Raw genomic sequence first — 57,671 nt, 5'->3', positions numbered from 1 at the left:
GTCCAGCCGCCGCGCGTCACCCCAGCCCCGGCAGGTGCGGGCCTCCAGCACCGACTCCGACGCAAGAACGTTGTCGCCCAGCGGCCGCGGCGAATGGTAGAGCAGCGCGACCCAGTAGCGCGAGACGGCTTCCGCGCTGTACCCGCTCCCCAGGCAGAGGGTGGAGTAGGTCCGCCCGGGGGAGCGGACCTCGCCGCGTTCGCCCGACCTCCCGGCCTGCCGCACCCGGTGCCAGGAGCCTCCGGTGTCGATCAGCTCCGGGACCGCGGCGAGGTCGCGCAGCAGCTCCGAGCGCCTCTCGCGCCATGCGTCGTCGGTGCTCCAGGCGGCGCGCAGCGCGGCCCGGCCCAGGCGGCCCAGGCTCTCCCTCAGGTCCTGGATGTGGCCGCTGTCGAACACGGCCACCGGATCGTTGAGGCGGTGCGGGTGCGCCGCCGCGGCCTTCGCGGTGGCGGCGACGCTCGCATAGAGCGCGGCCCGTTCGGAACGCAGCCCCTCCGCGGCCGGGACGGCCCCGGAGGGCGCGGGCGGCAGTGGAGCCGGCTGCACGCTCCCGGAGCTCTCGGCCGGTGTGCTCTCGGCGTGCGGCGCCGCCTCCGGCGCCCGGTCGAGGTGGGCGGGCGGGTCCAGGCGCAGCCGCTCGGCGAGTGCGAAGACCCGCTCCCTGCACTCCACCGCCGTCCACACCATCGCGGTGACGCCGAACCACAGCCGCCTGTCGGTGATCTCGGGCAGCAGCGGGCGCAGGCGCCCGATGAGCTCGGCGAAGCAGGCGTCGAGTTCGGGCAGGCGGTAGCGGGGCGGGCGGGCGTCGGTCAGCTCCACGATCCTGGCGCCCAGTCCGGCGTCGACGGCGGCCAGCAGCCGCCGCGCGTCGGCGTCGCCGATGCGGCGCAGCGCGCGGGATCCGGCCTCGTCGCGCGCCCGCATGCGCCCCCACCAGCCTGGCGGCGCCACGAGTTCGGTGCCGGCGGCATAGCGGTGGTTCAGCAGCGCGGCGGTGATGGCTCCGCTCCGGCCGGGCAGCCAGCTCGCCCCCATCACGTAGCGGCCCACCGCGCGGCCGTCGGCGCCGCGCAGCTCCACGGTCCGCCCGGGCAGGCGGTGCACCGTCGCGTCGCCGTCGGCGCCGGGCAGGCGCACCGCCTCCTCCTCGGCGCCGGCGCGGGGCGTGAGCGCCTCGGGGTGCCGGGTGAACCCGGCGGGCAGGTCCTCGACGTGCGGGCAGTGCGGTCCCCCGTGGGCGGTGGCGAGGACGTCGTCGCCGATGACCACGTAGCAGTCCTGGTTCTGCCGCGGCCCGCCGAAGGGATCGGGCAGTTCGCGCCGCGGCCCCGTGCGGTCGGGGCGGACGGCCGCGGCCCAGGCCCTGCGGGAACGGTGGGAAGAGGAGGCGGGGTGGGCGATGATCAGATCGCCCCCGCTCTCCAGCAGGTTGCACCGGTTCAGCGGGCCGGTGAAGTCGGCGAACGCGGGCAGTTCCAGCTCGTCCAGGACGCCTGAGCGCAGCACGGCCGCCAGCGCCGCAGCGGGGTCGGCGCCGACGACGATCGCGCGCACGGCTTCGGCGCCGGCCTTGGGCGGGCCCGCCAGGGTGAACCGCTCGGTGTCGCGCAGCGCCGGGTACAGGTCGGGCAGCGCGGCGCCGGGGACGAGGCGGGCGTGCTCGGCCAGGGCGTCGGCCACGGCCCCGGCCGTTCCCGGCGCGGTGGTCAGCCGCTTGGCCGCCTTGGCCGTCGCGGGGAAGCCGCCGGGGTTGTCGGCGTGGGCTTCGTCGCTGCTTCGATTGCCGCTGGGGCGGCCCAGGCCGAGCAGGTTCGAGCGCTCGCCCAGGACGTCGCGGCGCAGTGCCGGTCCCCACTGCGGGTGGGCGGCCACGGCCGCCAGGTCCGTCCCCTTGCCCTTGGCCGTCCAGTGGGTGAGGCCGAGGTCGGCGTCGCTCCCGGGAGAGTCGACGGGGACGCCGCAGGCCAGTGCGAGGTCGAACAGGGCGTGGTCGGGGGCCTCGCCCATGGAGCGGCGGTCGCGGAACAGGATGCGGTGCAGGTCGCAGGTCAATCCGTCGGCCCGCAGCCGTTCGCCCGCGTCGCCCAGCACCTCGGCCAGGCCCTCGACCGGCAGCGCCAGCCCCTGGTACAGCTCGAGCGCCCCCTCCAGCCAGCGCCGCACGTCCTCGCCGGTGAGCTCGGGCGTGCCGGTGAAGGGCGCGCGCCCTCCGGCGCCGGCCAGGTTGGCCACGAGGACGGCGGCGGCCGCGGACCTGGCCTTGGCGGAGTCGCGGGCGGGTTCGGGCAGCAGCCGGACGAGGGCGGCGCGCACGGCGCGGTCCTCGGCCGCCAGCCGGTGCAGCAGGGGGGACAGGGAGTCCCACGTGGTCCACGGGACTCCCGCGAGGGTGCCGTTGGCCAGCATCGCCCGCGCGGCGCGCTCGTCGGCGGCGCGCTCGTGCGGGTCGGCGGAGCCGCCCGGTTCGTGCCCGGCCGCCGCGGCCAGCTTCACCAGCCCCTGCGCCAGAACGGGAGCGGCGCGGCGACCGGCCTCGCACCACTCGGTGACGAGGCGGCGCTGCCAGTGGTGGGCCTGCGCCGCGGGCAGCCGGTCCGCCAACGCGGCCGCGTGCGTCTTCAGGCTGCCCGGCAGCGCGTTGCCGACGGCGATGTCGCGGTAGGCGGTCACGACCGCGGCCTCGTCGACGGGGAAGGCCGCAGCCTGCTCGGCCTGCGTCCTGCGCGCCAGCTCGAAGAACCCCACCGAGTAGGTGTTGCTGCCCACCTCGGCCATGATGCGCGAGCACTCGTCGTAGAACACCGGCAGCAGCTCGGCCGCAGGGCCGGTGAGGTCGGCGGCGATCCGGTTGAGCGCGTCGCGGGCGCGGCCCGGCTTGGTCTGGGCGAGCTTGGCGTTGGCGCGCAGGCCCGGCAGCAGCACCGTGACCCGGTCACTGAGGGCGGGGTGGCGGTTGAGGGCGAGGGCGAGGAAGCCGAGCGGCCGGGCCCGTACCGTGCCGAGGTCGGTCTCGGCGGCCGCGTGAGTGGGGGTGAGTCCCAGCAGCGCCAGCGCCGTCCGCTGCCCCGCCACGGCGGCGCGCGCGGTGGTCTCGACGACCGGGCCCTCCAGCGCCGGGCTCTCGTAGCAGCACGCCACCAAGGTGTCCTCGGTCTCGGCGGCGGGTGGGCCGGCCAGCACGGCGCCGGCGCGCAGCAGCGCCTCGCGCGAGCGCGGCGGGCGGGCTGCGGGTGCGGCCGGAGCCGCGGAGGGCTCGGCGGCGCGCAGGTGCCCGGCGCAGAAGCGTTCGTAGGCCGCGGCCGGGGCGGGCTCGCCGTCCTCGCCGGCCGTGCGGTTGGCGTAGAGCGTCGCCGCGATCCGCACGCCCTCCGACCACGCGATGTCGCCGATGGCGGTCCCCGGCCGCGACCAGGTGAGGGAGGTGAAGTAGGTCGAGGCCTCCGGGCCCTGCCAGCGCAGGCCGAGCTTGACCGGGACCGGCTCGTCGTCGTAGCAGCGGAAGTAGGCGGTCTCGCCGCGGATCCGGCCGCCCAGCGCGATGACCTGCTTCTCGAACTGCGAGCCCCGCTCGTACTCGGTGAAGGAGAACGCGTCGATCGCGTTGACCTGCGGGTCCATGCTCTCGGGGCGCCGCCACACCTCGCGCAGGAGCTGCGGGACGGGCTGGGCGAGGCCGAGGGAGACCGCGAGTTCGCGCCAGTCGGCGAGGTCGTCGCCGAGCAGCACCGGGTGCGGAACGGCGAACGCGTCGGCCTCCGGCCAGACGGTCTCGCCGTCGAGGTCGACCACGCCGACCCCGCGCTCGCCGTCCACCGCGCGCAGCAGGCCGCAGCGGGCGAGGTCGGGCGCGCCCCCGTCGCCGATGGACGCGACGACGAGGTCGGTGAGCGCGCGCCGCCACGCCGCGTCGGGCCACACCGCGCGCAGCAGGGCGAGCGGAACGGGCAGCGATCGCAGCATCCACGCCTCGACCTCGGCCCGGACGGAGGTCTCGTGCTCACCCAGCCAGGCGCGCAGCTCGTTCAGCCGTGCCACGTCCGGGTCCTTCTTCAGCTTGGTCGGCACCCGCGCCAGCCGTTTGCCCTTGGCGTTGCGGGCGGCGAGGGAGACCGTCCCGTCGCCGCCGTCGCACAGCGCCACCTCGTAGCCGTCCGCGACCGTGATCCAGCCCATCCGCGTCCCCGTTCCACCGAGTCGTCAACAACAGACGCGATCTTGGACTCCGGTGCGGACAATTCGGTTGCGGCGATTCGCGACGCGTTCGGCGGGGCGGTGGCGGGCGGGCCGGGGATTCGCCGCTGTGGTCCTGGCGGCATGGCCGGTGTCCGGCGACCGGGTCCGTACAGGGGGTCGGCTGTCGCGGTGCGCGCAAGCCGCCGGCGGCACAGCGGATCCGAGCCTTGAAAGTCCCACCCCGCCCCGCCCCGCGAATGCGGCGGTCAGAGCCCGATGAGCGCCCCACCTCCGCGGAACACGCATCGAACCGACGACCCGGCACACCAAGGGCGCACGCCCGGACGACCGCGAGGCCGTCCTCGTAGACGTGGTGCCGGATGATGAGCCCGTCCTCGACGGTGAGGTGCAGCGCGAAAACGCGGGGTCCGGGGCGGCGGGGCGGGTTCAGTCGGCGGCGCGGCTCAGGTGCTCCCACTTCGCCTGCTCCTCGGCGCGCGCCCGGTCCAGCTCGCGCACCTGGTCGTAGGCGACGCCGCCGAGGATCACCCGCCGGGGCGGCCCGGCCATGTCGACCACCTCCATCACCACCGGGGCGGCCCTGTGCGGGTCGGCGTCGTAGGAGGCGCTCCACATCTCGGCCAGCCGGGCGCGCAGCGGGGCGTAGGCCGCGTTCTCGTCGGTGACGGTGGTGCCCTGTGTGAACAGGCCGGTCTCGTAGCCGCCGGGCTGGACGACCGTGACCGCGATACCGAAGGGGTCGACCTCCATGGCCAGGGACTCGCTCATCGCGTCGAGCGCGGCCTTGCCCGCGCCGTAGAGGCCCACGGAGGCGACGCCCCCGCTCGAGCCCGTGGCCATCGACGTCACCTGCAGGATGTGTCCCGAGCCCTGCTCGCGCAGGTGCGGGACGACGGCCTGGACCCCCCACAGCGCACCGAGGAGGTTAACGACCCCGCGCTGGCGACCGCCTACCTGGAGAAGGTGGCCGGCCCGGTGGAGGAGGCCAAGAAGGAGCGGCTGCGCAGCGCCCAGCGCGCCGGGCAGATCGCCGCCGACGCCGACCTCGACCTCCTCCTCGACCTGCTCTACGCCCCCCTCTACCGGCGCTGGCTGCTGCGCTCGGGCCCCTCACCCCCGACTACGCCGACAGCCTGGTCGAGGCGGCGCTGCGGGTCTTCGCCCCCGCGGAGTGAGCCCGACCCGCGCAAGGACGCGCGGGGGGCCGGGGCGACACGTCCGCCCCGGCCCCCGCGGGCCAGGCGCCGCGCTACTCGGCGGCGGATCCCGAGTCGGCCCGGACGCGGGAGTCCGGGGCGTCGCCGACCCTCGCCTCCGCACCCGCGGACGCGGCGGCGGGCCCGGAGGCGCCCCTGCGCTCCAGCAGGCCCGAGGCGAGCGCGAGCCCGAGTCCGATGACGGCCAGGCCCGCGCCCAGCAGGTTCGGCGCCGTGTACCCGTAGCCAGCGGCGATCACCAGACCGCCCAACCAGGCGCCCGCTGCGTTGGCGATGTTGAGCGCCGAGTGGTTCAGCGCCGCCGCCAGGGACGGCGCGTCCCTGGCCGCGTCCATGAGCCGCATCTGCAGCGACGGAATCAGCGCGCTGCCGACGAACCCGAGCAGGAAGACCATCGCCACGGCCGCGACCTTGAACGGGGCCAGGAAGTGCAGCAGCACCAGGACCACCGCGATACCGGCCATGCCCGCGTACATCGTGGGCATCAGCGCGCGGTCGGCGGCGCGCCCACCCACGAGGTTGCCCACGGTCATGCCGATGCCGTAGACCGCGAGCACCAGCGTCACCGCGGTGGGGGTGAACCCGGCGATGTCGGTCATCATCGGTGAGATGTAACTGTAGGAGGCGAACATCCCGCCGAAGCCGACCGCGCCCACCAGCAGCGCCAGCCACACCTGGACGCGGGTCAGCGCCCCCAGTTCGGAGCGGACCGAGGTCCCCGCCCGCGGCTTCTGCCGCGGCACCCACAGGGCGAGCGCGATCAGCGTCAGCACGCCGACCGCCGTGACGATCCAGAACGTGCTGCGCCAGCCGAGCTGCTGGGAGGCCAGCGTCGACAGCGGCACCCCGACGACGTTGGCGACGGTCAGGCCGGCGATCATCATCGAGACCGCCTGCGCCCGCTTGGTCACCGGAACCAGCGACGCAGCCACGACCGAGCCGACGCCGAAGAATGTGCCGTGCGGCAGCGCCGTCAGGAAGCGGGAGACCAGCAGGAAGCCGAAGTTCGGCGCGAGCGCTGAAGCGAGGTTGCCCAGGGTGAACATCGCCATCAGCCCGATGAGCAGGTGCTTGCGGTCCACGCGCGCGCCGAGGGAGACCAGGATCGGGGCGCCGATGACCACGCCGAGCGCGTATCCGGAGATCATGTAGCCCGTTGTGGGGATCGAGATGCCGAACGCCTCGGAGACGTCGGGCAGGATCCCCATCGCCATGAATTCGGTCGTCCCGATGCCGAATCCACCGATGGCCAGGGCGAGCAGGGCAATGGGCACGAGGGCTCCTCGGACGGATCAACGGCAAGGACACGCGCGAGCGGGGTCCGCGCGGCGGGGACAGTGGACGCCAACACCACGATGTCGGTGTTTCCTTCCCGATGAGGTGCTCTCCCACTGTGAAAGTCCTCTCGTGCGCGCCGTCACCCCGCTCGCCCGCGGGACCGGGCGCGTCGGGGGCCGCTGTTAGGCTCTCCGGCCATGGCGCGCTCCGGTTCCCTGCTCGACCTCCTCAGGGGCGATCCGCACTTGGCCGATCCGGCCGCAGGAGATAGAACTCCCGGACCCGGTGGGTGTTCTCGCCGATCGCCGCACACGGGCGTCCCCGATCATCGCGCGCAACGGCTCAAGATCGTCCAACGGGGCCTGCGGGTCCAAGGCCGTCGAGTACGGGGATGGAGCCGTGAATGAGAATCCTGCGAGAGACACCGAGTACAGTCCTCGCCCCGGAGGACGCCGAGCGCTTTCGCGCGAACACCGTGATCGCGATCGGCGCCTTCGCGACCGTCCCCCTGGCCGGATTCCTCCTGGCGGCGCCGGGGGCGAAGCGGGATCCGCCCCGCTCCGCGCAGAGGCCGGAGCAGGGCGGGGAAGCGGTCAGAGCCAACCGGGGACGACGAGCACGCTCCAGGTGACCAGGGGCGCGACGACGATCATGCTCATGCCCCACCCCATCAGGTGGCGGAACGCCCGATTGCGGTCTTCCTCCGGTGCGTTGGCCACGACGAGCGCCCCGCTGGTGGAGAACGGCGAGGAGTCGACCACCGACGAGGAGATCGCCAGGGCGGTGATCATCCCGATGGCGCCGACCTCGCCGCCCAGCAGGAACGGCACGGCCAGGGGGATGAGCGCCCCGAGGATGCCCGTGGTGGAGGCGAACGCCGACACGGCGCCCCCGATCAGGCAGATCAGCACGGCGGCCAGGAGCGGGACGCCGATCGCGGCGACGCGGTCGCCGAGGTAGTCCACGGTGCCCATGCGTTCCATGAGGCTGACGTAGGTCACGATCCCGCAGATGAGCAGCACGGTCGGCCAGGCGATCTGGTTGACCGCGCCCTTGGAGCTCTTCGGTGAGAGCAGGGTCAGGGCCACGGCGACGGTGATGGCCATGAGGCCCACGTCGAGGCCGAACGCCAGCGCTCCGACCGCCAGGACGATGATGCCCAGCACGGTCAGTCCGCGCTCCGGTGTCAGGGTGATCGCCGATCCGCCCGTTTCGACCGGTTCCGCCGGATCGGGCGCGGTCGCGACCGCGGTCCCCGGTTCCGGGCGGGCGACGAAGGCCCCGCCGCTTTGGGCGTCCAGCCGGTCGGCCCGCGAGGAGGCGGGGGTCTTCGGCCGCCCCGCCGCCGCGGGCGGGTCGTCGGAGGCGGCGCCGCCGTTGCCGCGCCGCCCGATCAGGGAGCGCCCGCCGAAGAGGAAGAAGACGACGAGGCTCAGCAGCACGTTGAAGACGAAGGAGCCGGCGAAGAGCAGTCCGGGTGAGCCTTCGAGCCCGTTGCGGGCGACGACCCCGTTGGTGATGCCGCCGAAGATGCTCATCGGGGAGAAGCCGCCGGCGCTGGCCCCGTTGATGATCATGAGCCCCATGAGGACGGGGTTGATGCGGTAGCGCACCGCGAAGCCCATGCCCACGGGGGCGATGATGGCGACGGCCGCGGGCACGACGGCGCCCACAGCCGTGATGAGCGCGGTGACCAGGAACATCACCCAGGGGATCAGTGCGATGCGGCCGCGCACGGCGCTGACCGAGACGTGGACCAGCCAGTCGACCGTTCCGTTGTTCTTGGCCAGGGCGAACAGGTAGGTGACCCCGGCCAGGATGACGAAGAGGTCTCCGGGGAAGCCGCCGAAGATCTCGTCCGGGGTCTCACCCACCACGGCTGTGCCCACGACGAAGGCCGCGACGAGGGCGAGGGCTCCCATGTGGGCGGAGGTGAGCGTGGCGATGAGGAAGACGACGACGAGGACGAGGATGGAGATGATCTCTACGGACACGAGGCCCCCTGGACGCGCGCTGTGCGGCGGACATTCGGGTACGAGATCGAACCGGTCGTGGAGCGCAGGGCTGGGCGGGTCGTCGACACGATCACTATCGCGACATTATTCCGCAATACGGAATAATGGTTCTATTATCCAAAAGTATGTTCTTCGTCTCATCTCGCGTCAACCCCTATCGAGGCATTGACATCGGACCATTCGCCCTTTATGTCGCTCGGGGGTTGTGGGTGCGCGAGGGCAACTCCTAGAATCCGTTTACCGGTATCAGGATTTCGCCATACGGATTTTTGGGTCGACTCGTCGAAAGGGCCCGCCATGGCCACCTCCAGCGGCCGCCACTTCCTGCAGATCCCCGGTCCCACCAACGTCCCCGACGAGGTCCTGCGCGCGATGGCGGCACCGACCATCGACCACCGCGGCCCCGAGTTCTCCGCGCTGGTCCACGGACTCCTCGAGGACGTCAAGCCGGTGTTCGGCACGGAGCAGCCCGTCGTCGTCTATCCGTCCTCCGGCACCGGCGCGTGGGAGGCCGCGCTGGTCAACACGCTCAGCCCCGGCGACCGGGTGCTGTGCTTCGAGACCGGGCACTTCGCCACCCTCTGGCAGGAGATGGCCGCCCGGCTCGGCCTCGTCGTCGACTTCGTCCCCGGCGACTGGCGCCACGGGGTGGACCCCGACGAGGTCGAGGCCCGCCTGGCCGCCGACACCGGGCACGAGATCAAGGCCGTGTGCGTGGTCCACAACGAGACCTCGACCGGGGTCGCCAGCAGGATCGGCGAGATCCGCCGGGCGATCGACGCCGCCGGCCACCCCGCCCTCTACCTGGTCGACACCATCTCCTCACTGGGCTGCATCGACTACCGCCACGACGAATGGGGCGTCGACGTCACGGTCTCCTGCTCGCAGAAGGGGCTCATGCTGCCCCCGGGGCTGGGCTTCAACGCCGTGAGCCCCAAGGCCCTGCGCGCCTCCGAGACCGCCGGCCTGCCCAGGTCCTTCTTCGACTGGGCGCCGATCCTGCGGGCCAACGAGCAGGGCTCCTACCCCTACACGTCGGCGACCAACCTGCTCTACGGGCTGCGCGAGGCACTGCGGATCCTCTACGCCGAAGGGCTCCCGCACGTCTACGCCCGCCACGCCCGCCACGCCGCGGCCACCCGCGCCGCGGTCGGCGCCTGGGGACTGGAGGTCCTCTGCCTCGACGAGCGCGAGCACTCCGGCGCGCTGACCGCCGTGCTGCTTCCCGAAGAGCACGACGCCGACCACGTGCGCCGGGTCATCCTGGAGCGCTTCGACATGTCGCTGGGAGCCGGGCTGGGCAGGCTCGCCGGCCGGGTGTTCCGCATCGGCCACCTCGGCCACCTCGGCGACCTGACGCTGGCCGGGACCATCGCCGGAGTCCAGATGGGGCTCGGCCTGGCCGGCGTGAAGGTCGATCCCGGCGGCATCACCGCCGCCCTGGATCACCTGGGACAGGCGTGATCACGGTCCACCCCGTCGGGAGAGCGCGCGATGACCATCGGCCAAGAGTCCGCCCAATCCGCTGACGCAACCACTGACCTGCAACGCCGCCTCCGCCGCGACCTCGACGGCGACGTGCGCTTCGACGACTACACCCGGCACCTGTTCTCCCGCGACGCCAGCATGTACGCGATCACGCCCAGGGGCGTGGTGTTCCCCCGCCACGCCGACGACGTCGCCGCGGCCGTCGCCGCCGCGCGCGAGTTCGGCGTGCCGATCGTGCCCAGGGGCGCCGGAACGAGCCTGGCCGGTCAGACGGTCGGCCCGGGCCTGGTCCTGGACCTGTCCCGCCACATGCACCGGATCCTGGAGGTCGACCCCGAGGCGCGCACCGCGCGCGTCGAAGCGGGGGTGGTGCAGGACGACCTCAACCGGGCCGCCGCGCCGCACGGGCTGATGTTCGGCCCCAACACCTCCACGAGCAACCGCGCCACGATCGGCGGGATGGTCGGCAACAACTCCGCCGGCAGCGGGTCCGTGCGCTACGGAATGACCATCGACCACGTGCGCGCCCTCGACGTCGTGCTCGCCGACGCCCACCGCACCGGGTTCGCCCCGATCGGCGAGGCGGAGCGGGCCAGGCGGGCCGCCCTGCCCGGCCTGGAGGGCGACGTCCACCGCGCACTGCCCGGAATCGTCGCAGACAACGCCGAGGCGATCGCCACCCGGTTCCCCGACTTCTGGCGGCGCGCGTGCGGATACCGGTTGGACCGCCTCGCCGACGGCACCCCGTTCGACCTCGCGAAGTTCGTGGTCGGCGCCGAGGGGACCCTGGTGGTGGCCACCGAGGCACTGGTCGACCTCGTCCCCAGGCCGCGGCACACCGTCATCGCCGTCGGGCACTTCGCCTCCACGCCCGAGGCCATCGCGGCGACGGAGGACGCGCTGTCCTGCGACCCCGCCGGCGTCGAGCTCATGGACCGCACCATCCTCGACCTGTCGCGCCGGCGCATCGAATACGCCTTCCTCGGCTCGATCCTCCAGGGCGACCCCGGCGCCCTGCTGTTCGTCACCTTCAGCGGCGACGACGGCGGGGAGCTGCGCGCGGACCTGAAGCGGCTCACCGCCCTGTGGAAGTCCAACGGGCACGGCTACCACGCGCTGGAGGCTGCGACCCCCGAGCAGCAGAAAGCCCTGCTCAAGGTCCGCACCTCCAGTCTCGGCCTGCTCATGGCGGCCGGCAGCGGAACCCGGCGCCCGCTGGCCTTCGTCGAGGACACCGCCGTCGACCCCAAGCACCTCGTCGAGTACACCCGGCGGTTCAAGGACGTCCTGGACCGCCACGGGATGGAGGCGGGATTCTACGGCCACTGCTCCGTCGGATGCCTGCACATCCGCCCGTTCGTGGACCTGGCCGTCCCCGGCGAGGCCGAGCGGATGCGCGCCGTCGCAGCGGAGATCAAGGATCTGGTCACCGAGTACGGCGGCGTGAACTCCAGCGAACACGGCGACGGACTCGCCCGCAGCGAGTTCAACCGGGAGATCTTCGGCGAAGAGCTCTACGGGGCGATGCAGCAGGTCAAACGGCTCTTCGACCCCGACGGCACCATGAACCCCGGCAAGATCGTCGACGCGCCGCCCATGACCGGCAACCTGCGCGACGCCGCACCGGTCGAACCGCGGCCCTTCCAGACCCGGCTGTCGTTCGAGGTCGTCGGCGGAATGCGCGGCGCGGCCGACCGCTGCATGAACATCGGCCTGTGCCGCAAGAGCGCCAGCGGGGCGATGTGCCCCTCCTACATCGCCACGCGCGACGAGGAGCACGCCACGCGCGGCCGCGCCAACGCGCTGGTGAAGGCGCTCTCCGAGCCCGACCCCCGCGCGGCGCTGGGGGACGAGCGGCTGCACGAGATCCTCGACCTGTGCCTGATGTGCAAGGCGTGCAAGAGCGAGTGCCCCCTCGGCGTCGACATGGCCAAGCTGAAGAGCGAGGCCCAGTCGCACCACCACGACGCGCACGGGGTCCCCCTGCGGTCGCGGGTCTTCGGTTCCGTGCGCCTGCTCTACCGCCTGGGATCGGCGACCGCGCCGCTCAGCAATCTGCCCAACCGCCTGCCCCTGCTGCGGCGGCTGGTGGAGAAGGCGGTCGGGATCACCGCGAGGCGGCCGATGCCGACCTTCACCCGGACCCACCTGGTCCGCTGGTTCCGCCGCCGCCGGACCGCTGCGCGCCCCGCGCCGCTGGGCCCGCTCACCTTCCTCGCCGACTCCTTCACCACCTACACCGAGCCCGGCATCGGACGCGCAGCCATCGAACTGCTCGAACGCGCCGGATGGGACGTGCGGCTGGAGAGCCGGGGGTGCTGCGGGCGCTCCAGCCTGTCCAAGGGGCTGGTCGACGAGGCCAAGGCCAAGGCGGGCGCGCTGGTGGGCCTGCTGTCCGAGACCGCGCCGGGGTCGCCCGTCGTCGGCTGCGAACCCTCCTGCGTCCTCGCCCTCAAGGACGAGTGCTCGTCGATGCTGCCGGGGGACCACCGGGTCGACGAGGTCTCGGGCCGGGTCCGCCAGGTCGAGGAACTGCTCACCGAGGCCATCGACGCCGGGCGCCTGCGCCTGCGCGAGGACTCCTGGCCCGCCGGGCGCCGCATCCTCCTCCACGGCCACTGCCACCAGAAGGCCGAGGTGGGCACCGCCGCGACCGTGGCGCTGCTGAAGAGGATCCCCGGCGCGCAGGTGGTGGAACTGGACGCCGGATGCTGCGGCATGGCCGGGTCCTTCGGCTTCGAGGCCGAGCACTACGACATGTCGATGCGGGTCGGCTCGGACCGGCTGTTCCCCGCCGTCGAGGCCGAGGACGACGCGACCGTCATCGTGGCGACCGGCGTCTCCTGCAGGCAGCAGATCGCCCACGGCACCCGCCGCGAGGCGATGCACCCGGTGGAGCTGGTGCTCCAGGCGACTTGAAGTGCTCCCCGGATGAGTCCGGGGGATTCCCACCTACCTTGCGGTGGTGGGCGTAGAGCCGGATCACACCTCTGCCGTCTGCGGTGACAGGACAACGAAACACCGCCGTCACAGTCGGCTGACGGATGCGAAACACGGTGCGGGTTGTCTAGGGGCGTACGGAGGGAGGTCCGCTGACACGAGGACGTCGCGGCGCCCGAGCCGAACACCGCTAGGAGACGTGCGCGGCATGAGACAACTCGTCGTCATCGGAAACGGCATGGTGGGGCACCGCCTGGTGGAGGCGGTGCGCGACCGCGACGCCGACGGCACCCGCCGCATCGTGGTGCTGGGCGAGGAGCCGCGCCCCGCCTACGACCGCGTCGCCCTGTCGTCCTACTTCGACGGCGCCGGCGAAAAGGCCCTGCGGCTGGCCGACCTGACGGTCCACGACCAGGTCGAGCTGCGGCTGGGCGACCCCGCCGCGGCGATCGACCGCGGCGCCCGCACCGTCACCACCGCCGCCGGCGAGCGGATCGGCTACGACGAACTGGTCCTGGCCACCGGCTCCTCGGCGTTCGTGCCGCCCGTGCCAGGCCACGACCTGCCCGGCTGCCACGTCTACCGCACCATCGACGACCTCGACGCCATCACCGCAACCGCCCGGGACGCCCGCGCCGGCGTCGTCATCGGCGGCGGGCTGCTCGGCCTGGAGGCCGCCAACGCGCTGCGCCTGCTCGGCGTCGAGCCCCACGTCGTGGAGCTCGCCCCCTGGCTGATGCCGGCCCAGGTCGACGAGGGCGGCGGCGCGCTGCTGGGCCGCCTCGTCACCGAGACCGGTGTCACCGTGCACGCCGGGACCGGGGTGTCTGCGGTGGAGGCCGGCCCGGACGGCCGCGCCGCCCGGGTCCGGCTCGGCGAGCAGGAGCTGGAGGCCGGCATCGTCGTCTTCGCCGTCGGCATCCGCCCCCGCGACGAACTGGCCCGCGCCGCTGGCCTGGACCTGGGCCCGCGCGGCGGCGTCGCCGTCGACCCGGCCTGCCGCACCGGCGACCCGGCGATCTACGCCGTCGGCGAGTGCGCCAGCGTCGAGGGCACCGTCTACGGGCTGATCGCCCCGGGCAACGCCATGGCCGAGGTCGTCGCGGACCGGCTGATGGGCGGGCGGGCCGCCTTCACCGGCGCCGACACCTCCACCAAGCTCAAGCTGCTCGGCGTCGACGTCGCCGGCTTCGGCGACGCCCACGCCCGCACCGAAGGCGCACTGGAGGTCGTCCTCAACGACGCGCCCGGCCGCCGCTACGCCAAGCTGGTCGTCTCCGACGACGCCGCGACGCTGCTGGGCGGGGTCCTGGTGGGCGACGCCTCGGCCTACGCCGGCCTGCGCCCGCTGGTCGGGCACGCGCTGCCCGGCGACCCGCTCGACCTGATCGCGCCCGGGCGCGGCGACGGCGGCGTGGGCGTCGGGGCGCTGCCCGACGACGCCCAGATCTGCTCCTGCAACGCCGTCACCAAGGGCGCACTGGTCGAGGCGGTCCACGAGGGCGCCTGCGACGTCGCCGCCCTCAAGGACTGCACCAACGCCGGCACCAGTTGCGGAAGCTGCGTGCCGATGCTCAAGACGCTGCTGGCCGACGCCGGGGTCGAGCAGTCCAGCGCACTGTGCGAGCACTTCCCGCACTCCCGCGCCGAACTCGTCGAGATCGTGCTGTCCACCGGCATCGCGACGTTCTCCGAACTCATCGCCGGACACGGCACCGGGCGCGGCTGCGACATCTGCCGGCCCGCCGTCGCCTCGATCCTGGCCTCCCTGGGCGGCGGCCACATCCTCGACGGCGAGCAGGCCGCGCTGCAGGACACCAACGACCACTTCCTCGCCAACATCCAGCGCAACGGCACCTACTCGGTGGTGCCGCGGATCCCCGGCGGCGAGATCACCCCGGACCGGCTCATCGCCATCGGCGAGGTCGCCAGGGACTTCGGGCTCTACACCAAGATCACCGGCGGCCAGCGCATCGACCTGCTCGGCGCCCGCGTGGAGCAGCTGCCGAAGGTCTGGCGGCGGCTGGTCGACGCCGGGTTCGAGTCGGGCCACGCCTACGGCAAGGCGCTGCGCACGGTGAAGTCCTGCGTCGGCTCCACCTGGTGCCGCTACGGCGTGCAGGACTCCGTCGGCCTGGCCGTGGAACTGGAACTGCGCTACCGGGGACTGCGCGCCCCGCACAAGATCAAGGCCGGCGTCTCCGGCTGCGCCCGCGAATGCGCCGAGGCCCGCGGCAAGGACATCGGCGTCATCGCCACCGACAACGGCTGGAACCTCTACGTCGGCGGCAACGGCGGCTTCCGGCCGCGCCACGCCGAGCTGCTGGTCTCCGACGTCGACCACGCCACGCTCATCCGCTACATCGACCGGTTCCTGATGTTCTACGTCCGCACGGCCGACCGGCTGCAGCGCACCGCCGCCTGGATCGAGGGCGTGGACGGCGGCCTGGAGCACGTGCGCTCCGTCGTGGTCGAGGACTCCCTGGGCATCGCCGCCGACCTGGAGACCGCCATGGCCCGCCACATCGGCGGATACGCCGACGAATGGCGCGGCGTCCTGGAGGACCCCGACAAGCTCGCGCGGTTCGTGTCCTTCGCCAACGCCCCCGACGCCCCCGACCCCACGATCACCTTCGACACCGAGCGGGACCAGCCCGTCCCCGCCGGTCCCGTCGCTCTGGGCATGCCCGCTCGACCCCAGCACGTGGAGGCGTGATTGACATGACCGTCCTGACACCGGTCCCCGCCCAATGGATCACGGCCTGCCCCGCGCACCGGCTCACGCCCGAACGCGGTGTCGCGGTGCTGCTGCCCGACGGCGGCCAGGCCGCGGTGTTTCGCACCTACGACGGCGCCCTGTACGCCATCGACAACATCGACCCGTTCAGCCACGCCGCGGTGATGTCGCGCGGCATCGTGGGCGACCGCACCGGCGAACCGACCGTGGCCTCCCCGATGCTCAAGCAGGTCTTCTCCCTGCGCACCGGCGTGTGCCTGGACGACCCCGCGGTGCGCCAGCCCCTGTTCGCCGTGCGCGAGCGCGACGGCGTGATCGAGGTCGCCGCCCGACCGGACCGCGGGCCGGCATGAGCGGGACCGCGACCGTCCTCGGCGCGGGGGCCGCGCAGGCGCCCGGCGCGGGCGTGCAGCCGCTGGCCGGGTTCACCGTCGCGGTCACCGCGGCGCGCCGCGCCGAGGAGCTGTCCGCCCTGCTGCGCCGCCGGGGGGGCCGAGGTCGTCTGCGCGCCCGCGCTGCGCATCGTCCCCCTCAGCGACGACCGGCGGCTCATGGCGGTCTCCAGGGAGCTGGCCGAGCGCCCCGCCGACGTGGTCGTGGCCACCACCGGCATCGGCCTGCGCGGCTGGGTGGAGGCGTGCGAGACGTGGGGCCTGGCCGAACCGCTGCTGAACGCGATGCGCGGCTCCCGGCTGCTGGCCCGCGGCCCCAAGGCCAAGGGCGCGATCCGCGCGGCCGGGCTCACCGAGGAGTGGTCCCCGCCCTCGGAGTCCTCGGCCGAGGTCCTGGAGTACCTGCTGGAGTCGGGGGCGGCGGGGCTGCGGGTCGCGGTGCAGCTGCACGGCGAGCCGCTGCCCGACTTCTGCGCCGCGCTGCGGATGGCCGGCGCGGAGGTGGTGGAGGTCCCGGTCTACCGCTGGACCGCGCCCGAGGACGTCACCGCGCTGGACCGGCTCGTCGACGCCGTCCTGGCCGGGCAGGTCGACGCCGTGACCTTCACCAGCGCACCGGCCGCGGCCGGGCTGCTGGAGCGCGCCGCGGCCACGGGGACCCGGGAGCGGCTGGTGGCGGCGCTGCGCGGCGACGTGCTGGCCATGTGCGTCGGACCGGTCACCGCCCGGCCCCTCATGGCCCGTGACGTCGCCACCGTCTGGCCCGGCCGCGCCCGCATCGGCGCCCTGGTCAGGCGGTTGTGCGAGGAGCTGCCCGAGACCCGGCCGGACCTGCCCGTCGCGGGCCGCCGGCTGCGGCTGCGCGGCCGGGCCGTCCTGCTCGACGGGGTGCTGCGTCCCGTCTCGCCCGCGCTGATGCGGGTGCTGCGCGAGCTCGCCCGGCGCCCCGGCCAGGTCCGCGACCGCGCCGAACTGCTGGCCGGCCTCGGCGAGGACGCCGACGCCCACGCGGTGGAGACCGCGGTGGCGCGGCTGCGCACCGCACTGGGCGACCCCAAGATCATCCAGACGGTGGTCAAGCGCGGCTACCGCCTCGCGCTGGACTCCGGCGACTGCGCCTCTCCCGGGAGCACCGATTGACCCCCACGCTGCTGCTCGCCGTGCACGGCACCCGCGACGGACGCGGCCTCGGCGTCACCCGCGCCTTGGCCGCACGGGTCGCCGAGCGCGCGCCGGCGCCGGTGCGGCTGGCCTTCGCCGATGTGCGCCGCCCCGGCGTCGCCGACGTCGCCGCGGAGATCGAGGGCCCGATCGTGGTGGTCCCGGCCTTCCTGGCCGCCGGCTACCACGTGCGGGTCGACATCCCCGAGCAGTTGGCCCGGGCCGGGCGCGCCGACGCCCGCGTCACCGGCGCCCTGGGCGACGACCCGCGCCTGGCGGCCGCGGCGGCCCGCCGGCTGGCGCGGGCCGGGAGGCGGCCCGGCGACGCCGTCGTGCTGGCCGCGGCCGGTTCCTCCGACCCCGACGCGCTGGTCCAGGTCGAGGCCGCGGCGCACCGGCTCTCCCGCGTCGTCGCGGCGCCGGTGCGGGTGGGCTGCATCGCCACGGGCACCCCCACCGTCGCCGATGCCGTGGACGCGCTGCGCGCCGAGGGGCACCGGCGCGTGGCGGTGGCCTCGTGGCTGCTCGCCCCCGGCCTGTTCCACAACCGGCTCGCCGACGCCGGGGCCGACGCGGTGGCCGCCCCGCTGTGCCCGGACGAGGGCGTGGTGGAGACCGTCCTCGCCCGGTTCCAGACGGCCGTGTCCCCCGTGGCCGTATGACCGGAAACCCGGGAGTCGGCGGGGTTCGTCGGAAGCCGTCCGAGCCGGGCCGCCGCGGGTCTAGAGTGTGCTGCGCGGAGAGAGATCGCCCGATCACCCACGGCAAAAAGTATGAACGAGATAGACTGAAAGTATGAACGAGCGCATCACTGTCAGCCTGCCCGAGGAAACCCTGGCGGACGCACGCGCCGCCGTGGAGGCCGGACAGGCGAGTTCCCTCTCCGCCTACGTCGCACAGACTCTCCAGAACCGGCTGGACCGGGAGCGCAAGGCCGCCGCGATCACCGACATCCTGGGGCAGTCCACAGCCGACGAAATCGCCTGGGCCAAGCAGAAGCTTGGCATCGTCGACGGAGAAACACAGAAAGCTTCATGACCCCTGAACACGACGCCATCGGCGGACGCGTCATCTGCCCGGCGACCCTGCACGTCGTCGGCAAGGAGCCGGCATACCTGCGCACCTACCTGGAATGGGCCGCGCGCCGAGGCGACACCCTCCTCGTCTCGGCCGCCTCGATCAGTGGCCTCCTGGCGCTCGTCGACGACGCGCACAAGGACGTTCTGCACCGCCTCACCATCAGCGGGGCCTTCCTGATCCGGCCGCTGGAGGAGCGCGATGCGGCCGCCGTCGGCGCCATCGCCGCGGACCTGCCGGGGGAGCGCGACCTCACCACGCTCGGGATCGCCCACGGCGTCCTGGAGGCCCGCCGTCGCGAATGGCGCGTGGCCACCACCGAACCGGGCCGCTACCGGGGCGTCACCGGCATCGCTCTGGACGACCTCCCCTGAGGCCCGGCCGGCTCCGGGCGAGGCGTTGGAACAGCGCCTCCATCCCCCCGGTGCGCAGGACGCCCCGGGTCGCTGCGCCGCCGGTCGGCCTGGACACGCTGACCAGGCGCGAGCGGGAGACCCTGGCGCTGCTGGGGCGCGGCCGGTCCGACGCCGAGACCGCCGATGCGTCCGTGGTCGGTGAGCACGCCGTCAAGACCCACGTCAGCGGCGTGCTGACGAAGCTGGGGCTGCGCGACCGGGTGCAGGCGGTCATCGCGGCCTATGAGTCCGGGCTGGTCCGGGCCGGCGTCCCGGGAGAGGCGGGCGGCGGCCACAACCGGCAGCCGGGTGAGCGCGGTCCGAGCGGCGGGTAGGACCCGAACCGGCCGGCCGACGAATGCGACGGGAGTGCCATGCGGATCGACGCGGAGGCCTGGGGCCGCGCACGCGACTGGAAACACGGCGACCCTCGACCGGACCGGGCCGCCGGCGCGCTGCTGGGAGCGGCGGCCGCGGCGTGCATGGTGGGCGCGCCCGCGGCGATGGCGGCCGGGCTGCGGCGGCCCGATGGCCGAGGCGACGGCGCGGCCCGCCTCGGATGGCTCATCACCACGGCCCTGACCGGCGTGGACGATCCGCACGTGGCCGCTTCGGCGGTCGGCCCCGGACCCGAACGCGCCTGGGTGTCGGCCCTGAGCCGGACGGTCGCCGAGGGCGCGGTGCCCCCGCCCGGTCCGGCGGCCCGCGGGGCGGCGGCCACGGCGTGGCGGGCGGTCGCCGACACCCCCGCCCCCCGGTCCGATCCGGCGCGCGGCGCGTTCGCCTGCTCCCAACTGGTGGAGGCGGTCCGGGCCGCGCACGCCGCGGGCGGGGACGAGGCTGCGATGCACGCGGGTGCGCTGGCCGGCGCACGCTGGGGCGCCTCCGGCGTTCCGCTGCGGGTCCAGCGGCAACTGAGCGAGACCGTGGCGCCGCGGCGGCTCGTCACCGACGCGCTGGTCGCGGCGCGCGGCAGCGACACCGATGCGTGGCCGCAGTGCGCGACGCTGAGCCGGGCGGCGCACGACCCCGGCCACGAGGCCTTCGCCGTCGCCCACCCTTACGACCCCGGCGTGCTGCTGTGCAACCTGGAGTACGTGCGGACCTGCACCGACGCCGAGGCGGTGGTGTCGCTGTGCCGGATGGGCGGCGAGGACCTCCCGCCCCACCTGCCCGGCCGCGACGTGGTCGAGGTGTGGTTGACCGATTCGCCCGGCGCCAACCCCAACCTGCACTTCGTGCTGGACGAGGCCGCCCGGGCGGTGGCCGCGCTGCGCGCCGAGGGCAAGCGGGTGCTGCTGCACTGCGCGGCGTGCCAGTCGCGCACCCCGGCCGTCGCGGCGCACTACGCGGCGCTGGCGTGCGGGGCGGAGGTGCTGGATGCGCTGCGCGGGGTCATCCGCGCGGTGGGCGGCCATCTCAACAACGCCGAGCTGGCGCGGGCCGCGGCCGCGCTCAACGGCGTGGCGCTGGAGGACCCGGCCGCGACGCTGTTCCCCGACGGAATGCCCGAGGTGACGCGGACCTCGTGGGGGTAGCGGTGTTCCGCCGCACGCGAGAGCGGGCCGGGCTGGCAGGATCGCTCCCATGTCAATGCGCGAGCTCGTGGTCCTGGGGACCTCCAGCGCGGTGCCGACGAAGCGGCGCAACCACAACGGCTACTTCCTGCGCTGGGACTCCCACGGGATCCTGTTCGACCCCGGCGAGGGCACGCAGCGCCAGTTGCGCCACGCCGGGATCTCCGCACACGACGTCACCCGGATCTGCGTCACGCACTTCCACGGCGACCACAGCCTGGGCCTGCCCGGGGTCGTGCAGCGCATCGCGCGCGACGGGGTCGACCACGAGGTGCGGGTGGCGTTCCCCGCGGCGGGGGAGCGGTACTGGCGCCGGCTGCGCCACGCCACCGCGTTCAACGACACCGACGTGATCAGCGAGCAGCCGGTGAGCGGGGAGGCGGCCGAGCTGCCCGGCGAGTCCGACCTCGCCGTGACCGCGCTGCCGCTGCGGCACCGGATCGCCGCCTACGGCTACCGGCTGGCCGAGCCCGACGGGGTGCGCATCCTGGCCGGAGCGCTCGCCGCGCGCGGGATCACCGGGCCCGAGGTGGGCCGGCTCAAGGCGGGGGAGCGCGTCGTGGACGCCGACGGGCGCGTGGTCGAGCTGGCCGAGTACAGCGAGGTGCGCCGGGGGCAGGTGTTCGCCTTCGTCATGGACACCGGCGTGTGCGACAACGCTGTGCGGCTGGCCGAGGGCGCCGACATGGCCGTGATCGAGTCCACCTATCTGGAGGCCGAGGCCGCGCTGGCGGAGCAGTACCACCACCTCACGGCGGCCCGGGCCGGGCGGATCGCCGCGGAGGCCGGCGTGCGCACGCTGGTGCTCACCCACTTCTCCGAACGCTACGGGCAGGGCGAGGACGAGCGGTTCGCCGAGGAGGCCGCGCGGCATTTCGGCGGGCGGATCGTGGTGGCCGCCGACCTGGACCGGGTCCCGGTCCCGACACGCCGCAGGTAGCCGCCTTGCCCTGCGGCGTCGGGGATCCGGTTGCCCCGGAAGGGTAAAAACCGGGCAAATCGTTGACCTTCCGACCCGAGGACCGGTAGACACATGGGCAGCCCGTTCCGGGCCAGGGTCGATCCGGATGTTCCGCTCATCTTGCGCATGCGCCGTGACAGCGCCGAACCAATCAGGGAGAAATCAAGAGGGACTGAACGTAGGAAGGTACGTGCAAGTTCCATAATCGGCTGAATTCGGTACCCATAACCCTCCTGTTATGGATACGCCCGGTCGCCGGAGTCTTGGAGCCGTGGGAGCTCGGACCCCGACCGGCACTCAAATCCCGTGTTCCGGGTGTCTCGCTGCGCTCTCGCGTTGATCGGCCCCGACGAAAACGGGACTCGCAGCAGTGTTCCTGTTCCCGTTCAAAGGACTTTCGTCGTGGGTGATCACCGCCCTTCACGCAGCGCGCTTGAACGCATGAAATCCAAGCGCTTGGTCATCGTCAGCGCGGCGGTCGGCGCCGTCCTGCTCGCGGGCACCGCCGGTGCGGCCGCGGCCGGCGGCTTCGGCGGCACGCCCGAGGCCTCGGCCGGAAACGCCACGATCCCGCGGGCGCAGACCGCCGGACCCGAAGCGCCGTCTCCGGCCGCCGTCGACGCCGAGGCCCTCGAGCAGGCCGAGCAGCGCTACGACACGGCCGTCGAGGAGGCCACCCGGGCCTTCGCCGGCGCGGCCGAACCGGCCGAGAAGGAGGAAGAGGAAGAAGAGGAAGAGGAGCGGGCGGAGTCCGACGCTGACTCCTCCTCCGGCGGTTCCTCCGCCGGATCGGAGGGCTCGGGCGGCGGCCAGAGCGGCGCGTGCGAGGCGTCGAACTACTGGCAGGGCCAGATGACGGCCAACGGCGAGAGGTTCGACCCCTCGGCCATGACCGCCGCGCACAAGACGCTGCCCTTCGACACCATGGTCGAGGTGACCAACCCGGCCAACGGCAGGAGCGTCACGGTCCGCATCAACGACCGCGGCCCCTACATCGACGGGCGCTGCCTGGACCTGGCCAAGGCGGCCTTCGAGAAGATCGCCTCGCCCAGCGCCGGCGTGGCGCAGGTGGAGTGGCGGGTCGTCGGCTAGCCGCGATGCCGGCCGGCCGAGATCTGCCGAGCCGGTGCCGACCCGGCTCCTGCAGGTCTCCCTGTGGTCGAACGTGCCCGGCAAGGCCGTGGTCAGCGCCGGCGCGCCGACGACAGCCCGACCCCGCACACTCCGGCCGAGGCGGCACCGGACATCCACCGCAGCCCGTGCGGGCCTCAGCGCCGGCCGGAGGGGGCGCCCCCTCCGGCCGCTCCGTCGGTGACTACGATGGTGCACCGCGCACCGTGCGGCGCCGCCGGTGGAGCAGGAGTGTCCGAGTCCGCCCGCGGCGGCCGCGGGAGAGCCAGGCAGCCACGGGCGAGACGGCCCGAACGACGGAAACGGAGTTCGCCAGTCGTGGCAGCTACGCACAACGAGATCCTCAAGCGCGTCTACGCCCTCAACGGCCCGGAGGAGGCCCAGCAGGTCTATGACGCCTGGGCCGAGAACTACGACGCCGACACGGTCGAGGGCATGGGCTACGTCGCGCCGGCGCTCGCCGCGGCGCGGCTGGCCGAGCTACTCGACGCCTCCGCCACGGTGCTGGACGCCGGATGCGGCACCGGACTGGCCGGGGCCGCGCTGGCCGAACGCTGCGACGCGCTCATCGACGGCGTGGACCTCTCCGCCGGGATGCTGGAGCGGGCGCGTTCGCGCGGCGTGTACCGCGCGTTGAGCGAGGCCGACCTGACCAGGCGCCTGGACGTCGCCGACGGCGGCTACGACGCGCTGCTGTGCGTGGGCACCCTCACCGACGGCCACGTCGGCCCCGCGGCCCTGGACGAGTTCGCCCGCGTGGTCCGCCCCGGCGGCGTCGTCGTGGCCACCGTGCTCAGCGCGGTGTGGGAGTCCGGCGGCTACCGCTCCCACCTGGAGGAGATGGCCCGGCGCGGCCTGGTGCGGCTGCGCGAGCTCGAGGAGCGGCCCTACCACGAGCGCGAGGGCCTGTCCTGCCGCCTCTGCGTGCTCGAGGTCCGCTGACCCCCGGCCTCGCCCGCCGCCTCCCCCTGCGCGGCCGCATCCGGCCCGCCTGAGGGCGCGGAAAGTCCCGCGCGCGCCGCGCGATCTCCCGAATCGGCGGGGTCCGGCGTGGCAGAATGCCCCGAAGATCAACTACGGGGAGGGGCGGGCGGGTGTTTCGCACCGTGTCGGGCTGGGTCTTCTCGCCCACCGATCTCGTCGACTCGATGGAGTGCGAGCACCGCAGCGCGCTGAAGACCGCGCTGGCCGACGGCGTACCGGGCGCTCCGGTCCCCGCCGACATCGACGCGCTGGTGGCCCAGAGCGGCGCCGCGCACGAGCGCGCCGAACTGGAGCGGCTGACCGCGCTGTTCGGCGACGGCGTGGTGAGCATCGACAACCCCGAGGCCACGCACGAGGCGATGACGGCGGCGGCCCGGGCCACCGCCGAGGCGATGCGCGCCGGCGTCCCAGTGATCTACCAGGGCGTCTTCTACGACCCGGTCGAGCCCGGCATCGCCTTCCACGGCCGCGCCGACTTCCTCGTCAGCACCGGCGTGGACCCCGCCACCGGCGAGCGCCGCACGGGCGGCGGCACCTACGAGCCCTGGGACACCAAGCTCGCCCGCCGCCCCGGCCCCGGCGCGGTCCTGCAGTTGTCGGCCTACGCCGAGGCCCTGGGCCGCCTCGGCCCCGACGGCCCCGACCACATGCACCTGCTCACCGGCGACGGCCACACCCACGCGCTGCGGGTCGCCGAGTTCACCCCGATCCTGTCATCGGTGCGCGAGCGGCTGCTGGGCCGGCTGCGCGCCCCGGCCCGGCTGCCGTCGCCGCTGTGGGGCGAGCCGCGCCACGCCTGCGAGAGCTGCGGCTACGCCGCGATGTGCGCCGAAGGCCGGGCCGGCGCCCGGCACCTGTCCCTGGTCGCCGGGATCCGCACCGACCAGGTCCGCAAGCTCTGCGACGCCGGGATCACCACGATCGACGCGCTGGCCGGCGCCGACGAGCGGGACCGGCCCGAACCGCTGCCGCACCACGCCTACACCCGGCTGCGCGAGCAGGCGGCGCTGCAGGCGCGCCAGGACGCCACGCGCACCGCCGAGGACCCCACCGGCACCGTCATCGCCGAGGTCCACTCCGAGGAGGGCCTGGCCACGCTGCCCGAGCCCAGCCACGGCGACGTCTTCTTCGACATGGAGGGCTTCCCCTACTACGAGGGCGCCGACGGGCGCGGCCTGGAGTACCTGTTCGGGGCGGTGACCGAGGACGGGGGCGAGGAGCGCTTCCACGCGTTCTGGGCCCACGACCGCGCCCAGGAGAAGCGGGCGTTCGAGGAGTTCGTCGACTTCACCGCGGCCCGCATCGACGCCGACCCCGGCGCCCACGTCTACCACTACGCCTCCTATGAGGTGGACCGGCTCAAGCTGCTGGCGGCGACGTTCGGCACGCGCGAGGCCGAGGTGGACGACCTGCTGCGCGGGCGCCGCCTGGTGGACCTCTACACCGTGGTGAAGAAGAGCCTGCGCGTCTCCCAGCGCTCCTACTCGATCAAGTACCTCGAACCGCTCTACCTCGGCTCCGGACGCGCCGGCGAGGTCACCACCGCGACCTCCAGCATCGACGCCTACGCCGAGTACGTCGCCGCGTGCCAGGCCGGCGAGGCCGAGCGCGCCGAGAAGGTGCTGTCGGGGATCGCCGCCTACAACCGCGACGACTGCGTCTCCACGGCGCGGCTGCGCGACTGGCTGGAGGAGCGGCGCACCGAGCACGGGGTGCGGGCGCGCCCGATCCGCCAGGACGAGCTGGCGGCCGAGGACGGCGACGAGCGCGCCGCCGAGGCCGCGCGCCGCCGCGCCGAGATCGAGGCGCAGGCCCGGGCGCTGACCGACCCGCTGCTCGCCGAGGTCCCCGCCGACCCCGACGCCCGCGACGCCGAGCAGCGGACGCGGGCGCTGTTCGCCGCCCTGGTGGGCTACTACCGGCGCGAGGCCAACCCGGCGTGGTGGGAGTTCTTCCGCCGCGCCTCGGCGCCGGTGGAGGAGCTGGAGGCCGACAACGGCTGCCTGGTGCCGCTGCGGGTCCGCGCGGGGGAGTGGCAGGAGCCGACCGGCCGGCAGCGCAAGTCCCGCAGGGAGCTGCACGCGCGGGCCGACCCCTCCCGCCCGCACCCCTTCACCGCGGGCGACGACGTCCGGCTGCTGCACCCCGGCCCGCCGGGGCAGCCGGCGGCCACCACCGGCGCCAGGGTCGAGACCGCCGGCGCCGACCGGCTCACGCTGCTGGAGACGGCCGACCCCGGCGACACCTACGCCCGGGTCCCGGTCGCGGTGCTGCCCGGTTCGCCGGTGCGGGCCGCGCCCAAGGACGCGGCGCTGCTGTCGCTGACCGAACGCGTCGTGGCCGACCTGCCCGCGCTGCCGCCGCTGGCCGGCGTGGACGTGCTGCGCCGGATCCCGCCCCGGCTGCGCGGCGGCGGCGCGCTGCCCGCCGTGCGCGACGGCGACCCGGTGGCCACCGTGATCGAGGCGGTGGACCGGCTGGACTCCTCCTACCTCGCCGTGCAGGGGCCGCCCGGCGCGGGCAAGACCTACCTGGCGGCGCGCCTGATCACCCACCTGGTCGCCGCGGGCAGAAGCGTCGGGGTCTGCTCCACCAGCCACAAGGCGATCGAGAACGTGCTGGCCGCGGCGCTGAAGGCGGCGAAGGAGGCCGGCACGGAGCTGCCGTGCGCCAAGCGGCCGGCCAAGAAGCCCGACCCTGAGGCGGCCTGGGACCAGCCCAAGCAGATCAAGGACCTGGTGGGCTGGCGGGCCGGGCACGGCGGCGGCCACCTGGTGGGCGGCACCGCGTGGAACTTCGCCAACGAGGCCTTCGCCGGCGACCCCTTCGACGTGCTGATCATCGACGAGGCCGGCCAGTTCGCGCTCGCCGACACCCTGGCCGTCTCCGCTGCGGCCCGCGACCTGGTGCTGCTGGGCGACCCCCAGCAGCTGCCCCAGGTCGTGCAGGGCACGCACGGCGAGGGCGCCGCGGCCTCGGCACTGGAGCACCTGGTGGGCGAGCAGGAGATCATCGGCCCCTCGATGGGCTACTTCCTGGACCAGACCCGCCGGATGCACCCGCAGGTGTGCGAGCCGGTGTCGCGGCTGTCCTACCGGGGCCTGCTGCGCGCCCACCCCTCGGCGGCGGGGCGCGGCCTGGCCGGCGTGGCCGCGGGCACCTACCGGATCGAGACCGAGCACACCGGCCGCACCACCCACAGCCCCGAGGAGGTCTCGGCGGTGGTGGACCTGGCGGCGCGCCTGGTGGGCACCTCATTCACCGAGCCGGGTGCGGCGCCGCGCGCGCTGGACGGCGCCGACATCCTGGTCGTCGCCCCGTTCAACCTGCAGGTGCGGGCGCTGCGCCGGGCACTGGAGCAGGCGGGCCTGGACGAGGTGCGGGTGGGCACCGTGGACCGGTTCCAGGGCCAGGAGGCGCCGGTGGTGATCTGCTCGATGACGGTCTCCAGCGCCGCCGAGGCCTCGCGCGGCCTTGACTTCGTCCTCTCGCGCAACCGGCTGAACGTGGCGCTGTCGCGAGCCCAGGTGCTGACGGCGCTGGTGTACTCCCCGCACCTGGTCACGGCCGCGCCGCGCTCGATCGCCGAGCTGCGGGTGCTGGCCGGATTCGCCGGACTGTGCACCGCGGCCCGGCCGTGGCCCGGCGCCGGGCCACGCTAGCCGCGCACCGCGTTCAGCCCTCCGGTGGAGCGCACGCCGGGGATCCTGCTGTTGGGCCGGGCCCGCTGCAGCACCTCGTGCACGACGCCCTCGGCGCAGCGTTTCGGCGGGGCGGGCGGTTCGGGGCGGGGGGATCCGGCGTCTAAGGTGACGGTTCGAAACCCTCACCCGCTGGACATGACCGGAGGACGGATGGCGCCCAAGAAGAAGCGCGGACGCAGCCCCACGCAGGCGCGCCCGACCGGGGAGGCGCCCGCCGTGCCCCGTTCCGTCAGCCGCACGCCGCTGGTCGTCGAGGACCGCAGGCGCTGGCCGGCCGCGGTGTGGATCCTGCTGGCGTGCGCCTGGTTGGCCGGCTCCCCGCTGTTCTTCGTGCTCTACCTGGCCGAGGGTTTCGCGATGCTCGACACCGGCGAGGTCACCGACGCCGCCCGCAGGGCCGCCGCCTGGTACCTGGTCTGGATGCTGGTGTTCGCCCTGCTGGTTCCGCTGGGCGGCGCGGTGGCCGCGCTGTGGCTGCGCCGCAGGGTCGCGGCCGCCATGTTCGCCGCCGCCCTGGCGCTGTCCGCGGTCGTGGTGTTCTCGCTGGCATCCCCGGCCGAACTCCTCGGGGGCATCGCCGGGGCGTTCGGGTAGGGGAGCCGACGCCGGGGAGCCGCGCGCCGGGCGGGGCGGACCGCGCCCCCGCGCCGGCGATCCGCCATCATGGACCACCGTGAGCACCAACGGTGATTCGGCGCTGCCCGCAGAGGTCCGCACCCGCCTGGAGCGCGGCACGCACAGCGTGCTGATCGACACCCGGGCGCTGGAGGCGGTGCGCCGCCGCTTCGACGAGGACCAGGCCGCGGCGCTGGGCCGCTACCTCGCGGCCGCGCAGTCGGCGAACACGCTGCGCGCCTACCGGTCGGACTGGGTGGGGTTCACCGCGTGGTGCCTGGCCGAAGGGCGCCGGTCGCTGCCGGCCGACCCGGTGGACGTGGCGGTGTACCTGGCCGCCGCGGCCGACACGGTACGCGAGGACGACCCGGGCCGCTGGGCGCTGTCGCCGGCCACGCTGGAACGCAGGGCCGCGGCGATCGCCGCGGTGCACGGGGCCAACGGGCTCGCCTCGCCCACTCGCGCCGATGTGGTGCGTATGACGCTGCGCGGCATCCGGCGCCACCGCCGCGCCCAGCCCAGGCGCAAGCGCCCGGTGCTGCTGCACACCCTGGAGGCGCTGCTGGCCGAGCGCCCCGCGCCGGGCCATCCCAGCGGGGCGGCCCGGCGCCGCGACGCGCTGCTGCTGCTGACCGGGTTCGCCGGTGCGCTGCGGCGCGCCGAGCTGGCGGCGCTGAGCTTCGACGACGTCGCCGTGGACACCGATGCCGGGACCGGCGAGCCGCTGCTGGTGGTGCGGCTGTCCGTCACCAAGACCGACCAGGAGGCCCGCCACGCCCAGCAGGTGGCGCTGCCGCGCGGGCGCCGGGCGGCGATGTGCCCGGTGTGTGCGTTCGCCGACTGGGCCGAGGTGCTGGAGGCCCGCCGCGACGGGGGCGGCGCGGCCGTGCGGGCGCTGCTCACCGGTGAGGGCGAGCGGCCCGATGCCCGCGCGCACCGCTGCCACGCCTACGCCGGCACCGACCTGGCCGACGGCACCGCGCGCCCGCTGTTTCCCGCGGTCAACCGGCACGGCGGGATCGGTGAGCGCGCCGTCTCCGGCCGGGCAGTGGCCGACCTGGTCAAGCGCTACGCCGAGCGGGCCGGGCTGGACCCCGACGCCTTCGGCGGCCACTCGCTGCGCTCGGGCTTCGCCACCCAGGCCGCTCTGGGCGGCGCAGGCGACCGCGAGATCATGCGGCAGGGCCGCTGGACCAACGCACGCACGGTGCACGGCTACATCCGCACCGCCAACCCGTTGGAGGACAACGCGGTCACCAGACTGGGCCTGTGACCGCACCGTGCCGGAAATATGGAAGGATGCCCGGGTGATCGATGCGTTTCGTGCTGCCTTCCAGGAGCTGATCGACGCCTCCCTCGCGGCGGACCCCCAGCGTTTCGGCCCCGCCGTGGCCGAGGCCTACAACCTCGCCCGCCAGGTTCCCGCCGAAGAGCGCAACATCGCGCTGGAGGCGCTCGCGCCGATATTCGCCGGCAACCACGCCGTCCCCGGCATGGCGGCCGACCTGATGGTCGTCGCCGGCGCGCTGGTGGAGATGGGCGCCTCGCCGGGCGAGGCCGGGATCGAGGTGCTGCGCCGGCTGCGCGAGACCGGCAAGGGCGCCGGCGTGTTCCTCTACGCCTGGGACAAGACCGGCGGCGGCGCCCCGCCCGAGCCCGAGCAGGTCACCGCGGCCGACGAGGAGCGGGTGGCCGAGGTGCTCGGGGAGTCCGCGCCCACGGCGACGATGTGCTGGTGGGTCGCGCGCCGCTACGGGCTGTCGGCCAAAACCATGCTGAGCGACGCCGGCGTGCGCGCCGCGCTCCGCGAGGACGCGGCGATGCGCGAGGAGCTGCTGGCGGTCGCCGGGCAGCTCGCGCCGTTCCTGCCGGAGTTCGGTGAGGCCGCGGAGCTGCTGCGGATGTCGGAGGCGGCCTCGGCGCTGGTGCTGGACCGGGCCTCGGGGCGCGGTTTCCGGGTGCGCTTCGACGGCGTCGGCGACAACTTCCAGCTCCACACGCTGCTGGCCGATGCGCTGGTCGGCGCGCAGGGGCGCGGCCTGGCCGGCGAACGGCCCGACCCGGCCTGGGTGGCCGCGGCCTCCGACGGCGAGATCGACCGCGACTCCGTCGTCACGGGCTGGTGGAACCTGGTGGCCGCCGACGGCTCGTGGGTGTGGAACGAGGGCGTGCCCGGCGACGTCCCCGTGGTCGAGGGCGAGCGCGTGGTGGTCCTGGACGAGCCGCCCTACAAGCGCACCTGGAACTCCGTGCGCAGGCACCCCCACATCGCGGGGCGGCTGGAGGTCGTCGAGGAACTCGACGGCGAGCAGGCCGCGCTGTGGTGGCGGCGGGCCGCGCCGGGCGAGGCGATGGGCGAGGCGTTCGGCGGCGCGGGCTCCGGGGCGCAGCCGGTCGGCCCGGTGGCGCAGGAGCCGCCGTTGACGCAGGAACCGCCGTCCCACGAGGTCGCCGGGCCCGCGCCCGAGGCGCCCGGCCCGCAGGGATCCGGTGCGGCGGGCGGACCCGCCGACCCGGTGCCGGGCGAAGCGTTCGCGCCGCGGCCCGCTCCGACCGAGGCGATCCCGGCCGTCACCGACGCCGCCGCGCCCGACCCGGTCGAGGCGGCGCCGCAGCCCGACCCCGGCCCCGAGTCCGCCGACCGGCGCCCGCCGGGCGCCGACTTCCTGCCCCCGCTGCCCCCGGGCGTCTCCGACAGCGCCGCCTGGGGCCCGAACTGGCGGTAGCGCCGCCGGGCGGCCCGGCCGGCCCCGGCCTCGTGGGCGTTGACGCCACCGGTGCGGGGTCGGCGACGCCGGGATCGCCGGAGGATCAGGCCGCGCCGGCGTCGCGCCGGCGCGGCGGGGCGGCCTCGTCGCCGTCGTCGTCGTAGAGGTCCTCGAAGTACTCCTCGTCCTCACCGGCGGCGTGTGCGCCGCGGGGCCGGTAGCTCTGCCACCGCGACGGAACGAACAGCGGGATGATCAGGGCCAGGGCCAGGGGAAGGTAGAGCCCCAGAGGCAGCAGGGTGAGAGCGCCCTCCAGCCCGGGCAGGCCGGGGACGCGATCGGCGAGTCCGGGGCGCAGCAGGTGGGCCGCCGTCACGCCGACCAGCGTCAGCCCCGCGATGCCCGGCACGAGCGGGGTGAGCCGGGGCGCGGTGAGCGTGCAGGCCAGTACCAGTGCGAGCAGGGCGAGCGCACCGAGGGCGGTGATCCCGGTGAAGCTGACGAAGGTGCCGCCGAAGCCGTTGATCGTCACGAACCGGGGCAGGGCCCAGCCGCTGGCGAGCAGGATGACGGGGGCGAGGACGAGGCCGATGATGAAGCCGATGACATGTCGCACAAGGGTGCTCCTCTCGGATCGATCAAGCACCATACCGACAAATGAGCGAAAATGGTCATGTGGGACACATCGGCGGCCGCCGGCCCCCGGCCGCCGGTGGCGCGCCACCGGCGGCACCGCTGCGGCCCGGCCGCGCCGACCCGCCTGACCAGGCCCGTCACGCGCCATGACGAGCTTGTTCTCACTCTAGGCTTGGATACGTGAGCAATACAGAACCCTCCGCCGAATCCGGTCACGATCCCGACGTCGTCGCCCTGGCGACCAAGGTCTTCGATTTCGCCCGCCACGGCGACACCGAGTCCCTGACCGCCTACATCGACGCGGGCGTGCCGGTGAACCTGACCAACGACAAGGGCGACAGCCTCGTCATGCTGGCCGCCTACCACGGCCACGCCGGCACGGTCGCACGCCTGTGCGAGCGCGGCGCCGACGTCGACCGGCTCAACGACCGGGGCCAGTCCCCGCTGGCGGGTGCGGTGTTCAAGGGCGAGGACGAAGTGGTGCGCATCCTGGTCGACCACGGCGCCGACCCCGGGGCCGGACAGCCCTCGGCCGCCGAGGCCGCCCGTATGTTCGCCAAGACCCACTACCTGGAGCTGTTCTCCTCCGGCGAGGCCCGCTAGCACTACCCCCCCCGGGTGGCGGGTGGTCCGACGCCGGTCTCGACGTTGGGTTTCAACCTCGGTCCCGGGAGGGATGGCGTGCGGGTGGGCGGTTCTCCCGCGTGGCCGAAGGCCCGTGGACGCAAAATCGCCCTCCCGCGCGCGAAGCGCACGCCGACACCGTGGACGCAGGCCGACACCGCGGTTCCGGCCCGGCGCCCAAGGGTGGCGGCGTGCGTTCAGTCTTTGGGCGGGGGTTCAAACTCCTGTGGCCGGTGTTTCACGCCCTCGGTGGCCGAGGTTGAGCCTCACGTTGACCTTGTGGGGCCTGAAAACGTTGCGATCACCCCGACAAGGTCAAGACCGCCGAAAGGCCCGCCCCGCCGGGGATGCGGCCGCTACCGGACGGCGCACCGCGCCGCGGGGCCTGCCGGCCGGGGTCGCGGCGGGGCAGAATGGTCCTCCAGGCCCCGCACCCCAGGACGCACACGATGAGCTCTTCCCCGCACGAGCGGCTGCGGCCGGTCGTCGACCCCGACCTGCCGGCCGGGGAGCGCGCGGTGCTGCTGTCGCACGCCCACGCCCTGACCCCGGCCGGGAGCCCGGCTCCGCCGCCGGTGCCGGCGCGCTGGGAGTTCCCGTTCCTGCAGTGGGTGCGCGAGCACCCCGTGGCCACCCTGGTGGTCGCCGTGGCCGGCACGCTGGTGGGCATGCGGCTGCTGCTGCGCCTGTTCGTGTTCGTGCTGCCGCTGCTGCTGCTCGCCGCGCTCATCGCCCTCGTCGTCACGGCCCGGCGGGTCACCGAGTCCCCCGCCCAGGCCCTCGCCCGCCGCCACCACGGCCGCTACATCGTGGCAGAGGCCGACCTGGACGAGCCCGCCCGGCACCTGCTGGCCCGCGCCCAGCGCGCGGTGGACGCCGTCGACGCCGCCGACGTGGTCGCCTCCGGCCACATCGACGCCATCGACAACGCCGTGGTGCTGCCCCGGCAGGTGTGGGAGATCGCCACCACGTTGCGCCGCGTCACCGAACTGCGCGCCCGCGCGGCCGAGGCCGAGGCCGACCTGTCGGGTGCGCAGGGGCTGGAGGACCTGCTCGCCGAACGCGCCGCCGCGCTGGAGGCCGCCGAGGCCTCGGTCACGGCGCGGATCGGCGCGCTGGAGGGCTACGCGGCCCGGGTCGCCGAGGCCGACGAGAGCCACCGGCGGCTGCGCGCCGTCGAACGCCTGCTGGCCGAGCAGGAGGACTACCTCGACCTGATGGCCGCCACCGTCGCCGACGACTATGCCGCCGACCACATCGGCGAGCTCGGCGAACGGGCGCGCACCGCCCAGGAGCGGCTGCGCCGCGCACTGGCCGAGGCCGCCGAGGCGGGACTGCGGCTGCCCGGCGAGTCCGGGGAGGGGCGACGGTGAGCCCCGACGGCGCTGTCCCGCTGCCCGAGGACGCCGCGCGGCTGTTGAGTGCCCTGGGCGCGCCGCCGCGGCTGCGCGCCCACCTGAGCCTCGTGCACGGCGTCGCGGTGCGCCTGGTGGAGTGGACGGCCCGCCACCACCCGCAGGCCCGGATCGACGCACCGGCGGTGCTGTTCGGCGCCGCGACCCACGACATCGGCAAGACGCTGCACCCGGCCGAGCTCAGCGGCCCCGGCTCGGCGCACGAGGAGGCCGGGTACGCGCTGCTGCGCGAGCACGGCGTCGCGTCCGGCCTGGCCCGGTTCTGCCGCACGCACGGCTCCTACGGCGCCCCCGGCCGCACCCTGGAGGACCTGCTGGTGAGCCTGGCCGACACGGTGTGGAAGGGCAGGCGGGCGGTGGAGCTGGAGCAGCGGGTGGTGGAGCTGCTCGCGCGGGCGAGCGGCCGCGCGGGCTGGGAGGTGTTCCTCGAACTGGACGACCTGCTCGGCGACATCGCCGCCGGAGCCGATGAGCGCCTGGCCCACCAGGCCCGCCACCCCCTCACCGGCCCCAGGTGACCTCGTAGCCGTCCTCCAGGTACAGGACGCGGTCGCTCTCCAGGCACAGCGCGACGCGCCTGCCCGCGGCCGCGGGCAGGCGGTCGGCGACGTCGCCGGGCTCGGCCATGACCGCATCGCTGAGCTCATCGGCGGGCAGCCGTACCGCCTCGAACTGCCCCGGGGCCAGTACGCCGGAGAAGACGAAGACGGTGCAGGGGCGGTGATCGGGCGCGGTGCTGGAGGGCCGCCAGTCCACGCAGACCAGCCCGGTCAGCTTCGGCACGAACCCCAGCTCCTCGGCGCATTCGCGCCGGCAGGCCGCCAGCGGCGACTCCCCCATCTCGATGACGCCGCCCGGCAGCCCCCACCCCGGCTTGTAGGTGGGCTTGACCAGCAGGACCCGGCCCCGGGCGTCGCGCAGCACCGCTATGGCCGCGCCCCGGGTGCGCGGCAGGCTCTCGAAGAACTCCAGTTCGGTATCGGCCATGGCGACGACCCTACGCAGCGGCGGTGTCACCGCGGCCGCGCGGGGTGCGCGGCCGCCGCGTCTAGGGCTCGGCGATGACGGCGAGGTAGCCGTCGGGGTCGCGCAGCCAGATCTCGCGGTGGCCGGCGTTGGGGTTGAGGTGCACGTCGGCCGTGATCTGGGCGTCGGCGCCGCGGATCCGGCGCACCGCGGCGCCGAAGTCCTCGGCCTCGAACCAGATCGCCACCCCGTTGCCCGCGGGCCGGTGGGGGGCGGCGATCGCTCCATGGTGGTGGCCGGCCGCGAGCCGGTGGAGCTGCAGGACCGTTTCGCCGTCGACGCGCACCTGTTCGTACTCCGCTCCGCCGTGGCCGCTCGTCGCCGCGAGCACCCGCCGGTACCAGCGGCTGGACTCCTCGACGTCGGCGACCGCGGTCATCGGCTGGGACCGCACGCGGGAAAGGCTCCGTCTCACCGTGCTCCGAGCATGCCGGGGGCGGCGGACTCCGGTCTTGGACGAACGGGAACCCGGCCGCGGGGGTGCGCCGTGCGACCGCTCGGGCGAGCCGGTCGAAGCGGCTCGGCGCCGCGCCGCGCCCGCGCCGTCAGGCGGAGCGGCGGCCGTGCTCCCTCTCGTAGCGCTTCTTGAACTCCGCTTTCAGCTCGGCGGCCCGCACGGGGTCGCGCCGGCGCCGGCGCTGGTGCTCCTCGGAAGGGGTGGCGTGGACGGCGTAGAAGTCGTAGTCGGCGTCGCCCGGGTGCAGGACGGCGGTCCCGCAGGCGTAGACGGGGCCCGAGGCGTCGGCGTGGCTCAGTGGCACGTGAATACTGCCGTCCGGATACCGGACCGCGGCCGGGCGGGTCATTGCATCACCCCGTAGTTGTATTCGAAGTACCTGGTGACATCGTAGGCCAGGCGCGTGTTGCCGGCCAGCATCCGCTCGAGGACCTCGAAGGCGTCGGAGGCGCTGAGCGCGAAGGACTCGGCCCACCACTCGTGCCTTCTGTGCCAGTAGGGCTCCTCCAGGCAGGGCAGGCACGCGTTGTGCAGGTCCCGCCACTCGCGGGTCTCCGACATCATCCGGTCGGCGATGTCGAGGACGTGGCCGACCTCGTGCAGGACCAGGGAGACCGACTCGTGCTCGTTGCTGCCCAGGGCGACCACCCCGTAGCGGTAGATGCCGGTCAGGCGGTCGAAGGGCTGGGAGCGCGGATCACCGGGTTCGGTGGGCACGCCCCGCAGGTGCCCCAGTCCGTCGAGGTCGACGATGGAGCCCTCGCCGATGTGGATGGCCTCCACCTCGTCGATGATCCGGTCGGCGATGTGGAAGGGCAGGTTGGCCAGGGCGTCGACGTTGTCGATCACCCGCTGCGGCGGGCGGGTGCCGGCCGGCCACTGCCGGTGCAGCACGGTCTCCAGGCGGCCCAGGTGCCGCCGCCCGTCGTCGGGGACGGGGACGACGCCTCGGGGGTGCGGGCCGCATTCGATGCGTTGGTTCACGCGCAGGAAACTAGCGGAGTCGGGCGGCGTCTGCGCCACGGCACCGCCCACGGGCCGCTTCGGCCGCCGCGATCCCCGGTGCTCCCTGGATCCGGCCGGTCGGCAGGGGTCACTAGGATCGGTGGGCGTGACATCGATCCTCTCATCCCTCCTTTGGGTTCCCGCCGCGGCGCCGCACCATGGCTGAGGCCCGGCACCGCGCCTCCGGGCTGGGCTTCGCCGTCGCCTCGGCGCTGGCCTTCGGCGGGTCCGGCCCGTTCGCCCGCCCCCTCATCGACGCCGGCGTGGACCCCCTGCACGTGACCTGGCTGCGGGTGGCCGGCGCCGCGCTGATCCTGGCGCCGCTGGCCGTCAGGCACCGCGGCGTGCTGCGCACCCACCCGTGGCTGCTGCTGGCCTACGGGGTGTTTCCGATGGCGGGGGTGCAGGCGCTGTACTTCGCCGCGATCTCGCGGATCCCGGTCGGCGTGGCGCTGCTGATCGAGTTCCTGGGCCCGGTCCTGGTGCTGGCCTGGATCCGGCTGGTGCGCCGCCGCCCGGTGTCGCGCGCGGCCGCGGTCGGGGTGGTCCTGGCCGTGGCGGGGCTGGCGTGCCTGGTGGAGGTGTGGGCCGGGGTGCGCCTGGACGCGCTCGGGCTGGCGCTGGCGCTGGGCGCCGCGGCCTGCCAGGCCGGCTACTTCCTGCTCTCCGACACCGCGGGCGAGGAGGTCGACCCGCTCGCCGTCATCTCCTACGGCGCGCTGGTGGCCGCCGCGCTCATCACCGCCGTCGCCCGGCCCTGGAGGCTTGAGTGGCGCCTGCTGGCCGGCGACGTCGACATCGCCGGGATGAGCACCTCGGGCCTGGTGTCGGTGGTGTGGCTGGCGGTGGTCTCCACCGCTGTCGCCTACGTCGTCGGAGTGGCGGCGATCCGGCGGCTGTCGCCGGTGGTGGCCGGCGCGGTCGCCTACCTGGAGGTGGTGACCGCGATCGTGCTGGCGTGGCTGATGCTGGGGGAGGCGCTGAGCGCACCGCAGATCGCCGGCGCCGTCATCGTCGTGGCCGGGGCGTTCATCGCCCAGACCTCGGTGGCCACCGGTGAGGCCGCGGCCCAGGACCCGCCCGCCGACGGCGCCTCAGCGCCCGGGGACCGTCGGGCCGCGGCCCAGGTCCAGGGGCCGGTCGCTGACCGGGCGGGCGCCCAGCCGGACGCGTAGCTCGTAGGCGACGAGCGCCACCGCGACGCTGCCCAGCGTCGCGGCCAGCGGCGTGCGCTGCTCGGGCAGGAAGGCCATGGCCACCAGCAGCGCCGCCATCCCGGCCAGCGCCACCCACGTCAGGTAGGGAAACCCCCACATCGGCAGGGTGAGGCGCCGGGGCTCCTCCCGCCGCATCCGCGTGCCCATCACCAGTTGCGAGGTCACGATCGTGATGAACAGGACGAGCAGGATCGCGCCGATGGAGGCGACCAGGAACGGAAAGACCGTCTCGGGCCACAGGTAGTTGGCGACCACCGAGGCATAGCCCACGACGGTGCCCAGCAGGATGGCGCGGGCGGGCACGCCGCGCCGGCTCACCTTGGCCAGGGAGGCCGGGGCGTCGCCCTGGCGGGTGAGCACGTGCAGCATCCGCGAGGAGGTGTAGAGGGCGGCGTTGAGGACGCTGAGCACCGCGATGAACACCACGATCTGCATGACCAGCGGCGCCGCGGGCACGCCGACCGTCTCCATCACCGTGACGAACGGGCTGGCCAGCACATCGGTGTCGTTCCACGGCAGGACGGTGACGATCACCGCGATGGAGGCGATGTAGAACAGCGCGATACGCCACAGCACGCTGGTGGTGGCCCGCGCGACGGCCGCGGCCGGCTCGTCGCTCTCGCCGGCGGCGATGGTCACGATCTCCACACCGCCGAAGGAGAACAGCACCGCCACCGTCGCGGCGAACACCGCCGTCCAGCCGTTGGGCGCGAACCCGCCATGGGACCACAGGTTGGCCGCGCTCGCGCCGTCGGAGGCGGGCAGCAGGCCGAGCGCGAACAGCACGCCCAGGATCAGAAACACCACGATGGTGGCGATCTTGACCATGGAGAACAGGGATTCGGTCTCGCCGAAGACCCGCACCGAGACCAGGTTGGCCGCCGTCATGGCCACCAGCAGCCCCAGCGACAGCAGCCAGCCCGGGGCCGCAACCCACTGGGCCAGGATCGCCGCGCCGGCCACGGACTCGGCGGCCACCAGCACCGCATACATCCACCAGTACAGCCAGCCGATGCAGAAGCCGGCGCGCGGCCCCAGCGCCATGCGGGCGTAGTCGGAGAAGGAGCCGGAGGCGGGCCGGGCGACCACCATCTCGCCCAGCGCGCGCAGCGTCAGCAGCACCAGCGCGCCGGCCAGGGTGTAGGACAGGACGGCGGCGGGGCCGGCGGCGTTGATGACCGTGCCCGAGCCGATGAACAGCCCGGCGCCCACGGAGCCGCCGACGGCGATCATGGTCATGTGCCGGCGGCGCAGGCCGTGGGCCGGCGACGGATTGGTGCCCGCCTCGGGCGACGGAGGGGTGTGCGAGGTCACGCCCATCGAGATTAGGGGGCCGACCGGGGCAGTGGCGCCGCGCAGCCGCACGCCAACGGGTAAAAGTGAGAAAAGTTACCCCGGTTCTCGGGGAGGGCGGGCGGCTCGCGGCCCGCCGGGGCAGGCGCTCACCCTCCGGGACCCGGTGAGCGCGGACCCGCGTCGGGCTCCTCCCGGCGCGGGAAAGGGGACCGCCCCGGGGAAGGCGTCGCCCGAGCCCCGCCTGCGGCTCCCTCGTGCGGGGGAGGTGGCGGGCCCGGCGGTCTGCGACGATCTCATGCGTGCGGGTTCTGCTTCCATCGCTGCTGGCGCCGCTGTACCGGGCGGCCACCTACACGCGGTGGATCTATCTGATCATCCTGGGCGCGGTGTTCCTGCCCTACCTCATCGCCGGCATGGTGGCGGTGGTCCTGCTGGTGCGCGGTACGACCTCCACCGCCCCCGACGCCGCGGCCCTGCCGCTGGCCGTGGGCGTCCCGACCTCGCTGGCGCTGATCGCGGCCACCGCGCTGGTTCCCACCGTGCGCTCCCTCGTGGGCGCCCTGACCGCCGACCTGATGGGCGGCCCGCTGCGCGGCCGGCCGGTCGGGCGCGCCACCACCTGGGGGGCGCGCGCCCGCACCGCCGGCTGGCTGCTGATCTGCCTGCCGCTGGGGTTCGCGGTGTGCCTGGCGACCATGGTGGTGCTGCCCGAGGCCGCCGTCCTGATCGCCTCGCCGCTGGCTCCGGGCACGGTCTCGGCCGAGTTCGGCGTGATCACCGTCCTGGGCGACCGGCCGCTGCAGCCGCCGCTGCGCCCCTGGGCGCCGCTGGTCGGCCTGGCCGAGCTCGCCGCCTTCGTGTACCTGCTGGCCGGGACCGGCGCGGCGCTGGCCCGCCTGGCGCCGCGCCTGCTGGGGCCCTCGGCCGCCGAGCGGCTGGCCGCGGCCCAGGCCCGCGCCGACTCGCTGCTGGAGCGCAACCGGCTGGCCCGCGAGCTGCACGACGCCATCGGACACGCGCTGTCGGTGGTGGCGCTGCAGGCCGGAGCGGCCGCCCGCGTCCTCGACACCAACCCGGCCTTCGCCCGCCAGGCGCTGGAGGCCATCGCCGAGCAGGCCCGCACCGCCACAGCCGAACTCGACCACGTGCTGGGCCTGCTGCGCGAGGAGCGCACCTCCACGGCGCCGCAGCGCACCCTGGCCGACCTGCCCGCCCTGATCGAGGCGACCCGGGCCGCGGGCGCCCGCATCACCTCAGAGATCGAGGGCGAGACCGCGTCGGTGCCCGGCGTGGTCTCCCGCGAGATCTACCGCGTCTGCCAGGAGGGCCTGACCAACGCGCTGCGCCACGCCGGCCGGGTCCCCGTCACGCTGCGCCTGGCCGTGGCCGCGCAGCACCTGGAGGTCGAGATCACCAACCCCTGCGCCACCGCGCCTGGGCGCAGGCAGAGCGGGGGCCGGGGACTGGCCGGGATCACCGAGCGCATCGGACTGCTGGGCGGCACCGTCAGCGCCGGGCACCGCGACGGGTCGTGGCGGCTGGCCGCGGCCATCACCTGGAAGGGACGCTGAATGCTGCATGTGGCACTGGTCGACGACGAGGCGCTGGTGCGGGCGGGCCTGCGCGCCATCATCGACGCCGAGACCGACCTGGAGGTGGTGGCCGAGGCCGGCGACGGCGCCGGCGTGCTCGACATCGCCCGGCGCACCCGCCCCGACGTGGTGCTGATGGACGTGCGCATGCCCCGCCTGGACGGCATCCAGGCCACCCGCGCGCTGGTGGAGTCCCTGGACGACCCGCCCCGCATCATCGTGGTCACCACATTCGAAAACGACGACTACGTCTACGGCGCGCTGCGCGCCGGCGCGGCGGGGTTCCTGCTCAAACGCAGCCGCCCCGAGGACATCCTGGCCGCGGTCAGGCTGGTGGCGGCCGGGGACTCGCTGCTGTTCCCCGCGGCGATCCGCGGCCTGGCCGCGACCCACGCCCACCCGGCCACGCCCGCCGCGCGCCGGGTGGCCTCGCTGACCGAGCGGGAGGCCCAGACGCTGCGGCTCATGGCCAGGGGGCTGTCCAACGCCGAGATCGCCGCCGAGCTGTTCGTCGGCGTGCAGACGGTCAAGACCCACGTCTCCAACATCCTGGCCAAGCTGGGCGTGCGCGACCGCACCCAGGCCGTCGTCGCCGCCTACGACTCCGGCCTGGTCGCCCCGGGCGCCCCCGCGTCCTAGCAGGCCCCCGCTCCCTTCGGCAGCCGACCGGTCGGCACCGGCTCAGCGGCCCTCGACTTCGCAGCATTGCGGCCAGGCCCGGCGCGGCGGGGTGTCTTCGGTGGCGGCCCCGATCAGGGTCGCGGCGGCCGTGCGCGCCGGATTCCGCGCACGAGCGGGGGCCGGAGGCTACAGTCGACGGCCGCGTGGTCGTCACCGCCGACTCCGTTGCCCGCTTCGGCCGGTTCCGCACCGTTGAGCGCGCGCTGCGCGTCTTCGGCCGCGGCCCGGACACCCACCTCGTCTGGATCGGCCCCGAGTGAGTCCGGCCCGCGCCTGCGCCTTCGCCACGCGGGGGAGCGCCGGCGCCCGCCCGGGCGCCCCGGCGGGCGCCCGCCGTCAGTCGGCGTCCTCGGCCAGGGCGCTGAGCACCAGGGATCCGCCTGCGCCCGGTTCCACCGACACGCTCGCCAGGTTGGCCACGACCGCGTCGGCCTGGAGTTCGGTGGCGTGGTGGGAGGTCAGCAGCGCGATCGTGCGGGCCCCGGCCGCCCGGGCCGAGGCCAGCCCCGCCGGGGCGTCCTCCAGCGCCACGCACGCCCCGGCCGGCGCGCCCAGCAGCCGCGCCCCCAGCTCATAGGGCTCGGGGTCGGGTTTGCCGCGGGAGATGTCGTCGGCGGTGACCATCAGCGGCGGTTCCACCTCCAGCGGCGCCATCCGCGCCCGGGCCAGCGCGCGGGTGCAGGAGGTGACCACGGCCCACCGCTCGCGCGGCAGCGACTCCAGCAGCGCGTGCGCCCCGGGCAGGGCCACCACCCCGTCGGCGCGCTCCACCTCCAGCCGCTCGATGCGCTCCTGGCCCTCCTTGCGCAGGTCCTCGGGCAGCAGTTCGGCGACGATGTCGGCCGAGGGCCGGCCGTGGGCGTGCGCCGCCCACAGCCGCTCCTCGCCGACGCCGAACTCCCGGGCCCAGGCGCGCCAGCACTCCTCGGTCACCGGCGTGGAATCGATCAGCGTCCCGTCCAGGTCGAACAGCAGTCCCTCAGCGGCAAACATCACGCCATGAGTCTAGGAACCGGCTGCGGCGCCGGCGCGGCCGGGGCGTGCGCGGCGCCGCCCGCATGCGGGCGGAATTCAGGCGGGGGAGTGCGGGTCCCGGGGCTCGCCGGCGCGCGCGGCCACCGCGTCGGCGGCGTCGATGACGAGCTTGGCGAACATCTCGGGCTGGTCCAGGCTGACCATGTGCCCGGCCCGGGGCACCACCAGCAGCCGCCCGTCGGCGCAGGCGTCCAGGAACAGCTTCTCGTGGATGCGGAAGTGGTCGCGCGCGCCGTTGATCAGCCACACCGTGCCCGGGTAGGAGGCCAGCAGCCCCAGTACGTCCAGGTCGGCGATCTCGTCGATCACCGAACGCGCCGCCTCCATCGCCAGCCCGCCGTCCAGCACCGCCTGGGCTCCGTCGGCCGGCAGCGTCAGGCGGTGGAACCGCCGGTTGACGGCCAGCCCCTTGTCGGGCAGCCGGTCCAGCAGCGCCGCGGGGATCCGGTACATGTGGGCCAGGGCGTTGACGGGGCGCGCCGAGCAGCTCGTGGCCACCAGCCCGGCCACGCGCTCGGGGTGGGCGGCCGCGGCGGCGATCGCGACGAACCCGCCCAGGCTCAGGCCCACCACCAGGGCGCGCCCGCCGACCTCCTCGATCGCCTCGTGCACCGCCTCCACCGCGCCGTCGACCGTGAAGGCCTCGCCGCGGCGCGCACCGTGGCCGGGCAGGTCGGGGGCCAGGGCCCTGCGTCCCTCAGCGTGCAGCGCGTCCAGTTGGGGCCGCCACATGCTCCCCGAGATCCGCAGCCCGTGGACGAACACGACAGGAACGCGCATAACCGCTCTCACCCCAGACGAAGCCCGACCCGCTTGCGCGGGCACCCCCGAACATCCATCACCATTGTCACGATTTACCCCACCGCGGCCGTTACATGTCGTAGGAGACGGTGACCGGCGCATGGTCGGACCAGCGCCGGTCATAGGAGGCCGCCCGCTCCACCAGCGCCTCCTTGGCGCGCTCGGCCAGCCCCGGCGAGGCCATCTGGTAGTCGATGCGCCATCCGGCGTCGTTGTCGAAGGCCCGGCCCCGGTAGGACCACCACGAGTAGGGTCCGTCCTGGTACGGGTGCAGGCGTCGCACCGCGTCGACCAGGTCGGCCTGCTCCAGCAGCCGCGACAGCCACGCCCGCTCCTCGGGCAGGAAGCCCGAGGAGCGGGCGTTGGCGCGCCAGTTCTTCAGGTCGGCCTCGCTGTGGGCGATGTTGTAGTCCCCGCACACCACCAGCTCGCGCCCCTGAGCGCTCGTCTCCGAGCGGCGCCGCACCAGGTAGGGCAGGAACGCCGCCATGAAGCGCTCCTTCTCGGCCTGGCGCTCGGTGCCCACCTCGCCCGAGGGCAGGTAGAGGCTGCCCACCGTCACCCGGTCGAAGTCGGCCTCGACGTAGCGCCCGGCGTCGTCGAACTCCGCCTCGCCGAAGCCGATGCGCACCGCCTCGGGGCGCCGCCTGCTGTACAGCGCCACGCCGGCGCGCCCCTTGGCCGCGGCCGGGGCCAGCACGGTGTGCCAGCCCGGGGGCTCGATCACCGCATCGGGCAGCTGGGCGCGCTCGGCGCGCGTCTCCTGCAGGCACACCACGTCGGCGCCGGTGGCCGCCAGCCAGGGCCCGAACCCCTTCTTCGCCGCCGCGCGCAGGCCGTTCACGTTCACCGTGGAAACCGTCCAGATCACGGGCAGCAAGCCTAGCCAACTCCGCGGCCTGCGGCGCGGCGGTCGGGGCCGCGCCGCCGACACCCGAAAACATTCCCTTGCAAGCATATAACCGACGGAGTATGTTCAAGGGGTGGCCATCCCCTTCGACGTCCTCGCCGAACCCACCCGGCGCCAGATCCTGGACCTGCTCCTGCAGCGGCCCCACCCGGTCGGCGAACTCACCGACCGGCTCGGCCTGAGCCAACCCAGCACCTCCAAGCACCTGCGGGTGCTGCGCGAGGCCGGACTGGTCCGGGTCCGCCGCGACGCCCAACGCCGCTGGTACGAACTGCGCACCGACCCCCTGGAAGAGGTCGACGCCTGGCTCGCGCCCTACCGGCGCCTGTGGAACCAGCACCTCGACGCCCTCGAAGACCACCTCGACACCATGACCGACGACCCCGACCGACCCGACGACAACCGGAAGGACCAGCCGTGAACGAGACCCTGCGCACCGTCGACGGACGCCCCGTGCTGCGCATCCAGCGGCAGCTGCACCACACCCCGGAAAAGGTCTGGCGCGCCATCACCGAACCCGACCACCTCAGCCGCTGGTACCCCTTCCAGGTCACGGACATGGACCTGCGCATCGGCGGCCGCATCGACTTCGACGACGGCGCCGGCACCACCATGACCGCCACCATCACCGAACTCGACCCGCCCCGCACCTTCGCCTTCAGCGAGCACGCACCCGCGCAGACGCCCAACGAAAGCGACGACCTCGTCCACTTCGAACTGCGCCCCGAGGGCGCGGACTGCCTGCTGGTCTTCACCCACACCTTCGACGACCGGCCCGCCGCGGCCGCCTACGCCACCGGCTGGCAGACCTGCCTGGACCAACTGCAGGCGCTCCTGGCCGACCGGCCCGCACCCGCCGCGACCGACCCCGCCCAACGGCACGAGACCTACATCAGCGCCTTCGGCCTGGACACCGGCTCGACCGGCAGCACCGAACAGGGCTGGCTGGTGCGCTTCGACCGCCAACTGATGGGCCCGCCCATCGACACCGTCTGGGACGCCCTGACCAGCGGCGCCGAGACCGCCACCACCGGCACTCCGGCACCGCCGACCGCCACCACCCGAGAGGTCCCCGCCGCGGCGATCACCGCACTGCAGGCCCCCACCCTGCTCGAATACGACTGGCGCGACGCCCAAGGCCCCGCCGGCCGCGTGCGCTGGGAGCTGTCGCAAGGGCCCGCGGGCGCCCGCATCACCCTGACCCAGACCGGCCCGCACGGCGCCGAGCAGGAGCGCTCCACCGCCCTGGCGGCCTGGCGCACCCACCTGGACCTCCTGGCCCGCCGCCTGCACGCCCCGACCCCCGGCTGAGGCACCGAAAACCCCGCGCCGCCCCGACCCCTGGGGCGGCGCGGGACCGGGCGCCTCAGGGATGCAGCAGCACCTTGGTGTAGCCCTCCACCCTGCGGTCGAACTTGTCATAGGCCGAGGCCGCCTCGTCCAACGGCACCTCGTTGGACACCACGAACGACGGCTTGGCCCGCCCCTGGGCGATCAGGTCGCGCAACTGCCGGTTGTAGCGCTTGACGTTGGCCTGCCCGGTCCCCATCCGCAGGCCCTTCTCGAACAGCTTGCCGATCTCCAGCACCAGCCGGCCCTGCCGGGCCTCCTCGTCACCGCCGCCGGGATCGGACGACAGGTACAGGCCCGGCACCCCCAGCGCCCCCGTGGCCCGCACCGTGTACACCAGCGCGTTGAGCACGGCGGCCGGCTCCTCGCCCTCACCGGAGTGGCCCTTGGCCTGGTAGCCCACCGCATCGATGCCCTTGTCGGTGCCGCCGCCGGTGAGGTCGCGGATCTGCTCGGCCGGATCGCCGGCGCTGAAGTCGACCGGTTCGGCGCCGATCGACTCGGCCATGCGCAGCCGCTCGGGCACCTTGTCCACCACCAGCACCCGCGAGGCCCCGCGCAGAAACGCCGAGTAGGCCGCCATCAACCCCACCGGCCCCGCACCGTAGACCGCCACCGTGTCCCCCGGCGACACCCCGGCCAGCTCGCACCCGTGGTAGCCCGTGGGGAAGATGTCGGCCAGCAGCGCGTAATCGGCCTCGTTCTCCTCGCCCGGCGGCAGCACCAGGCAGTTGAAGTCGGCGAAGGGCACCCGCAGGTACTCGGCCTGCCCGCCCCGGTAGGGCCCCATCGCCACGTAACCGTAGGCGCCGCCGGCGAAGCCGGGGTTGACGGTCAGGCAGAACCCCGTGAAGCCGGCCTGGCAGTTGCGGCAGAACCCGCAGGCCACGTTGAACGGCATCACCACCCGGTCCCCCCGGGACACCGAGGTCACCGCCGACCCGATCTCCTCCACCACGCCCATGTTCTCGTGGCCGAACACGATCCCGGGCTCAGCCTCGGTGCGCCCCTCGTACATGTGCAGATCGGACCCGCAGATCGCACTGGAGGTGATGCGCACCAGCACATCGGTCGGATCCTCGATACGGGGATCGGGCACCTCCTGCACCGCCACCTCGAACGGCTCCTGATACACCACCGCGCGCATGATGGGCCTCCCTCGTCGACGCTCGGAACCCCACCCCCTACCCAGCCGGTGACCTCCATCACATCTTCGGCGCGGGGGAGTCGGCCGCCGACTCCTGGGCGCGCCCGGCCAGGCGCCGCAGCACCCCGTAGGTGCGGTTGGAACGGGCCGCATCACGCTGGGCCTGGGCCGTGACGTCGATGTAGGACTGCGACGAAGTCAGCGAGGAGTGCCCCAGCAGCCGCATGATCTCGGTGACCGAGGCCCCGTCCTCGGCCAGCCGCGTGGCGAAGGTGTGGCGCAGCGCATGCACCAGCGTCCCCGCGGCCACCCGGTCATGGACCCCGGCGTGCCGGTAGCACTGGCGGACCAGGTACTGCAGCCCGCCGCGGCGCAACCCCCGGCCCCGGTTGTCCACCAGCAACGCATCAGAACCCCTGACACGCCCGAACCGCTGACCGCGCGTGCGCAGGTAGGCGTCGATCAGCGCCTCCAGCGGCGCCTCGATCGGCAGCGACCGGGTACGCCCGCCCTTACCCACCACGCGGATCCGCCGCTCACCCGGCCGCCCACTGAGCGACTCACACGTCAGCGACAGCATCTCCGCCGAACGCAGCCCCGTCAGCAGCGCCAGCGCCAGCACCGCGATGTCGCGCTCGGGCCAGGGCTCACGCGCCCGCCGGCAGCCCGCCGCCAACGCCTCCAGCAGCCGCTCAGGAGTGTCCTCGCCCATCAGCGGCTTGGGCTGGCGCGGTTTGAGCCGCGGCCGCTGCACCGCCGGCATCGGGTTGCCCGCCACAGCCCCCTCCGTCACCCAGAACGCGAAGAACCCGTTCCAGGTCGACCACGCCCGCGTCACGCTGGAAGGCGCCCGCTCGGCCGCGAACTCCGCGAACGCCCGCCGCAGCAGCCCGCCCGTCAACGCGCCCAGCCCCAGCCCGCCCACCGCGCACCCCTGCACCCGGGCCGCGCACTCCAGCACCCCGAGCAGATCCCGCCGGTAGGCCGCGATCGTGTGCGGCGACGGCTTGGCCGAACTCCGCGCCACCAGATACTCCTCGACCGCCCGCACCGCCGACATCGGCGACGCCCCGTCCTCAACCGCAACGCTCATAAGGCAACCATCCCCGATTTCGGCCCGCGGTGATCATCTGGGCCCCGACTCTTCGGGCCACGGCGGCACACCGGCACCGCCCCCGCCCCGGACGAGGCCGCGAAAAAAGCGGGACGCGCCGCGCCCCGCCCCTTCCAGACCCGCGGCCTCAGGGAATGCGCTTGGCCGCCCACATCGACACCGCGTGCAACGGCCACTCCAGCGGCCCCCGCCGCACCAGCAGCCGCCACACCGTCGCCGCCAGCACCGACCCCACCAGCACCGAATAGGCCAACTGGTCGGTGACGAAGACCAACGGCGTGCCCTCCAGCAGCCCCTGCTCGGCCACCCAGATCAGCAGAATGTGGCCCACATAGGTCGTCAACGCCAGCGCACCCACCGCGGCCAGCGGATACACCACCCACCGCAGGTACTGCGACACCAGCAGGCACACCCCCAGCACCGCGATGGCGACCCCGCCCGCACCATAGACCTCCAGCGGGGTACCGCTGTGCGGAGCCGCACTCAGCAGCCACGCCCAGTCGGAGGTGGGCACCGCCCCGCCGAACCCCTCATACAGCGCCGCGTCGACCCCCTCGGCCCCATAAGGCGCCCCCGTCGCCCGGTCGGTGGCCGCGGCGAGGCGCTGCGCCCCGCCCAGGACGTACAGCGCCACCCAGGAGGTGCCGTAGGCCAGCACGGCCAAGCCCGAACCCACGCCCACCAGCGCCCAGCGCACCCGCACCGAACGCAGGTCCAGCCGCCCGATCGCCAGCCCCGCCAACACGAACGGCATCCAGGTGATCGCCGGATAGGAGCCGGTGACCAGGAAGTTCACCACCCCGTCGCCCGCATAGACGGCGAAGGGGTCATAGGAGTCGACGGCCTGCACCGGACCCTCCAGCGGCCCGCCCCGCACCATCAGGCCGCGCAGGTAGAACGACGCGAGCGGCCCGGCCACCCCCAGCACCGCCGCGGTCCCGGCCACCACCTTCCACCGCTCGTCCAGCAGCGGGGCGGCCAGCACGAAGAACACCGCATAGTAGGCCAGGATCACCGAGACCGGCGTGCCCATCATCGTCAGCGCGGTGCCCACCGGCAGCATGATCAGACCCCGGATCACCACCCGCCACAGCGCGACCCCCATCTCCTTGCCGCTCCTGGGCCGAGACCCGCCCGACAGCAGCGCGATCGAAACCCCGGCCAGCAGCGCGAACAGCGCGGCCGAACGCCCGGCCGCAACGGGGTAGAGGGCGTTGGAGCCATCGGCCAGACTCCAGCCGACGCCCACGTGCACCACGAACATGCCCAGCACGGCCAGCCCGCGGGCCACGTCGACGCCGATGAGGCGGTCGGCACCCCAGGCCCGGGCACCGGCGGCGCCGGGGGAGCGGGGCAAGGGCCCAGGGGCGCCGGGATCTCCAGGCGCGGCCGGCACGGTCCCGGTCACGCTCGCCGAACCGCCGGGCGCGCCCGCATGATGCGGACGGGTCTCTTCGGCGGGACCGCTGTCGGGGGCTGGACTGGCACTGTTCGACACATCTATGAGGATCCCCCGCCGCTTCCATGAACACAGGGTGTTCACCGAGTTCTGGCCGCTTGTGGACGATCCTGCCCCGCACCCACCCGCGCGGTCAACGCATCGCACGGCTCGCGCGTCCCATCACCCCAGGTCGCCCAGCCCGCGCCACCGCGCCACCGCCCGCCGACGGCGGTGCCGCCGCGAAGCCGCACGGCAGCGGGGCGGGGGAGCACCGGCCACCCGTGCACCGCGCCCCCAGCGGACCGACCGGAACGCTCACCGCACCGATCGGAAGGACAGCGACGACGATGCCGCCCGCTGCACCGCATCGGCTCGCCGAGGCCGCCGCGGCGCAGCGGGCGGGGGAGAGGGGAGCCACGTCCCGGGCAGGACCGTCCTCACCGCCGGCTGAGACGCGGCGCCGGGGCGGGGACCCTGTGGGCCGCGGCGCAGCGGGGACGGGCGGGGGGCGGCCCGTCCGTCCCCGGAGGAAGGCTGCGGCCGGGATCCGGAGGGCGGATCCCGGCCGGAGAATCCGGCATTCGCCGCAATCATCTACGAATGATGCATAACGCACTTTATGCATCAAACATGGATGGAGATCCGGTCCCCGCCGCGCCGAACCTCCCGTCGGCGGCCGCGGCGGGGACCGGGAACGCCTGCTCCGCCACATCGGCCCTTCATGATCATCGGGGAGGGTCCGACGCGGCCGCCGACCCGGCGGGAAGGTGCCGCCCGGGACACGCCCGCAGAAACCCCGGACGGCGGAGGCTTCTTCGGCGGCCGGGACGAGGGATCCACTGAGGCGACCGGCCGGACGAAACGTGCGGCTCCAGGCGAATTCCTCGGCTTTGCGTTCGCGGGCCCGACGTCCGGCTGGTCGGCCGCCGGATGCCGTCGCCGTCCGGGTCGGCGGTTCGGGTTCTCCGGGTGCGGCCGCCATCGCGCCCGGATGTCCGAGCCGGGCCGCAGCGCCGATGCGCCGGACGGATCACCGCGCCGCCTTCGGCGCTGCGGCGGGGCGCGCAAACCCCTCTCGGAGGAGCCCGGAAAACCGCTTACTTGACATAATATTCATTATCGGCGACTTATGAGGGGCGCCGAGAAGGGGCTGCCGCGGCCTTCAGGCGAAGACCCGGCCGGCCGCGCACGGCGCCGCACCGTCCCGGGCGTCGGTGCGGACCCGCCTCGGCAGGTGCGGCGAGTCCGCGGACCCGATCGATTCAGCCGCAGCGCCCGCGAAGGGGCCCGTGCGGCGCCGATGCGGCCGCCCGCGGCCCACGCCGCCGGCCGCTCATCGGACGCGCCCGGCGGCGTGGGCCGCGGTGATACGGGCCGGGTGGTTTACCCGCGCGGGTGGCCGCTGCCGGTCGCGGGGGTTTTGCCGGGTTCGGGGTGCGCCGGGGCGCGGCCGGGCCTACTGTGTGGCCATGATGTGGCAGCGTGACGTTGACCTGGTGGTGCCGCTGTGGCAGGGCGGCGACGACGTGCGGGTGGCGGCGGGCGCTGCGGCTCTGGCCCGGTTGGTTCCCTCGGGCGGAAGCCGGCTGCACGTGTCGGTTTCGGACGGGGCGCGTGACGTGGTCGACGGTGTCCGCAACCTGGACGTGGTGGCCTCCACGGTGCGCGGGTTGCGCGAGCGGCTGGCGCGGCGCGACCCGGCGCGGGCGCTGACCCTGGGCGGTGACTGCGTCTCCGATGTCGCGGTGGCCGAGCATCTGGCGGGGCGCTACCCGGACCTGGTGGTGTACTGGGTGGACGCCCACGCCGACCTCAACACCCCGGCCTCCTCCCCCAGCGGCAAGGCCCACGGGATGGGCCTGCGGCTGCTGCTGGGCGAGGGGCACGGGCGGTTGCTGGGCGCGGCGGGTGCGCGGGTGGCGGCGTCGCGGGTGACGCTGGTGGGTGCGCGGGATCTGGACCGCGGCGAGTTGGAGTTCATGCGCGCCGCCGGCATGGCCTGGGTGGATCCGGTGGAGGTGATCACCGACCCCGACAGGGTGGTCGCGGGCCGTGCGCCGGGCACGCCGGCCTATGTGCACCTGGACGTGGACGTGTGCGATCCGGTGGACCTGCCGGCGGTGGCGTGTCCGACACCGCAGGGGCCGCTGGTGGATTCGGTGGCGGCGGCGCTGGCGGCGATCTCGGCCCACCACGAGGTGGTGGGCGTGGGGGTGTGCGAGTACGTGCCGGTGATCGAGCACGAGCGGGCGAAGATGGAGGCGCTGCTGGGGGCGCTGGGGCTGGCGGCGCCGCGGGATGCTTCGCGGGCGGCGCCGGCTTAGGCGCCGCCCGGCGCGGCGCGGGGTGAAGGCCGGGGTTTCAGCGCCTGCGCCGCAGGGACGCGGCGATGGCGGCGAGCCCGGCTCCGAAGGTGGCGAAGACGGCGGCCACGCCGATGCCGCCGGCCAGCGCCCCGGCGAGCAGCGGCAGGGTGGTCTGGCCGAGCTGGTTGCCGGACATGCGCAGGGCCATCGCGGTGCCGCGGGCTTCGGGGGCGGCCGCGTCGGCGACCCAGGCCATGGTGAGGGGCTGGCCGATGCCCAGTCCGAGGCCGGCCACGGCCAGGGCGATGGCCAGGGCCCACGGGGACAGCGGCGCGGTGAGGACGGCCACGGAGACCGCGGAGACGGCGAGGCTGGTGACCAGGACGCTGTGGCGGCCCCTGCGGGCGACGGCGATGCCGAGGAAGGCGCGGGAGACGACGGATGCGGCGGCGCGCACGGCGAGCAGGAGGCTGACGGTGGTGGCGCCGATGCCGCGCTCCTCCCCCAGCGCCGGCAGGTAGACGATGATCATGTCGATGCTGGCGAGCACGATGAGGCTGGAGGCGATGGCGGGGGTGACGCCGGGGGCGCGCAGGACGTCGACGGGGCGGTGCCGGCCGGGTGCGGGGGTGCCTCCGCTGCGCTGGGGGCGGGGCTGGGGGGCCGGCATGCCGATGAGGGCGATGAGGGATCCGGTGGCGGCGATGCCGGTGCCGATGAAGGCGGGGACGGTGAGGGTGGCGGGGTCGGTGGCGGCCAGGGCCGACAGCGCCAGGGGGCCCAGGAGCTGGCCGGCGGATCCGGCGAGGGCGAACATGCCGAAGCGGGTGTCGAAGCTGGCGCGCGGTGAGCGGTTGGCGACCATGGCCTGGGCGGCGACCATGGCGAGGATGAGGCCGATGCCGGCGCCGATGGAGCAGACGATGATGGCCCAGGTGCTGTAGGCGTAGGTGAGGCCGAAGGCCGATGCGGTGAGGAAGGCGCTGCCGGCGAGGTAGACGGGGCGTTCGTCGTGGAGGTCGACCCAGCGGCCGATGGGGATGGCGACGAAGAGGGGGACGAGGGACAGGGCGGCGCTGAAGACGCCGAGCCAGCCGGGGGCGAGCCCCATTTCGAGGGCGCGGTAGGAGATGACGGGGCGCAGGGTGGACAGGGCGCCGTGGAAGAGGGTGCCGTGGATGATGATGCGGACGAACCAGCCCACCGTTTTTGGCCTTCGCTTTCTCGTGCGCGGGGGTGTGGGGGCACCCTGGATGTGTTCGTTAGCGAAACTAAGGGGTTTGCGGTTCAGCCCTACCAGCGCCCACAGGTCGTTGGCAAGGCCGCACCGGCCCGTGTGACCGGCGTCGCGGCGCATCGGGCGCCCTCTCCCCCGGCGCTGCGGGGGCGAAGGGGCCGGGCCGCGCATCCGGCCCCTACTCCCCCCGGGGCCGCGGTTCACGGAACCGGGAAGCCGATGGGCCGGCGCGGTCCTCAAGGCCGGTCGGCGCAGGGCGGAGGGGGCGCGCAGCGGCCGCACAGGCGCGGCGCGCCCGCCGCGCGCGGTCAGGGGAAGACGACCTCGCCGCCGGCGGTGACGGTGGGCGGGTCGGCGGGCTCGTGGCCCAGAGCCCGCCAGACCGCGTGGGCGGCGGCGAACTTCACCTGACCGGGCCCGGTGTCGACCGGGCGTTCGCGGACGTCGACCACCTGGACGCGCACGGGGCCGACACCGGCGGGCAGGCGGGCGAGCGCGTAGTGCGCGCCTTCCTCGGCCTCGGCGATCAGGTCGGCGTCGTAGGGGGCGCCGTAGCAGGCGTGCGGCCCGTAGGCCTCCAGCCGCCACGCGAACGCCTCGTCGCCGACCTCCACCTCGTCGCCGTCGGCCGGGACCACCCGCACGGTGACGCTGGCGTACACGGGCGGGAACGGGACCAGGCGGGCCAGGCGGAAGGTCGCTTCCATGCCGGCAGTCTTCAGCCGGGCCGCGGCACCGTCAACCGGCTCCTCCCTGTTTCCGCGAGGGGCGCGGCGCCGGGTTCAGGGCAGGCGCAGCCAGCCGGTGCGGACCTGCCAGTGCCCGCCGGCGCGCAGGTGGTCGACGACGGCGCGTTCCAGGCGGCTGCCGTAGGGCACCTCGTCGGGGGCGACGCGGGGGTGGCGGAAGACGAACCGGAAGACGTCGCCGTCACCGGGTTTGGGGGTGGCCAGGAGTTCGAAGCGGCGCTGGAAGGCGATGATGTTGGAGGTGGCGGGCAGGTACCGGGCGAGCTGGGGGTCCAGCAGCCAGGAGGTGCAGGTCGCCACCGGGTAGTCGGCGCCGAAGCAGTCGGCGAAGAAGCCGCGCGCCCGCTCCAGCGACGCCTGCACCGCCGCGGGATCCAGCGGGCCGGACTGGGGGATGTGCAGGCGCAGCGCCGGCGATCCGGCGCCCAAGTCGGCGGGCAGCCGCGCCTGCTCGCCGGGGTCATACCAGGTGACGGCGCCCTCAGGGCCCAGCCGGGACGTCTCGTACTGCAGCCGGCCCAGCTCATAGAGGCCGTGGCGGTAGTGCAGCGCGATCCAGGCGGCGACCTCCAGCCCGATGCGTCCGAACATCACCCGGGTCTTGGCGACGTGGCGGCCCACGTCGCTGAGGGTGGCCGCGCTGACCTCGGCCGGCACGCCGTGGCGGGCGTGGTGGGCCCGCAGCGCCGGCGTGGCCGCGGCGAAGGCGAACACCGCCGCGCAGCGCACCCGCGCATCGGCGGCCTCGGTCAGCGCGGGCCAGTCCCGCCACCCCTGGGTGCCCGCGTCGGCGGCGATGCGCGCATACATGCGCTCCAGCAGCCACCGGGCCTGCGGCGGCCACGTCTCATCAGGCCACAGCTCCACCAGTTCGGCGTGGTCGCGCGGCTCCAGCGCGAAAGGGGCCAGGGCCGCATCGGCGCCGGCGCGCCCGCCCAGCGGCACTCCCCCTTCCACCGGGTCCGGTTCCCGCAGTTCCTCCAGCCACGGCAGCAGGCCCTCGTCCAGCCCCAGGCGTCGGGCGGTGATCGCGGTGTCGGTTTCCATGCGGCCTATCGTGGCCTGCCCGCCCGGCCCCGGCCACCCCCTTTTTCCCCGCTGCGGCTCCCCCGCCGTCCGCGCCGCGGGGCCGCGGCGCCGGTGAGATCGGCCTCACCGGCGCCGCATAAGCTGTGGGCGACGCCGAACCGCCCCGCGCCGAAAGGGGACACGCACCGATGGCCGACCCGGCACAGCAGGTACGCGACTGGCTGGCCGAATACGACACGCCGGACGCGTCAGTGGCCCACCTGCTGTGCGACCGCCACGACGGCGCCGGCGTCGCCGTGACCGAGGTCGGCGCCGACCTGTCGGCGCGCCATCTCACCTACGCCGAACTGGCGCGCCGCTCCCGCGCGGTGGCCGCCGGCCTGGCCCGGATGGGGGTGGGGCCCGGCGACCACGTGGCGACCCTGATGGGCAAGGGCTGCGACCTGGCCGTGGCCGTACTGGCGATCTGGCGGCTGGGCGCGGTCCAGGTCCCCCTGTTCACCGCGTTCGCCCCCTCCGCGATCGCGCTGCGCCTGGGCGACTCTGCCGCGCGGGTCGTGGTGTGCGACGACGACCAGCGGCCCAAGCTCGACGCCGGCCCCGACATCGCGGCCGACGCGCCGTGGCGGGTCGTGACCACCGGCCCCGCTCCGGCCCGCCCGGGCGAGACCACCCTGACCGCGCTGGCCGAGGCCGAAGGGGCCGGCGAGGGCGAAGAGGCGGCGGCCGTGGGCGGCGGCGCCCCGTTCATCCTGCTCTACACCTCCGGCACCACCGGCCCGCCCAAGGGCGTGCAGGTGCCCGTGCGCGCCCTGGCGGCCTTCCACTCCTACCACCACTACGGTCTCGACGTCACCGGCGGCGACGTGTTCTGGAACGCCGCGGACCCGGGCTGGGCCTATGGCCTGTACCACGGGCTGGTGGGTCCGCTGCTGGCCGGCCACGCCACCCTGCAGCTGCGCGCCGGGTTCGACCCGGAGCTCACCCTGGACGTGCTGGAGACCTTCGGCGTCACCAACTTCGCCGCGGCCCCCACCGTCTACCGGTCGCTGCGTTCGACGCTGAAGACGCTGCCGCCCGAGATCGCGGTGCGCCGCCTCTCCAGCGCGGGCGAGCCGCTCAACCCCGACGTCGTCGACTGGGCCCGCGACGTCTTCGGCGTGGCCGTCCACGACCACTACGGCCAGACCGAGCTGGGCATGTGCGCGGGCAACCACAACCACCCCGATGCGGCGGCGGGGCTGAAACCGGCGTCCATGGGCACCGGCCTGCCGGGGTTCGAGGTGAGGGTGCTGGAGCCGCTGGAGGACACCGAGGCGCCCGCGGGCGCGTTCGGGCGGGTCGCCGTCGACGTCGCCGCCAGCCCCGCCATGTGGTTCACCGGCTACCGCAACGACCCGGCGGTGGCGGCGGGCCGGTTCAGCCCGGACCGACGGTGGTACCTGACCGGTGACACCGGCAGCCGCGACGCCCAAGGCCACCTGTTCTTCTCCTCCCGCGACGACGACGTGATCGTGACGGCGGGCTACCGGATCGGGCCCTTCGACGTCGAATCGGCGCTGCTGCAGCATCCGGCGGTGGCCGAGACCGCTGTCTACGGGGTGCCCGATGAGCTGCGCGGGCAGATCGTGGCGGCCAACGTGGTGCTGCACGAGGGGGTGGCGGCCTCAGAGGAGCTGGCCGAGGAGCTGAAGAAGACGGTCAAGGCGCGTTTCGCCGCGCACGCCTACCCCCGGCGCATCACCTTTGTCGCCCGGCTGCCCAAGACCCCCAGCGGCAAGATCCAGCGGGTCCGGCTGCGCCGGGGGCGCTAGGTCGCTGACGGGCCGCCCGCCGCGAAAGGCCGCGGAGTCCCGCACCGACCCCGCCGTCGAAGACCTACGGCCTCTGCGCGACCCGGATCAGCACGAGTAGCCCCAGTCGCCGGTGTGCTCACCGCGAGGTGGAGGAAGTCACCCGTGGTGAGCGCACCCGCACCAGTTGGGCGAGCAGGGCCAGCACCGGCAGCTCCACCAGCGGGCCCACCACGAGGGCGACCGCGATCAGGGGGCGGTCGGGGAAGGCCGCGACCGCGATCGCCAGCGCGATGGGCGAGTTGCGGGCCGTGGTGGTCATGGGTCAGCGTGACCCTGTGGTCCGCGGGCAGGCGCAGCGCCCGGGACAGGCCGGTGGCGATCAGGGGCAGTGCGGTGAAGAAGACCGCCAATGGGAGCAGCAGGGCGAGCAGGTCGGTGCCGTGGTCCAGGACGGTGCGGGCCTGCCAGGCGAACATCGCGAACACCGCCGCGTACAGCAGCGGCAGGACCAGGCGCGAGGCCGGGCCGGTGACGTGGTGCTCGCGCCAGGCGGGGCCTTGGAACCGGTGCGAGGCCCAGCGCAGCACCATCGCCAGGGCCAGCGGGACGACGAGGACGAGCAGGACCGACTCGGCCAGGGTGCCGGCGTCGACCATGGCGGCTTGGCCGCCCAGCAGCAGCACGTACACCGGCAGCAGGACGAGCTGGAGGATGAGGTTGACCGGCAGCAGGGCGGCGGCGATGCCGGTGTGCCCGCGCGCCATGGCGGTGAAGACCAGGTACCAGTCGGTGCACGGGGTGACCAGGAGCAGGAGCAGGCCGATGCGCAGGTCCGGCTCCCCGCCCAGCAGGCCGGCGCCCAGCGCCCAGGCCAGGGCCGGGGTGAAGGCGAAGTTGAGGACCAGGCTGGTGGCCACCAGGGTTTTGGCGCGGCGTACTTCGCCGACGTGGGCGGCGTCCATCTGCACGAACACGGCGGTGAGCATCACCAGCAGGGCGGGCAGCACCATGTGCTCGGCCGCCGGACCGATCGGCAGCAGCAGGCCTGCGGCCAGACCTGCCAGGGCGGCCAGGGCCACGAACAGGCTCTGGAGGCGTTCGGCCAGCGGCATCGGGTCAGTTCTCCTTGACGGGGTCGAGGGCGCCCAGCAGGCGGGCGGCCTGCCCGGCCGGGGAGTCGGGGTCGGGGCGGTGGTCGGGGTGGACGCCCACGTGCAGGTGCACCCGTTGGGGGGTGAAGTCGATGCGCAGGTCCAGGAAGGCGCAGCACTGCTGTTCGGCCGCGGCCAGTTCGGCGAGGCGCCCGGCCTTGTCCAGGGGCAGGCTCCAGGAGCTGCCGTGGGCGCGCGGGGTCGAGGCGGCCTGGGCCAGCAGCTCCCGCCAGGCGTCCAGGCGGCGTTCGTGCTCGCCCGCCTCCAGCAGGCAGGTGGCGCCGCCGGTGGCGGCCATGGGCAGGGCGCGCGGGTGCCCTTTGCGGTCGGGTGGTGCCAGGTCGGCCAGGAACGCGCAGCCCGGATCGCAGGGGGCGTCGCGGTCGGGCAACTGCTGCAGGCGGGTGCGGGCGGTGCGCAGCAGCGCCTGGAAATCTGCCAGCTCGGCGGCTCGGGTGCGGGCCTGGTCCAGCCGCTGCTCCAGGCGCGGGGCCAGGGCGGCCTTGATGCGCGCGCAGGGGTGGGCCGCCCACAGGGCGGTCAGCTCCCCGATCTCGTCCAGGTCCAGGCCCAGGCGTTTGGCGGTGGTGATGAACGCGAGCCGGTCCAGGGCGCGCTCGTCGTAGAGGCGGTACCCGGCCGGGGAGCGCTGCGCCGGGAGCAGACCCCTCTCCTCGTAGTAGCGCAGGGTGGTGGCCGCCACGCCGGAGCGTTCGGCCAGTTCGGAGACCCGCATCAGCACCATGCGCACACGGTAGGCCTTCGAGTCGACTCGAAGGTCAAGCCCGGGATGTGCGGGCACCGTGAACGGCCTCTCGGAGCTGGGCACTGAAGTCTTTCCGCGCCTCGGTCAGCTTTGCGGCGCGGCCCCAAGGCGTGCGGACCAGGCGATGGCGGGCAGAACCGCCAAAGCGAGCAGGCCGCCGATCAGCGACAGCAGGGCATAGCTTCCGGCGGCCACGACCATCCCCGAGGCCAGACCGCCGCCCGCTCCGGCCACGGCGATGGCCACGTCCACCAACCCCTGGGTGCGGGCGCGGGTGGACAGAGGGGCGGCGTCGGTGATGATCGCGGTG

The 57,671-nt window shown here is 74.4% G+C and carries 47 protein-coding genes and 3 pseudogenes (2 of these 50 running past the window's edge); 28 read left to right on the top strand and 22 right to left on the bottom strand.

Translation table 11 applies throughout. From position 1 onward, the window contains the following. Positions 1 to 4,179, bottom strand: partial view of a DUF4132 domain-containing protein gene (locus HDA32_RS12595; RefSeq protein WP_179643363.1) — the 5' portion only. Its footprint begins 1,344 nt before the window's first position; 4,179 of the gene's 5,523 nt are visible here — the first part of the coding sequence; it begins with the start codon at positions 4,177 to 4,179; its stop codon lies off the left edge, out of view. A 447-nt stretch (positions 4,180 to 4,626) separates the two neighbouring features. Then, the gene (locus HDA32_RS12590; protein WP_246334915.1) at positions 4,627 to 5,082 is read right to left on the bottom strand and encodes an SDR family NAD(P)-dependent oxidoreductase; all 456 of its coding nucleotides are present in this window, start codon (positions 5,080 to 5,082) and stop codon (positions 4,627 to 4,629) included. Here HDA32_RS12590 and HDA32_RS31765 point away from each other — a divergent pair. Continuing rightward, positions 5,059 to 5,265, top strand: a pseudogene (locus tag HDA32_RS31765) (TetR/AcrR family transcriptional regulator C-terminal ligand-binding domain-containing protein); the annotation flags it as partial. The gene HDA32_RS12590 and the pseudogene HDA32_RS31765 overlap by 24 nt on opposite strands. A gap of 184 nt (positions 5,266 to 5,449) precedes the next feature. Here the strand turns inward: HDA32_RS31765 and HDA32_RS12580 are convergent. Further along, positions 5,450 to 6,691, bottom strand: coding sequence for an MFS transporter (locus tag HDA32_RS12580; RefSeq protein WP_179643362.1), 1,242 nt, complete (start codon positions 6,689 to 6,691; stop codon positions 5,450 to 5,452). A gap of 597 nt (positions 6,692 to 7,288) precedes the next feature. Next, positions 7,289 to 8,689, bottom strand: coding sequence for an SLC13 family permease (locus HDA32_RS31760; RefSeq protein ID WP_179643361.1), 1,401 nt, complete (start codon positions 8,687 to 8,689; stop codon positions 7,289 to 7,291). 318 nt (positions 8,690 to 9,007) lie between these two features. Here HDA32_RS31760 and HDA32_RS12570 point away from each other — a divergent pair, with 318 nt between their 5' ends. The 17 genes and pseudogenes from HDA32_RS12570 to HDA32_RS12495 all read left to right on the top strand — a co-directional run bounded on the left by HDA32_RS12570 (position 9,008) and on the right by HDA32_RS12495 (position 30,598). After that, positions 9,008 to 10,174 carry a pyridoxal-phosphate-dependent aminotransferase family protein gene (locus HDA32_RS12570; RefSeq protein ID WP_179643360.1) on the top strand — a complete coding sequence of 389 codons (1,167 nt, stop codon included), beginning with the start codon at positions 9,008 to 9,010 and terminating at the stop codon, positions 10,172 to 10,174. Positions 10,175 to 10,204: 30 nt separating this feature from the next. Beyond that, positions 10,205 to 13,117 carry an FAD-binding and (Fe-S)-binding domain-containing protein gene (locus HDA32_RS12565; protein WP_179643359.1) on the top strand — a complete coding sequence of 971 codons (2,913 nt, stop codon included), beginning with the start codon at positions 10,205 to 10,207 and terminating at the stop codon, positions 13,115 to 13,117. Between the two features lie 229 nt (positions 13,118 to 13,346). Next, entirely contained in the window at positions 13,347 to 15,854 is a 2,508-nt protein-coding gene (gene nirB / locus HDA32_RS12560) for a nitrite reductase large subunit NirB (protein ID WP_179643358.1), read from the top strand. A gap of 5 nt (positions 15,855 to 15,859) precedes the next feature. Beyond that, complete coding sequence (gene nirD / locus HDA32_RS12555; protein WP_179643357.1) at positions 15,860 to 16,228, top strand: nitrite reductase small subunit NirD; 369 nt, start codon at positions 15,860 to 15,862, stop codon at positions 16,226 to 16,228. Then, positions 16,225 to 17,407, top strand: a pseudogene (locus tag HDA32_RS12550) (uroporphyrinogen-III synthase). Before nirD ends, HDA32_RS12550 begins: the two are co-directional and overlap by 4 nt. Continuing rightward, positions 17,404 to 18,090, top strand: a complete 687-nt coding sequence (locus HDA32_RS12545) for a sirohydrochlorin chelatase (protein ID WP_246334317.1) — start codon at positions 17,404 to 17,406, stop codon at positions 18,088 to 18,090. The pseudogene HDA32_RS12550 and the gene HDA32_RS12545 overlap by 4 nt, the downstream one beginning before the upstream one ends. Before the next feature lie 133 nt (positions 18,091 to 18,223). After that, positions 18,224 to 18,466: a ribbon-helix-helix domain-containing protein gene (locus tag HDA32_RS12540; protein WP_179643356.1), complete on the top strand. Its 243-nt coding sequence runs from the start codon at positions 18,224 to 18,226 to the stop codon at positions 18,464 to 18,466. After that, positions 18,463 to 18,879 carry a hypothetical protein gene (locus HDA32_RS30625; protein ID WP_246334315.1) on the top strand — a complete coding sequence of 139 codons (417 nt, stop codon included), beginning with the start codon at positions 18,463 to 18,465 and terminating at the stop codon, positions 18,877 to 18,879. Before HDA32_RS12540 ends, HDA32_RS30625 begins: the two co-directional genes overlap by 4 nt. A 50-nt stretch (positions 18,880 to 18,929) precedes the next feature. Then, positions 18,930 to 19,235 carry a response regulator transcription factor gene (locus tag HDA32_RS30620; RefSeq protein WP_376766957.1) on the top strand — a complete coding sequence of 102 codons (306 nt, stop codon included), beginning with the start codon at positions 18,930 to 18,932 and terminating at the stop codon, positions 19,233 to 19,235. Between the two features lie 39 nt (positions 19,236 to 19,274). Beyond that, positions 19,275 to 20,438, top strand: a complete 1,164-nt coding sequence (locus tag HDA32_RS12530; RefSeq protein WP_218882428.1) for a protein-tyrosine phosphatase family protein — start codon at positions 19,275 to 19,277, stop codon at positions 20,436 to 20,438. Positions 20,439 to 20,487: 49 nt separating this feature from the next. Continuing rightward, the gene (locus HDA32_RS12525; RefSeq protein WP_179643354.1) at positions 20,488 to 21,417 is read left to right on the top strand and encodes a ribonuclease Z; all 930 of its coding nucleotides are present in this window, start codon (positions 20,488 to 20,490) and stop codon (positions 21,415 to 21,417) included. A 462-nt stretch (positions 21,418 to 21,879) separates the two neighbouring features. Then, complete coding sequence (locus tag HDA32_RS12520; RefSeq protein ID WP_179643353.1) at positions 21,880 to 22,530, top strand: septal ring lytic transglycosylase RlpA family protein; 651 nt, start codon at positions 21,880 to 21,882, stop codon at positions 22,528 to 22,530. Between the two features lie 357 nt (positions 22,531 to 22,887). Next, positions 22,888 to 23,511: a class I SAM-dependent DNA methyltransferase gene (locus HDA32_RS12515; protein WP_312863159.1), complete on the top strand. Its 624-nt coding sequence runs from the start codon at positions 22,888 to 22,890 to the stop codon at positions 23,509 to 23,511. A 152-nt stretch (positions 23,512 to 23,663) separates the two neighbouring features. Next, the gene (locus HDA32_RS12510; RefSeq protein WP_179643351.1) at positions 23,664 to 27,215 is read left to right on the top strand and encodes a TM0106 family RecB-like putative nuclease; all 3,552 of its coding nucleotides are present in this window, start codon (positions 23,664 to 23,666) and stop codon (positions 27,213 to 27,215) included. A 177-nt stretch (positions 27,216 to 27,392) separates the two neighbouring features. After that, positions 27,393 to 27,851 carry a hypothetical protein gene (locus HDA32_RS12505; RefSeq protein ID WP_246334314.1) on the top strand — a complete coding sequence of 153 codons (459 nt, stop codon included), beginning with the start codon at positions 27,393 to 27,395 and terminating at the stop codon, positions 27,849 to 27,851. Between the two features lie 79 nt (positions 27,852 to 27,930). Beyond that, positions 27,931 to 29,145 (top strand): tyrosine-type recombinase/integrase, encoded by a 1,215-nt coding sequence (locus tag HDA32_RS12500; RefSeq protein ID WP_179643350.1) that lies wholly within the window; start codon positions 27,931 to 27,933, stop codon positions 29,143 to 29,145. Positions 29,146 to 29,179: 34 nt separating this feature from the next. Then, positions 29,180 to 30,598 carry a hypothetical protein gene (locus HDA32_RS12495; RefSeq protein ID WP_179643349.1) on the top strand — a complete coding sequence of 473 codons (1,419 nt, stop codon included), beginning with the start codon at positions 29,180 to 29,182 and terminating at the stop codon, positions 30,596 to 30,598. Positions 30,599 to 30,683: 85 nt separating this feature from the next. On the opposite strand, the gene HDA32_RS12490 is transcribed toward HDA32_RS12495, so the two are convergent. Beyond that, a complete protein-coding gene (locus HDA32_RS12490; protein ID WP_179643348.1) occupies positions 30,684 to 31,196 on the bottom strand; it encodes a hypothetical protein in 513 nt (170 codons plus the stop codon). 200 nt (positions 31,197 to 31,396) lie between these two features. Between HDA32_RS12490 and HDA32_RS12485 the strand changes: the two genes are divergently transcribed. The 3 genes from HDA32_RS12485 to HDA32_RS12475 all read left to right on the top strand — a co-directional run bounded on the left by HDA32_RS12485 (position 31,397) and on the right by HDA32_RS12475 (position 33,773). Beyond that, a complete protein-coding gene (locus tag HDA32_RS12485) occupies positions 31,397 to 31,819 on the top strand; it encodes an ankyrin repeat domain-containing protein (protein ID WP_179643347.1) in 423 nt (140 codons plus the stop codon). Between the two features lie 470 nt (positions 31,820 to 32,289). Continuing rightward, positions 32,290 to 33,213: a hypothetical protein gene (locus HDA32_RS12480; RefSeq protein WP_179643346.1), complete on the top strand. Its 924-nt coding sequence runs from the start codon at positions 32,290 to 32,292 to the stop codon at positions 33,211 to 33,213. Further along, entirely contained in the window at positions 33,210 to 33,773 is a 564-nt protein-coding gene (locus HDA32_RS12475; protein ID WP_179643345.1) for an HD domain-containing protein, read from the top strand. The genes HDA32_RS12480 and HDA32_RS12475 overlap by 4 nt, the downstream gene beginning before the upstream one ends. On the opposite strand, the gene HDA32_RS12470 is transcribed toward HDA32_RS12475, so the two are convergent. The 4 genes from HDA32_RS12470 to HDA32_RS12455 form a co-directional block, all read right to left on the bottom strand. Next, complete coding sequence (locus tag HDA32_RS12470) at positions 33,757 to 34,242, bottom strand: NUDIX domain-containing protein (protein WP_179643344.1); 486 nt, start codon at positions 34,240 to 34,242, stop codon at positions 33,757 to 33,759. The two genes, HDA32_RS12475 and HDA32_RS12470, sit on opposite strands and share 17 nt — an antisense overlap. Positions 34,243 to 34,303: 61 nt before the next feature. Beyond that, a complete protein-coding gene (locus HDA32_RS12465; RefSeq protein WP_218882425.1) occupies positions 34,304 to 34,675 on the bottom strand; it encodes a VOC family protein in 372 nt (123 codons plus the stop codon). Between the two features lie 151 nt (positions 34,676 to 34,826). Beyond that, the gene (locus HDA32_RS12460; RefSeq protein ID WP_312863158.1) at positions 34,827 to 35,042 is read right to left on the bottom strand and encodes a hypothetical protein; all 216 of its coding nucleotides are present in this window, start codon (positions 35,040 to 35,042) and stop codon (positions 34,827 to 34,829) included. A 41-nt stretch (positions 35,043 to 35,083) separates the two neighbouring features. Beyond that, positions 35,084 to 35,722, bottom strand: coding sequence for a hypothetical protein (locus HDA32_RS12455; RefSeq protein ID WP_179643342.1), 639 nt, complete (start codon positions 35,720 to 35,722; stop codon positions 35,084 to 35,086). Between the two features lie 179 nt (positions 35,723 to 35,901). Here HDA32_RS12455 and HDA32_RS12450 point away from each other — a divergent pair, with 179 nt between their 5' ends. Beyond that, positions 35,902 to 36,918 carry an EamA family transporter gene (locus tag HDA32_RS12450; protein ID WP_179643341.1) on the top strand — a complete coding sequence of 339 codons (1,017 nt, stop codon included), beginning with the start codon at positions 35,902 to 35,904 and terminating at the stop codon, positions 36,916 to 36,918. Here HDA32_RS12450 and HDA32_RS12445 read toward each other — a convergent pair. Further along, complete coding sequence (locus HDA32_RS12445) at positions 36,838 to 38,199, bottom strand: amino acid permease (RefSeq protein WP_179646650.1); 1,362 nt, start codon at positions 38,197 to 38,199, stop codon at positions 36,838 to 36,840. The genes HDA32_RS12450 and HDA32_RS12445 overlap by 81 nt on opposite strands. Positions 38,200 to 38,555: 356 nt before the next feature. Here HDA32_RS12445 and HDA32_RS12440 point away from each other — a divergent pair, with 356 nt between their 5' ends. Together HDA32_RS12440 and HDA32_RS12435 are read left to right on the top strand one after the other, a co-directional pair. After that, positions 38,556 to 39,827 (top strand): sensor histidine kinase, encoded by a 1,272-nt coding sequence (locus HDA32_RS12440; RefSeq protein WP_312863157.1) that lies wholly within the window; start codon positions 38,556 to 38,558, stop codon positions 39,825 to 39,827. Beyond that, the gene (locus tag HDA32_RS12435) at positions 39,828 to 40,487 is read left to right on the top strand and encodes a response regulator (protein WP_179643340.1); all 660 of its coding nucleotides are present in this window, start codon (positions 39,828 to 39,830) and stop codon (positions 40,485 to 40,487) included. A 378-nt stretch (positions 40,488 to 40,865) separates the two neighbouring features. Here HDA32_RS12435 and HDA32_RS12430 read toward each other — a convergent pair whose 3' ends face one another. The 3 genes from HDA32_RS12430 to HDA32_RS12420 form a co-directional block, all read right to left on the bottom strand. Then, the gene (locus HDA32_RS12430; protein ID WP_179646648.1) at positions 40,866 to 41,522 is read right to left on the bottom strand and encodes an HAD-IA family hydrolase; all 657 of its coding nucleotides are present in this window, start codon (positions 41,520 to 41,522) and stop codon (positions 40,866 to 40,868) included. A 78-nt stretch (positions 41,523 to 41,600) separates the two neighbouring features. Continuing rightward, on the bottom strand, positions 41,601 to 42,344 hold the full coding sequence (locus HDA32_RS12425) for an alpha/beta fold hydrolase (RefSeq protein ID WP_179643339.1): 744 nt from the start codon (positions 42,342 to 42,344) through the stop codon (positions 41,601 to 41,603). Positions 42,345 to 42,435: 91 nt separating this feature from the next. Further along, a complete protein-coding gene (locus HDA32_RS12420; protein ID WP_312863156.1) occupies positions 42,436 to 43,236 on the bottom strand; it encodes an exodeoxyribonuclease III in 801 nt (266 codons plus the stop codon). A 112-nt stretch (positions 43,237 to 43,348) separates the two neighbouring features. On the opposite strand from HDA32_RS12420, the gene HDA32_RS12415 reads away from it, so the two are divergent. Then, positions 43,349 to 43,696 carry an ArsR/SmtB family transcription factor gene (locus HDA32_RS12415; RefSeq protein ID WP_179643337.1) on the top strand — a complete coding sequence of 116 codons (348 nt, stop codon included), beginning with the start codon at positions 43,349 to 43,351 and terminating at the stop codon, positions 43,694 to 43,696. Next, a complete protein-coding gene (locus tag HDA32_RS12410; RefSeq protein WP_179643336.1) occupies positions 43,693 to 44,586 on the top strand; it encodes an SRPBCC family protein in 894 nt (297 codons plus the stop codon). The genes HDA32_RS12415 and HDA32_RS12410 overlap by 4 nt, the downstream gene beginning before the upstream one ends. A 55-nt stretch (positions 44,587 to 44,641) precedes the next feature. On the opposite strand, the gene HDA32_RS12405 is transcribed toward HDA32_RS12410, so the two are convergent. The 3 genes from HDA32_RS12405 to HDA32_RS12395 form a co-directional block, all read right to left on the bottom strand. Further along, positions 44,642 to 45,772: a glutathione-independent formaldehyde dehydrogenase gene (locus HDA32_RS12405; RefSeq protein WP_179643335.1), complete on the bottom strand. Its 1,131-nt coding sequence runs from the start codon at positions 45,770 to 45,772 to the stop codon at positions 44,642 to 44,644. Positions 45,773 to 45,830: 58 nt separating this feature from the next. Continuing rightward, positions 45,831 to 46,865 (bottom strand): tyrosine-type recombinase/integrase, encoded by a 1,035-nt coding sequence (locus tag HDA32_RS12400; RefSeq protein ID WP_179643334.1) that lies wholly within the window; start codon positions 46,863 to 46,865, stop codon positions 45,831 to 45,833. Positions 46,866 to 47,013: 148 nt separating this feature from the next. Continuing rightward, positions 47,014 to 48,243 (bottom strand): DUF418 domain-containing protein, encoded by a 1,230-nt coding sequence (locus tag HDA32_RS12395; protein WP_246334312.1) that lies wholly within the window; start codon positions 48,241 to 48,243, stop codon positions 47,014 to 47,016. A gap of 1,553 nt (positions 48,244 to 49,796) precedes the next feature. On the opposite strand from HDA32_RS12395, the gene HDA32_RS12390 reads away from it, so the two are divergent. Then, positions 49,797 to 50,651 carry an arginase family protein gene (locus tag HDA32_RS12390; RefSeq protein ID WP_179643332.1) on the top strand — a complete coding sequence of 285 codons (855 nt, stop codon included), beginning with the start codon at positions 49,797 to 49,799 and terminating at the stop codon, positions 50,649 to 50,651. A gap of 37 nt (positions 50,652 to 50,688) precedes the next feature. Here the strand turns inward: HDA32_RS12390 and HDA32_RS12385 are convergent, their stop codons facing one another. The 3 genes from HDA32_RS12385 to HDA32_RS12375 all read right to left on the bottom strand — a co-directional run bounded on the left by HDA32_RS12385 (position 50,689) and on the right by HDA32_RS12375 (position 53,666). Beyond that, on the bottom strand, positions 50,689 to 51,837 hold the full coding sequence (locus tag HDA32_RS12385; protein ID WP_179643331.1) for an MFS transporter: 1,149 nt from the start codon (positions 51,835 to 51,837) through the stop codon (positions 50,689 to 50,691). Positions 51,838 to 52,178: 341 nt separating this feature from the next. Next, the gene (locus HDA32_RS12380) at positions 52,179 to 52,577 is read right to left on the bottom strand and encodes a hypothetical protein (protein WP_179643330.1); all 399 of its coding nucleotides are present in this window, start codon (positions 52,575 to 52,577) and stop codon (positions 52,179 to 52,181) included. Positions 52,578 to 52,652: 75 nt separating this feature from the next. Continuing rightward, on the bottom strand, positions 52,653 to 53,666 hold the full coding sequence (locus tag HDA32_RS12375; RefSeq protein WP_179643329.1) for an acyltransferase domain-containing protein: 1,014 nt from the start codon (positions 53,664 to 53,666) through the stop codon (positions 52,653 to 52,655). 170 nt (positions 53,667 to 53,836) lie between these two features. On the opposite strand from HDA32_RS12375, the gene HDA32_RS12370 reads away from it, so the two are divergent. Beyond that, complete coding sequence (locus HDA32_RS12370; RefSeq protein WP_179643328.1) at positions 53,837 to 55,462, top strand: AMP-binding protein; 1,626 nt, start codon at positions 53,837 to 53,839, stop codon at positions 55,460 to 55,462. A gap of 118 nt (positions 55,463 to 55,580) precedes the next feature. On the opposite strand, the pseudogene HDA32_RS12365 reads toward HDA32_RS12370, so the two are convergent. From HDA32_RS12365 to HDA32_RS12355, 3 genes and pseudogenes are all read right to left on the bottom strand, one after another. Further along, positions 55,581 to 56,556, bottom strand: a pseudogene (locus HDA32_RS12365) (arsenic resistance protein). Positions 56,557 to 56,560: 4 nt separating this feature from the next. Continuing rightward, positions 56,561 to 57,340 (bottom strand): MerR family transcriptional regulator, encoded by a 780-nt coding sequence (locus tag HDA32_RS12360; RefSeq protein ID WP_179643327.1) that lies wholly within the window; start codon positions 57,338 to 57,340, stop codon positions 56,561 to 56,563. Between the two features lie 105 nt (positions 57,341 to 57,445). Continuing rightward, positions 57,446 to 57,671, bottom strand: partial view of an MFS transporter gene (locus tag HDA32_RS12355; protein WP_179643326.1) — the 3' portion only. It continues 1,019 nt past the right edge of the window; 226 of the gene's 1,245 nt are visible here — the last part of the coding sequence; its start codon lies off the right edge, out of view; the stop codon is at positions 57,446 to 57,448.

Source organism: Spinactinospora alkalitolerans, assembly GCF_013408795.1.
GTDB lineage: Bacteria > Actinomycetota > Actinomycetes > Streptosporangiales > Streptosporangiaceae > Spinactinospora > Spinactinospora alkalitolerans.
The sequence above is the reverse complement of the archived record's forward strand: the minus strand, read 5'-3'. Positions and strand labels throughout refer to the sequence as shown.

Coding starts and splice junctions, on each gene's coding strand:
- HDA32_RS12370 (WP_179643328.1), top strand. CDS start 53,837: ATGGCCGACCCGGCACAGCAGGTACGCGACTGGCTGGCCGAATACGAC.
- HDA32_RS12525 (WP_179643354.1), top strand. CDS start 20,488: ATGTCAATGCGCGAGCTCGTGGTCCTGGGGACCTCCAGCGCGGTGCCG.
- HDA32_RS12480 (WP_179643346.1), top strand. CDS start 32,290: ATGAGCTCTTCCCCGCACGAGCGGCTGCGGCCGGTCGTCGACCCCGAC.
- HDA32_RS30625 (WP_246334315.1), top strand. CDS start 18,463: ATGACCCCTGAACACGACGCCATCGGCGGACGCGTCATCTGCCCGGCG.
- HDA32_RS12375 (WP_179643329.1), bottom strand. CDS start 53,666: ATGGAAACCGACACCGCGATCACCGCCCGACGCCTGGGGCTGGACGAG.
- HDA32_RS12400 (WP_179643334.1), bottom strand. CDS start 46,865: ATGAGCGTTGCGGTTGAGGACGGGGCGTCGCCGATGTCGGCGGTGCGG.
- HDA32_RS12390 (WP_179643332.1), top strand. CDS start 49,797: ATGATGTGGCAGCGTGACGTTGACCTGGTGGTGCCGCTGTGGCAGGGC.
- HDA32_RS12570 (WP_179643360.1), top strand. CDS start 9,008: ATGGCCACCTCCAGCGGCCGCCACTTCCTGCAGATCCCCGGTCCCACC.
- HDA32_RS12530 (WP_218882428.1), top strand. CDS start 19,275: ATGCGGATCGACGCGGAGGCCTGGGGCCGCGCACGCGACTGGAAACAC.
- HDA32_RS12405 (WP_179643335.1), bottom strand. CDS start 45,772: ATGCGCGCGGTGGTGTATCAGGAGCCGTTCGAGGTGGCGGTGCAGGAG.
- HDA32_RS12360 (WP_179643327.1), bottom strand. CDS start 57,340: ATGGTGCTGATGCGGGTCTCCGAACTGGCCGAACGCTCCGGCGTGGCG.
- HDA32_RS12565 (WP_179643359.1), top strand. CDS start 10,205: ATGACCATCGGCCAAGAGTCCGCCCAATCCGCTGACGCAACCACTGAC.
- HDA32_RS12520 (WP_179643353.1), top strand. CDS start 21,880: ATGAAATCCAAGCGCTTGGTCATCGTCAGCGCGGCGGTCGGCGCCGTC.
- HDA32_RS12505 (WP_246334314.1), top strand. CDS start 27,393: ATGACCGGAGGACGGATGGCGCCCAAGAAGAAGCGCGGACGCAGCCCC.
- HDA32_RS12445 (WP_179646650.1), bottom strand. CDS start 38,199: ATGACCATGATCGCCGTCGGCGGCTCCGTGGGCGCCGGGCTGTTCATC.
- HDA32_RS12470 (WP_179643344.1), bottom strand. CDS start 34,242: ATGGCCGATACCGAACTGGAGTTCTTCGAGAGCCTGCCGCGCACCCGG.
- HDA32_RS12435 (WP_179643340.1), top strand. CDS start 39,828: ATGCTGCATGTGGCACTGGTCGACGACGAGGCGCTGGTGCGGGCGGGC.
- HDA32_RS12540 (WP_179643356.1), top strand. CDS start 18,224: ATGAACGAGCGCATCACTGTCAGCCTGCCCGAGGAAACCCTGGCGGAC.
- nirB (WP_179643358.1), top strand. CDS start 13,347: ATGAGACAACTCGTCGTCATCGGAAACGGCATGGTGGGGCACCGCCTG.
- HDA32_RS12450 (WP_179643341.1), top strand. CDS start 35,902: ATGGCTGAGGCCCGGCACCGCGCCTCCGGGCTGGGCTTCGCCGTCGCC.
- HDA32_RS12380 (WP_179643330.1), bottom strand. CDS start 52,577: ATGGAAGCGACCTTCCGCCTGGCCCGCCTGGTCCCGTTCCCGCCCGTG.
- nirD (WP_179643357.1), top strand. CDS start 15,860: ATGACCGTCCTGACACCGGTCCCCGCCCAATGGATCACGGCCTGCCCC.
- HDA32_RS12425 (WP_179643339.1), bottom strand. CDS start 42,344: ATGCGCGTTCCTGTCGTGTTCGTCCACGGGCTGCGGATCTCGGGGAGC.
- HDA32_RS12430 (WP_179646648.1), bottom strand. CDS start 41,522: ATGTTTGCCGCTGAGGGACTGCTGTTCGACCTGGACGGGACGCTGATC.